A 57,051-nucleotide genomic window follows, 5' to 3' on the forward strand; every position below is an offset into this window, starting at 1 on the left:
CAGGCCGTTGCAGAACCGGGTTTGTGCCCTGCACGAGGCTGTAACGAACCTGCCCGAGGCGGTCGGCAATCCGATCCGAGTGAAGCGAGCCGCGCTCGCGGTGCATGAGTTGAAGCAACCAGATACCTACGGCTTCCGCAACCGCCCGGGGTGTATTGACCATGGCAGAGGCAAATGGTCCCTCCGAAGGATCGAGTGTGTTGGTGGACATCATCAGCAGGGGCATGACGATCATTGCGTCGCCAATGCCCTGTAACGCCTGCCAGAGATAGAACTGGTCACGGTTCCAGTTCGAGGTGAGGAAAAAATCGCCGATGCAGGCCGTCAGAATGCAGGACATGCCGATAAAGCTGACAATGCGGGAGTCTACCCAAGTTCTGTTCAGAACGACCGCCATCAAAGGGAGCATGACGAGCTGTATGGCCGCGATTTCCAGTGTGACAGGATAGATCTGTTCCGGACGGTAACCAGCGGCGGATTGCAAAAAGGACGCTGGTAGCGTGGATGAGGATAGAGAAATGACAACAAATGTCAGCAGGGTGGTGGCGCCATAGGCGAAGTTGCGGCGACCAAGAAGCTGGAATCTGAACAGTGGAAGTGGGTGAAACCACTCGTTCAGAACGAAAAGCGGAATACAGACGAGGCTTGTCAGCCCCAGGACACAGATAAAGGGACTGTTGAACCAGTCCATCCAGTCGCCCATCTGCAGCATGATCGAGAAAGAGCCCATTCCAAAGACGATCAGAAGGAAACCTTTCCAGTCGAATTTCCAGAACCGCTCATGTTTTGGAGGATCGACCGGCATGCCGTACCACAGCAGCAGGAAGGACAGGGTGCAGAGCGGGATGGACTGCCAGAAGACGAAACGCCAGTCCACGAGGTCGCTCCATAATCCAGCGAATGCCATGCTGAGATTGGGAAAGAAGGTCGCAGTCAGGGCATATGCGGCCAAACCGTAAAGCCTTATGGGGGGCGCCAGTACCCGCAAGGCGATCGTCATGAGAAGAGGAACGGTAAAGCCACCTGCCAGCCCCTGAAAAACGCGCAGGATGTAGAGCAGGGACAGGGTCGAGGTAAACGGAATGAGGCTGGACGACAGGACAGCGAGAAGCGCTACGAAAAACGAGAACCGTCGCAGAGTCAGTGTTACAGCGAGCCAGGGCGAGACCGACATCCCGATGATTTCGGCGGTAATATAGAGGCTGGAGAACCAGCGCTGGGAGTCCAGACTTAGCCCCAGAGCGCCCGCAATATCGGGAAGGGCCTGGGCGGAGACCTGCTCGTTCAGTTCTGTAGCGAAAGAGAGGGCGATGATGCCGGCAAGCCCGAACAACGACCTTTGCTGGGGTGTCATGCAGATGATCGGGCAGGAAAAAAGAGCATCATTCCTCAGGTCATGCCGGAACAGTCGAACTATTTTAGACCGGATTCAGCAATTTTCGGCATAAGGAAAAATTTAAGAATCGCCACGCAGCATAAAAGGAGCCCGAACGAGAAGTTCCCACGGTCCTCCAAGATATCGCCACAGGCGCAGGGCCGCTCCATGGGTTTTCACAGGTTCATAGCCCTGTGACAGATGTTTCAGAAGCTCACGGGCTTTCTGGGGAGAAACCTTGTTCTGGATGGTCAGGTGTGGGTGCCATGGAGCGCGATCCTGTGCCGTACAGCGCTCTGGCGGAACAAGGCCGGAAATTTCTTCCCGAACGGCTTTGATCTCAGGGGAGATGACACGATAAGCCACACCCCGTCCCAGCAGAAATGGCGCCTCGATTGTGACGCAGGGCGCCTGCCGAGCTCTGATGAGATGCGTAAGGAGGATGTCTGCATATTCTGCAGGCAAGGCGTGGAAAATCGTGACATGCGCAGGGACGATATTGCGGTCTTGGGGAAAATGGTGGTCCCGCATGGACTGCGCCCAGTCCTGCACGGACTGTTCCAGCTCAAGGGTCAGGATCAGGGGCGCATCCTGTTTCTCCGCCAGAAAACGGCTCACGCTTTACGAGCCCAGCCCGGTGCAGCCGGAGTAAGAGTTTCGAGAAAAGCAGACGCACTCGAGCGATACTCCTGCTGTCTTTCCCTGCTGAAACGGTGCCACGTTGCGTACATGTTTTTCATGCGCGCGTTGTGAGAAAAGCGTGTTTCGTGCCGTGCCAGAAAGTCCCAGTAGAGAGCGTTGAAGGGGCAGGCCTCGGAGCCTGTCTTCTGCCCGACGTCAAACCGGCATTTCCCGCAGTAATCCGACATGCGGTTGATATAGGCGCCTGAACTCACATACGGTTTGGACGCGATCTTCCCGCCATCAGCAAACTGGCTCATGCCAATGACATTGGGGAGTTCAACCCATTCGAAGGCATCGAAATACACAACTAAAAACCAGTCAGAGACTTCTTGCGGATTTAGATCAGCCAGAAGGGCAAAGTTACCCAGAACCATCAGGCGCTGGATGTGATGGGCGTACGCTTCCCGTTTTGTCTGGCCGATACTCTGGGCCAGACAGTTCATGTCTGTCTGGCCCGTCCAGAAAAATTCAGGCAGAGGTCTGCGAGCGGCCAACTCGTTCCGGGATGCAAACCGGGGCATGTCGCGCCAGTACATCCCACGCATGTATTCGCGCCAGCCAATGATCTGGCGAATGAAACCTTCGACGGAATTGATGGGGGCGTCGCCCTGCTCGCAGGCCTCGGCTGCTGCTGTGCAGACCTCGAGCGGATTCAGTAATCCCGTGTTGAGACAAAGGGAGAGGCTGCTGTGATAAAGATAGTCCTGCCCCGTCATCATGGCATCCTGGTAGCGCCCGAAGTCGGGGAGGGATGTTCCAACAAATGCTTCAAGTGCCTTCAGGGCCTGAAGCCGTGTAACAGGAAGTGCGAAAGGCTCCAGCTCTCCGAAATGCTCACCGAAGCGATGCTGCACGAGTTTCAGGACATCTGTGGTCGTATCATCGGGATTGAAACGCTCTGGAGAAGGATAATTCAGGCGGCAGGCAGGTTTTTCGCGGTTGTCATGATCGAAATTCCATTGACCGCCCGCCGCTGTGCCGTCAGCATTCATCAACAGACCGGTTTTCAAGCGCATCTCGCGATAGAAATACTCCATGCGCAGCGTTCTGCGGCCTTTGGCCCAATGCTCGAATTCGTCCCGCGAGCAGATGAACCGGTCATCCTCAAGAATGTCGCAGGGAATGCCGGCTTTTTTGTCCCATCCATGCTGGAGCTGGCAGACACGATATTCGGAGCCTGTGACCGTCCGGATACGTGTGGCGCGGTGCCTTTTCGCTGCACGCACAACCTCGCCTGTAAAACTGTGCGTATTTTCCGGCTCGTCGAGCGCAACATAATCCACCGTCCAGCCCTGCGCCCGCAGATCACCGGCAAAGTGGCGCATGGCGGAAAATATGAACGCTATTTTCTTCTTGTGGTGCCGGACATAGGTTGCTTCGTCCCAGACCTCCATAAGAAGCACCACGGACGTCTTTCGGTCCACATTCTGCAGACTGGCAAGGGAGGGCGAAAGCTGGTCTCCCAGAACAGGGATCAGCAAGGTCACACCTGGGCCTCGACGTTGTTGCGTGCTGCCGCGCCAAGAAGAGCGATCAGTGCTGTCGCGACCAGAAGCTGGAGTGGCCGCAGGCGTAGAAAAAACCGGGGAAGCCGGTCCTGACGGGCCAGAAAAATGTCTCCACCAAGCGTCAGAAGCATTCCGGCTGGCGCAATCCGCCATGCTGTGCGCGAGGGCAGAAGCGCAAGCCCCAGGCCTCCGAAATGCATGCTCAGGAAAATCAGCGGATCAGACAGACGCGGTCCTTCCGGGTTGTAAAAACTCGCCCCACGATGGACGCCAGCAAAAAAACAGAAAAGACCTGCAACCCAGATCCGGGCCAAACGGAAAACGAAAGACCGGATCTTCCCGGATGTGAGGCGGCTACAGAGCAGGAGGACGGCCAGCATCAGGATGGCCAGCCATCCCAGAAGGCCGCCTTCAAGGGGTACATGGTCCGCCTGAGCTTCCTCGTCGTGGTATATTCGGGGTGTCATGTTTCGTCGCCTTCGGTCTTCTTGCAAGGCGATGATTTTCCGAGAGTGCCACAGAGCATGCCGACGACCATCGACAGGTAGATGACCGCCATATCCGAACGGGAGAAGACGAGTTCCCAGCCGGGAGTGAAACGTTTTGGAGTGGCTTTGTAGTCCACCACACAGGATACGGGACCAAGAGCCGCCGTTAAGAGCAGTGTGCGCATCACCGTCGGATTGCGACCGAGGGCCCTGTCATAGAACCAGGCCCAGAAAAATACGGCAGATGTATTGGTTGCGATGCCGGCGAGGGAATGGGAGACATTCAGTCTCCCGATTTTGGCGGCGTCATCGCCGTGCAGCCAGTGTGCGGTACAGTTCACGCCCGGTCCATAAGAGCCTGTCCTGATCCGACTGAGGATCAAGGCAGCTGAGGAGGAAGCAAGCGCGCCCCCGAGCGTAATCTTCCAGAGACGTGAAATCATGATCTTCCTGTTTCCCTCGGCCCAGCCAACTTATCAGTCAGCTTGAATGCAAAGTCTGTTTGGCAGGTCACCAACGCTTGACTTCGTCTCCGGATTGTTTCGGGCAGGAAGAATTCACGTTGAAAAATCTGGTCCCACCCTTATAGGAAAGCCCTGATAAAGGTTTCCAGATCGTCGGCTTCTTGTGCGGGTTTGTCGCGTCGAATACGGGCTACACGGGGAAACCGGAGCGCGACGCCGCTCTTGTGCCGCTTGGAATACTGAGCCGCGTCAAAGGCAATTTCCAGCACAAGCCCCTGTGCGACTTCCCGGACTGGTCCGAAACGTTTCGTGGTGTGATCGCGGACCCATTTGTCCAGAAACTTCAGTTCCTCATCCGTAAAGCCTGAATAGGCTTTGCCGAGGGGAACAAGCTCGCGTTTTCCTTCGACTGTGCGCCACAGGCCAAACGTATAGTCGGAATAAAAGCTGCTCCTTTTGCCGTGACCACGTTGGGCATACATAACGACGGCATCGACAGTCAGGGGCTCACGTTTCCACTTCCACCAGGGTCCCCGTGGACGGCCGGGCACATACGGGCTGTCGGCCTTTTTCAGCATCAGTCCTTCAATACCTTCGCTCCGGGCATTCTCGCGGAGCGTGGCCAGATCTTCAAAGTTGCGGAACGAGATGAGCTCTGACAGAACCATACGGGGCGGCTTCAAACGTGCGTACCAGCTTTCCAGCCGCTGCCTCCGGATATCGAAGGGCAGGGACCGGAGGTCTTCGCCATCTTCAAACAGGATATCGTACAGCCGGATACCGGCTGGCATGTCCCTGAGCATGGAAGCGGTCGGCGATTTCCTGTTCAGGCGCTTCTGGAGATCTGCGAACGGTGCGACAACACCTTCCTGCACAACCAGAAGCTCCCCATCCAGAACGACGCGGCTTCCCAGATCCTGAAGAATGGCCAGTATGTCCGGAAACGCCTTGCCGATATCTTCCGCCGTGCGGGTGTAAACCCGCTCTCCCTGAGGGGTGGAAACGAGCTGGACCCGGATGCCATCCCATTTCCATTCCGCGCGCCATTCGGCAGGATCGAAGGCGGTCAGATCAACATTTTCCAGAGGTTGAGCCAGCATGGGAGGCCGGAAGACGGGAGCATCTTTCGCATCCGGTTTCGGCCCTTTTCCTTCGACCCAGGCGAAAAGCTCCTTATAGGGTGCCTCAAGGCCATGCCAGACTTCTTCCACGTCATCCGGTGCGACAGAGGCCATCTCGGCAAGAGCCGTTTTTGCCAGACGGGCCGACGCGCCTACGCGGAGCGAGCCGGTGATCAGTTTGAGGAGGGCATAGCGCGAGGATGTATCGCACGCATCCAGCCACTTTCTGACAACGTTCGGAACATCTGCTTTGGGAAGGCGCTCCAGTGTATGGACGACGTCTGCCAGGCCGGGAGCAACAGGGGTATCGTGCTCCTTACGCTCCGGCTTCCAGATCAGCGCGACCGTTTCCGCGAGATCTCCGACATAATCGTAGGACCAGGCAAAGAGTTCGGGATCGGTACGCTCCATGGCCAGCGCCCTGAGCATGGCTGGTTTGGCCGCGGAAAAAGACAGACTTCCCGCCATTGCGGCCAGTGCGTATCCCCGATCCGGATCCGGGGCCATGGAAAAATACTCCCTGAGGAGGGTAAGTTTCATGTTTCGCGAAGGTGTAAAGGCCAGACGTTCCAGAAGCGTGGCGAACTCGATCATACGCTGGCATCCTGCCCTGCAGCTTCCTGTTCAGCGGCTTCCTCATCGTCTTCATAGCCAATCAGCCGAAGGGCCCGGCCGCGAATCTGCATCCGGCTTAATGCGTGGATCAGAGCATCTTCGCGCCCGTGCGTGACCCAGATTTCCTTCGCTCCCGTGGCCTGGCACGTCTCCAGCAGGGCGTCCCAGTCGGCATGATCGCTGATGACAACAGGCAACTCGACCCCACGCGCCTTTGCCCGCTGTCGGACATGCATCCAGCCGGAGGCCAGACACACGACCGGCTCTGGCAGGCGACGCGCCCATCGGTCGGCAATTGCGGAAGGTGGCGCCAGAACAATGCCTCCGCGCATTTCGCCTTTTTTGGCTGCTGTTGCAGAGCGCAGTTCCCCCAGCGGAATGCCGAAACTTTCGTAAAGACTGCACATCGGCAGAAGAGCACCATGGAGCCAGAGCGGCGCGTGATAGCCGCTCTCTCGAAGCAAAGCGATCAGGCGTTGACATTTACCAAGGGCATAACAGCCCACGACATGCGTGCGCTCGGGGAACAGGCGCACGTCATGCAGCAGTTTGGCGATTTCATGAGCGGGATCGGGTAACCGGAAGACGGGAAGGCCAAAGGTCGCTTCTGTCACGAACAGATCGCAGGGAACGACCTCAAACGGAACGCATGTCGGATCGGGCGCGCGCTTGTAATCGCCACTGACGACGGCGCGTTCCCCACGGTATTCCATGACAATCTGCGCGCTTCCCAGAACATGTCCGGCAGGCGCGAGCCAGATCTTGACGTTCCCTACGGATATCACCTCTCCATACGGGAGAGCCTGCTGTGTCTGGCCGGCCTGGTCTTCACCCATCCGCAGACGCATGATGGCCAGTGTTTCGGGTGTCGCAGTGACATGTTGATGGCCGGGACGGGCATGATCGGAGTGACCGTGAGTAATAACGGCATGTCCCACAGGTTGAAGAGGGTCGATGTAGAAAGCGCCGGGCGCGCAGAAGAGCCCTTCCGGTTTCAGCTCAAGCCAGTCCACCCGGTCTTCTCCATGACTTATCCAGGTAACAGAACCCGCGAAACGCGTGTGCGTTCCTTAAAGCCAATGAGCAAACATCTTCCCGAACCTTTTCAGGGCTGGTTTTCGCAACAGGGCTGGTCTCCCCGACCTCATCAGCTCGCCATGTTACAGGCGGCAGAGGACGGCGTGTCCGCGCTCCTCATTGCTCCCACGGGTGGGGGAAAGACGCTTGCCGGGTTTCTCCCTACTCTTATCGAACTGGCCGACGGTTCCTGCGAAGGACTACATACGTTGTATGTCAGTCCCTTGAAGGCGCTTTCGGCCAATATTGCAGAAAGTCTGTCCCGTCCGATCATGCAGATGGGTCTGCCTGTCCGGGTTGAGGTCCGAAGCGGAGACACATCCGGAGCACGTCGGAAAAAGCAGCAGAAAAATCCGCCGCATATTTTGCTGACAACGCCGGAAAGTCTGGCGCTGCTGCTCTCGTATCCTGATGCGGCCGCATATTTCTCTACGCTCAAAGTTCTGATCGTCGATGAGGTACATGCGCTGGCAGGCACAAAGCGGGGAGACCAGCTCGCTTTATGCGGCAGCCGTTTGCGAGTTTTTTCTCCCGCGCTCCGCATCAATGGCCTGTCCGCAACCGTGGCGCATCCTTCCGCCATGGCTGCCTGGGTATCTCCAACGGGCCAGAGTGCTGACATCCGCCTTGTCACAGCGGAAGACGGCGCACGCCCCGATGTTCATGTGCTTCTTCCTGACCAGCGGGGCTATCTCCCTTGGGCTGGTCGCACGGGTCTGGGTAGTGCCTCGGCCATCCTGACGGAAATTGCACGTGCCAGGTTGACCATTGTGTTCGTCAACAGCCGGGCGCAGGCGGAGCTGCTGTTTCAGGCGCTCTGGAAAGATAATGCAGAAAACCTGCCCATCGGGCTTCATCACGGCAGTCTGGATGCAGCGCGTCGGTCGCGGGTGGAGGAGGCTATGGCGCGGGGCGATCTGCGGGCGGTCGTGGCGACGTCCTCGCTTGATCTGGGGCTGGACTGGGGTGCCGTGGACCAGATCATTCAGGTCGGGGCGCCAAAGCAGATTTCCCGCCTGACCCAGAGGATCGGCCGGGCCAATCACCGGATGGACGAGCCATCGCGCGCACTTCTTGCCCCGGCCAACCGCTTTGAAGTTCTGGAATGCGAAGCCGCCAGAGAGGCTGTTTTGCGCTACGAACTAGACGGTGATCCTCCGCGCGCAGGGGGCCTCGATGTTCTGGCTCAACATGTGTTGGTCACGGCCTGTGCCGGGCCCTTCTTTCCAGATATTCTGTACGCAGAAGTCCGTCAGACCGCTCCTTACAGCCAGCTTTCCCGCGCTGATTTCGATGAAATTGTCCGGTTTGTGGAAGATGGGGGTTATGCCTTGCAGGCCTACGAGCGCCATCAGCGTCTTTTCCGGGATTCACTCGGGCAGCTCTGGGTCCGTAATGAGCAGATTATCCGGCAGTGTCGAATGAATATCGGTACCATCGTTGATACCCCGATGCTGGGCGTCAAATCCCGGCGCGGAAAGCCCTATGGAGAAATTGACGAGTATTTCGCCGCAACACTTGTGCCGGGCGATACGTTCCTGCTGGGTGGAGAGCTTCTGGAGTTTCTGGGACTGCACGATACGACTGTTCAGGCTGCCCGCGGTCGGGGGAAAGACCCACGCGTGCCGGTTTACGGAGGTAACCAGCTTTCCATCTCACCCGGTCTGGCAAGGCATGTGCGTGAAATACTGCACACACCATCTGCCTGGGATGTATTGCCAAAACCCGTGCAGGACTGGCTCACTTTGCAGACAGCCCGCTCCCGTTTGCCCGGGCCGGAAAACTTTCTGGTCGAGACCTTTCCCCATCGGGGATTGCATTACATTGTGGCGTATCCTTTTGAGGGACGGAATGCACACCAGACGATGGGACTGTTACTGACGAAAAGACTGGAAGAAACCGGAAAGGGCCCTCTGGGCTTTGTCGCGAACGACTATATGGTCGCCTGCTGGTGCGTTCATCCCACGGGTGCCATGACGGATCTGTTCAGCAGGGATCTGCTAGGGGGGAATCTGGCAGAATGGCTGGCTGAAAGCGCCATGCTTCGACGGACTTTCCGGGACGTTGCCATCATCGCCGGGCTGGTAGAACGCAATTATCCGGGGCGTGAGAAGAACCGTCGCCAGATGACTATCAGCAGCGACCTTCTTTATGATGTTCTCAGAAAATACGATCCTGATCACATCCTCCTGCGGGCAACGCGTCTACAGGCAGAAGAAGGTCTGACGGATCTTGGGCGCCTGTCATCCATGCTGGACCGAATTCAGAGCCATGTCGACCATGTCGCCCTGTCCCATGTCTCACCGCTTGCCGTTTCCGTTCTTCTGGAACAGGGACGTGAAAAAATCATGGGAGGAGAGGGGGAGGACTATCTGATGGCCGAGGCTGACAAGCTGTATGCTTTAGCAGAAAAAGCATGAAATTCCGGGAGATTGCCCTAGCAGGTGAGCGAATACATCTTCTCCCCGGTGGTGCTGTTCTTCTGCCTGAAACTGAGACACTCGTTGTCGCTGACCTTCACCTCGGGAAAGGGACATCTGCCCGGGCGCGTGGGCTTCTGCTTCCACCTGGAGACACGATTTCCACACTTGAGAAAGTATTACTGCTTATTGAAGCGCATGCGCCGCGGCTTCTGATAGCACTCGGAGACAGCTTTCATGACCATTCCGCTGGGAAGCGTCTCCTTGATGCCGAACGAGCCCTTCTCAATTGTATCAGCCAGAAAGTAGATCCGTTATGGATTACAGGAAATCATGATGGGATTCCGGTTTCAGAGGTGGCAGGCGACTGGCTTGAAGAATACCGGTGCGGGGATCTTCTCCTTCGGCATATTCCATCTGCAGTTATTCCTGCCGGTCATGCGGAACTGGCAGGCCATCTGCATCCGAAGATCAGGATACGGAGCAGGGGTCACGTTATGAGCCGCCCCTGCTTCATCACAGGAGAAGAACGTCTGATCCTGCCAGCCATAGGGGCCTATACCGGAGGTCTTGACATCTCCGCTCCTGCTATCAACAGCCTGTTTGTACATGGATCTGCGGCATATGTCTGGGGAGCGCAAGACGTTCATCGGGTTGCCTAGAAGAGAACCAAGGGTGATTTTTACCCGGAAGCAAGATTTGTGTTGCCGTTCCGTTCTTTCGCGTGGGATGGAAGGCTATGCAAACGCGCCCCACGTCATCGGCAGAGTTCATGAATCAAGATTTATCCAAACATCCCTCGACTGGGGAGCTGGCAACATTGAGCGATCGTGAGCCGCACCATTGGGCGCAGACAAAAATCAGTGACCCGACGCTTGAAAACAGAAGCAATGTTTTCTTTGCAGCAGTCGAAATGACCAGAATGCCAATGATTTTGGCTGATCCGCGTCTGCCCGACTGCCCGATTGCCTTTGCAAATAATGCCTTTCTTGACCTCACCGGATATGAGGTCAGTGAAGTGGTCGGAAGAAACTGTCGTTTTCTACAAGGCGCTGGTACCGACCCAAATGATGTCCGGCAACTGAGAGACGCTATTGCGAATTGCAAACCGATTGCCCTCGAGATCCTGAACTATCGACGCAACGGAACACCGTTCTGGAATGCGATTTTCATGGGGCCGGTGTTCGACGAACAGGGAGAACTGATTTATTTTTTCGCCAGTCAGCTTGACGTTTCCAAGCGCCGTGAAAGCGAGATGGCCCTGCGGCAGGGCCAGAAGATGGAAGCAATCGGACAACTGACCGCAGGTCTTGCGCATGATTTCAATAATTTATTGCAGATCCTGAATAACAGTCTGGACCGGATGAAGGACAAGCGCCTGGATCATCAGGCGTTTGATCGCCAGCATATGATCGCCCAGCAGGCTGCGGACCGGGGCGCAAGACTGACGCGGCAGCTGCTGTCTTTTGCGCGCCGGACCCGGCTTGAACCAACACAAGTCAATCTGAGTTCACTCATCAGTTCTTTCAAAGAATTGATAGAGATGTCGGTTGGAACCCAGATTGATCTCTATCTGAACCTGAGATTACGTTTGCCAGATGTAAAGCTGGACGCAAACTACTTTGAAATGGCGCTTCTCAATGTCGTCGCCAACGCCCGCGATGCATCTTCATCGGGTGGCTCGATCACGATAAAAACGAAGCTTCTTCATCTGAATGGAGATGCCGAAGCCCGCCGTCTCAAACCAGGAGACTACGTGGTCGTGACAGTGGCGGATGAAGGGCAGGGAATGCTGCCTCATATTGTCTTGCGAGCGACAGAGCCGTTTTTTACAACCAAACCGTCCGGACAGGGAACAGGTCTGGGGCTGGCAATGGTTCAGGGCTTCGTTCAACAGTCTGGTGGGCGTCTGGAAGTGGAGAGCGAACACCAGCGAGGCACAAGCATTCATATGATTTTTCCAGTTTCCGCGTCGAAAGAAGAGACTGAAAGCATCAAGGAAAATACGGGCTATAAAGCACAGCCGGTCGATGAAAATTCGAATGTGCCGCATATTCTGATTGTTGAAGACAATGCCGATATTGCCCAATACGCAGCGGATGCTCTTATGGAAACCGGGTATCAGGTAACGATTTCCCAGGATGCCACGGAAGCATTGAATGTTTTCGCAAAAGCACTTGCTGAACACAGGCCATTCAGTGCGGTCTTCTCGGACGTTATCATGCCAGGGGGACCCAATGGCCTGGTTCTGGCAGAAAAAATCAGCCAGTTACGTTCTCAGACGCCTGTTGTTCTCACTACAGGTTATAATGATGAGATGTCACTGAACGCACCTGACAATAATAATTTTGAAGTACTTGGCAAGCCGTATCAGAGATCCGAGCTTATAGATCGTATTCAGGCGGCGCTCAGTCATGGGTCACGCAGTGGAAATGGTCGTCAGACATCGGACTTCGGTCACGCTGAGGAATAAAAAAACTGCTCTTGAGCGATGTGGTGCATTTAAAGAGACATTTTTCTGCTGTTGATGCTCTTAAGGAGGTAATATTATCCAAGGATTTATTATGACTTGATTCAATCTGCTGTAACTGCGCTTCGGATATCCGTATCTTTTGAAAAATTTGACGGTACCTGTCCCATGACGCGCTTAAACGCTGCACTAAATGCACTCTCGGAACTATAACCAGACAGTTCAGCCGCTCGTGCTACACTTATTCCTCTTTTGGCAAGATGATGTGATGCAACCGTCATTCGCCATCGTGTCAGGTAGTTCATACAGGTCTCGCCAATTATTGCTTTAAAGTGAGCCGCAAAACTAGTCCGTGACATTCCAGAAATTCCCGCAAGCGTTTGAAGCGTCCATTGGGCTTCTGGATTTTTGTGGATCGCACACAGGGCGGCATGAAGACGTGGATCGCGCAAGGCGTATAGCCAGCCCGTACCCTGAGTGCTGTTGGTGATATGTAGCCGCAGCCCCTGGATCAGGAGCATTTGAGCAAGATGGGCTGCAAGGAGCGCGCTTCCTATTTCAGGCTGGCGTAATTCGGACATCAGCTGTTCAACAGCCCATTTCATTGTGCTTCCTGAAGCATTTGGCCTGATATGGATCAGTGGCGGAAGCTCGCTCAGCATTCGTTCTGCATAAGGCGCTTTGAATTTAAAAAATCCGCCCATGCCTGTGACGTGTCCTCCTCCGTTCAAGACGGCAGTATGGCCGACGGGTACGGACAGCAGAACATCGTAGGCACTGAGAGGCGAAACGGTTCTGTTCGTGTAGGTGCGAAAAGCATGTTGGCCTGACAAGAGGACCAGATCGCCCGCCTCAAGTTGAGCAGGAGCGTCAAGACCGTCCACCTCAATCCAGCACGCTCCTGTCTGTATGGCCTGACATTTCAGACCAGGTCCTTCAGGAAACTCCAGACACCAGTCTCCCTGTGCGCTCAGCCCACGAAAACCGTAACTGTCAGGCTCAAGAAACCTAAGAACGTCAGAAAGTGGATCCATAACCCCTCTGTACGATTGCGACGAAAAAGCGGTTTTTAAGGCATGGATCGTACAGGAAGGGATTGTTAGAAAATAGACCATTCTGAAAAGTGATGCGAGTATTCCATGCCCAATCATGAAGCCCTTATTCTCGGCGAGAAGCGTGGTCTTTTTGCAGTGCGCGCTGTTCCAGACATAGCACCCGGGATGGATGAAATTCTCGTTTCTGTCCGTGCGATCGCTGTAAACCCGTTTGAACGGCTCATCCAGTCCGTTGGTGATGTCATTACTCCCTGGATGACTTACCCGGCCATTCTTGGCTCAGACGTGGCAGGGGATGTCGTCGCGGTCGGTTCAAATATTACCCGCTTCAAGGTGGGAGATCGGGTCGTGGGCTTTGCTGCCGGAGAAGAAAAGGGTCGGCGGTCTGCCGAAGGGGCATTTCAGGAGCAGGCTATTCTTATGGAGAAAATGACTTCGCCGCTGCCAGACAATCTGTCTTTCGAGGCGGCAAGCGTTTTACCTCTTGGCCTCACAACAGCCGCAGCAGGCCTTTTCCAGCCTGATTTTCTTGCCATGTGTCCTCCCTCCAGTAAGCCTGCGCCAGCGGGTCAGACACTGGTTGTTTGGGGAGGCTCCACAAGCGTTGGATGCAACGCGATCCAGCTTGCGGTCGCGGCTGGCTATGATGTCATCGCAACGTCATCTCTGCGAAATGCTTCCTATCTGAAGAGGCTGGGCGCCTGTGCCGTTTATGATCGACACAGCCCGTCAACACCGTCGGTAATCATTGAGGCGTTGCGAGGACGGGAGGTCTGCGGCGCCATTGCGATCGGTACGGGATCGGCCAAAGCCTGTATCGACATTCTTGGAGCTACCAAAGGGCAACGCTTTATCGCACTGGCGACGCCTCCTGTATCTCTCGATGAGATTCCAGCGGGACGTGGGCGCTGGCAAAAACTGCTGCCTGCTTTGATAGGGCTGGTGATCAGAAATATTTCCCTCGCTCTGAGAGCCCGACGCAAAGGCGTGAAGACAAAGTTCATCTGGGGTGGCGCCCCTCTTCATAATGAGGTCGGGCCTATGATTTACAGGGAATTCCTGCCGTCGGCGCTTGAAAGCGGGCAGTTCAGGCCCGCGCCTGAGCCAGAAATTGTCGGGCACGGCCTGGAAGTAATTCCAGAAGCACTCGAACGCCAGCGTAAGGGCGTTTCGGCCAGAAAACTGGTTGTAACCCTAGGGCCACGATAACGGCCGATTCAAAACAGAACCGACATGCAACGAACGGACGTCTGACGAGTTCTTGCAGAGGCAAAATACAGCGTTTCATCGCGTCTCTGTTTTTAGAAAAAATTCTGTCTCGAGTGGAAAAGACCAAAACTTGGAAAACGATGCGATCGTCAAAACGCTTATAAAGTCTGGTTCTCTCCACAATCGGCGGATTGCGATTGTTGGTGGCGGGCCAGGCGGCCTGGCTTCGGCAATGCTGCTGGCCCATGCAGGTGCGGACGTGACGCTCTATGAGCGGCACAGTAAGCTCGGGGGAAGATCTTCCGCCATTGAGGGCGAAACCGGAGCCGGGGCGTTTCGGTTTGATACCGGGCCGACCTTTTTTCTTTATCCTCAGATCCTTCGGGACATCTTCACGCGCTGCGGGCTGCGGATGGAAGACACGATTACCCTGAAGAAACTCGATGAAAATTATGATCTGGTTTTTGAAAACGGTCCGTCCCTGAAGGTTACGTCTGATATTGATGTGCTGGAGCGTGAGATTGCGCGGATTGACGTGCAGGATGCCGGACAAATTCGGGAATTTATTGCCGATAACCGCGCCAAGTTCCGCAACTTCATTCCTGTTTTGCAGCGGCCTTTCAACAGTGTGCTGGATCTGTTGCAGCCGGACATGCTGCGGGCTTTTCCCAAGCTGCGGCCGCTGTGTTCTGTTGACCGGGACCTGAGCCGGTATTTCCGCGATCCGAGGACGCGGCTCGCCTTTTCATTCCAGAGCAAATATCTCGGCATGTCGCCCTACAGGTGCCCGAGCCTGTTCACGATCCTGAGTTTCATGGAACATGAATACGGTATCTATCATCCCGTCGGGGGCACGATGGCCGTCATGGAGGCCATGGGGCAGGCAGCAGAGCGGCTTGGGGTTACGATCCGTCTGAATACGCCCGTACGTGAGATCCTGACTCGCAAGGGGCGCGCAACGGGGGTGCTGACGGATCAGGGGCCTGAACGGGCGGATGCCATCGTCATCAATGCCGATTTCGGGCGGGCGATGACGAAGCTGGTTCCGGATAGGAAACGGCGCCGATGGAAGAACAAGTTCATCGAGCGGAAGAAATATTCCTGCTCGACGTTCATGATGTATCTCGGAATTGAGGGAACTGTTCCGGACAAGGGACACCACACGATTTTCCTGTCAGAATCCTATGACCGGAACTTCGCTGAAATCGAAGCAGGGAAAATGCTGTCCGAGGAGGCGTCTCTCTACATCCAGAATGTCTGCGTGACCGATCCGGAGCAGGCACCGGCGGGACATTCTACACTCTATGTCCTGATGCCGGTCGGGCATCTGCGTGACGGGGGTGTGGACTGGACGGATGAAACACGGGCGCAGGCGCGCAAGCTCGTGATGGCGCGTCTGGAGAAGGCCGGTTTTGCGAATATCGAGGAGCGGATCCGCTTTGAGAAGATCCTGACGCCGATGGACTGGGAAGAGCGTTACGACGTTCACAAGGGGGCGGTTTTCAATCTGGCGCATAATCTGGGTCAGATGCTGCACCGGCGGCCGCACAACCGTTTCGAGGATATTCAGGGCGTCTATCTGGCGGGCGGCGGAACCCATCCGGGAAGCGGGCTTCCGGTGATTTTCGAGGGCGCGCGGATCAGCAGCGACCTGGTGATCCGCGATCTTGCGCCCCGCAGGGGCTCTGCGTTTTTCAACCGGCGTTCCCGGAAAGGGGCCACCCATGTCGCGTCCTGAACAGAAGTCGTCCGTCATTATCATCGGAGCCGGGCTGGGCGGACTTGCAGCGGCCTGCACGCTGGCGGCGCGTGGCCATAAAGTGACCGTGCTTGAGGCCAATGACTGGCTGGGGGGCAAGGCTGCGGAATGGCGGGAGGGGGGCTACCGCTTCGATATGGGGCCGACCATCCTGACCGTTCCGCGTGTGCTGGAGCGTGTTTTCGCCGAAGCGGGCGTTGATATGCACGAGCGGCTGGATCTGCGGCGGCTTGATCCGCAGTGGCGCTGCTTTTTCGAGGACGGGCAGACGCTTGATCTGGAAGAAAATGCGGAGCGGATGGCGCAGGTTCTGGAAAGCCTGTGTGCAGGGGATGGCGACGGGTATCGCGACCTGATGGAAACCAGCCGTCAGTTGCATGAGACATCCGAACGGTTTTTCTTCTGGAAAAGCGTCGGTGGCATTGCGGATACGATGGATCTGCGCACGTCGTTCACGCTTGCGACGTTGCAGGATGTACTGCGGCTGCGGATGGATTCCACGTTCGCGCGGGAAATCCGCAAGCGCATCCATAATCCGCAGGTGGCGCAGATGCTGGATCATCTGACGCAGTATGTGGGCTCTGATCCATTTCAGGCACCAGCGGTACTGCTTGGTATTGCCGATATGCAGAGTCATGACGGGGTCTGGTATCCGATGGGGGGCACCCGTGCCGTTCCGGAAGCGCTGGTCCGGCTTGGCGAGGAACTCGGTGTCGAATTCAGGACGGGAATTCGGGTGCAGCGGATCCTGACGCGGGCCGGGCGCGCCTGTGGCGTTCTGACGGCGCAGGGTGATGTTCTGGAGGCAGATGCGATCGTTTCCAACATGGACAGTGTGCGCACGATGCGAGAGTTGTTGGCGCATGTTCCAACCGCAGGGTTTGAGCGGCAGTGGAAGCGGCGCAGACCAGCGTGTTCGGGTGTGGTGCTCTATCTGGGGCTGGATCGTGCCTATGATCATCTGGCGCATCATGACTTCGTCTTTTCCGACGATCCGGAAGAGGAATTCGACGCCATCTATCGCCGGGGCGTGCCTGCGCCGGACCCGACCTGCTATCTTGCGGCACCGTCACGGACCGACCCCGGGGTCGCACCGGAAGGGGGCGAGGCGCTGTATGTTCTGGTGCACACCCCTTACATCCACCGTGGTCAGAACTGGCAGGACATGTTTCCGGGATACCGGCAGGTCATTCTCGACAAGCTGAAGCGCTGTGCAGGAATGCCTGATCTGGAGGAGCGGATCCGGGTGGAACATCATCTGACGCCGCTCGATATTCAGGAACGTTATTCCACGCTGCGCGGGGCAATTTATGGTCTCGCGAGTCACGGGCGTCTGAACGGGGCATTTAAGCCTGCGAACCGCTCAGCAGATGTTCCGGGGCTGTATCTTGCAGGCGGCTCTGCGCATCCCGGGGCGGGAATGCCGATGGCGCTGATGTCGGGATGGATCGCGGCGGACTGCGCCGATCAGGACATGACGGAAGCCGACGTCTCGTGACAGCTTCAGGAGGGCGTCACCCGCTGGTGGCCGCACTTGTGTCGCGGGGCATGCGCCGGGGGATTCAGCGCGGTTTCAATGCTGTCCGGCTGTCGGGAGATGCAGAGGCACTGCGTTATCGCGGACCTCTCGTGGTGTGTGCAAACCATCCGGGGTGGTGGGATCCCGCGGTTTTTGCATGGTTGCAGCATCATTTTTTTGGGCACTGTCATGGCTATGGCCCGATGGAAGCGGCGGCCTTGCGCCGGTATCCACTGCTGGAAAAGGCCGGGCTTATCCCCGTTAATCCCAATGATCCGCAGTCGCTTCGGCAGTTTGTCCGTGTTACGCGGGATGTATTGCAGCAGGGGCATGTCCTGTGGATCACCCCTCAGGGAGACTTTGCCGATTGCCGTGTGCGGCCCGTCCGGCTTCAGCCGGGGTTTGCGCATCTGGTGCGGCATGTGCCTTCGGTCCGGCTTGTGCCTCTGGCGATCGAATATCCATTCTGGAACGAGAACCGGCCGGAGCTTCTGCTCAGATTTGGCTCCCCGGTGCCTGTGGGTGACGGGGAGCGGGTGCGCTGTGTGACGACCCGCATGGAGGCGGCTCTGAGGGAGACAATGGATGCGCTGGCGCGCGATGCGTATACGCGCGATGCATCGCGCTTTGTGACGTTTGTGCAGGGGCGGGCAGGGATCGGCGGCCTTTATGATATGGGGCGCAGAGCCCTACAGTGGGGGCGGCGGAAGAATTTTCAGCCACGACATGATCCATGACCCGGAAGCTTGAGAAACTGGCATTCGGCGCCGCTTTTCTGCCATTCGTTATGACATTGCTGAATCTGGGCAGGTTGCGCAGGCTTCCAGACGCATCCGGACATGGGGCGATTTCCGTGCTGATTCCGGCGCGGGATGAGGAAGAGACCATCCAAGGGGCGATCGACACGGTTCTGGCCAGTCAGGGCGTGGAACTGGAACTGATCGTGCTCGATGACCATTCGAGCGACAGGACACTGGAGATTCTGCGGGCCTGCGATGATCCGCGGCTGCGCGTGCTACAGGCGCCCGATCTTCCGGAAGGGTGGTGCGGTAAGACGCATGCCTGTGCGGTGCTCGGGGAGGCTGCGCGGTACGGGTTGATGCTGTTTATTGATGCGGATGTGCGGCTGCAGCCCGATGCGCTGGCGCGGCTTTCCGGCCTGATGGCGGAGCAGCCTGATGTTTCGTTTCTCAGTGGTGTGCCACGGCAGGTGACGCGGACATTTCTGGAGTGGCTGCTCCTGCCGTTTATCCATGTCCTGCTGCTAGGGTATCTGCCGATGGTATTCGATACAGGCCGGAAGCCTGCTTTCGCCGCGGCCTGCGGGCAACTCGTTCTGGTGAGACGCAGGGCCTATCAGGCCAGCGGGGGGCATGCTGCCGTCCGAAACCGGCTGCATGACGGGCTGGCCCTTGCGCGGCAGTTCCGGGGGCACGGGTTTCAGACAATGTTGTTTGATGCGACGGATCTCGCCTCGTGCCGGATGTACCGCCGTGGGGCAGATGTCTGGAACGGGCTTCTGAAAAACGCGACGGAAGGCATGGCGACGCCCCGGGGGCTCCCGGTCTGGAGCGTGTTGCTGGGAGCAGCGCAGATTCTTCCCTTCGTACTGCCTGCAACCCCGGTCTCCCGGCTGGCGGCCGGGATGACGCTTCTGACACGGGGGCTGATTTCGTACCGGTTCCGGCAGGGCTGGGGCACCGTTGTGCTGGCGCCCCTTGGAACAGCACTGCTGCTGCTGCTTCAGTGGCAGGCGTTGATTGGCAGATGTCTTGGCCATGCGCCGCGCTGGCGGGGGCGGTCCTATCCACCGGGGTCTGTATGATGAAATTACCTCTGATGCTGTTTTTGTTTCTGTTACCCGACGTCGTGCAGGCTGCTGCGCTGAATGTGGCAGTGACGAATATTCCTGATGCGACCGGGAATATTCGCGTGGCTGTGTGTACGAAGGCGGAGTTTCTGGCGCCGGATTGTGGGTATCATGCGATCGTACCGTCCCGGCCGGGGCAGGTTAACGTGACGTTTGCAGATGTCCCGTCTGGAGTTTATGCGGTTCAGGTCTTTCAGGACCGCAATGGCAACCAGAAGCTGGATCAGAATTTTCTGGGAATGCCCAAGGAGCCACTGGGCTTTTCGCGCAGTCCGCCGATGCATTTCGGACCACCCCGGTTTGCCGATGCGGCGTTTACTCTTGGAAATCAGGATGCGGCGCTCTCCGTAGCCTTGAGAACGAAATAGGGGGATCGGACAGATGACGGTGTCCGACGATGCTGTCGCCCAGCTGAAACAGGCGGCAGAGCATTGGGATGCGGTTCCGATGGTGGCACGACTGCGTCTGGTCCGACGTTTTCGTTGCTTGCTACGGCGCAGATGGCGGATACTTCCGGATCTGTATCCGCAGCGTCCGGCGGTTGAGACGTGGACGACCGAGTTGTTGCCTTTACTGGCAGCGTGCAGGTTCCTTGAGCGGAATGCCGGGAAAGTATTGAGCGCGCGCAAGGCGGACGTATGGGGCCGGCCGCTGTGGCTGCCGGGAGTGACGTCGCGTGTTGAGCGACGACCTTTCGGGGCAGTTCTGATATTGGCGCCGGGGAATTATCCGCTGATGTTACCCGGCATCCAGCTTTTGCAGGCTTTGGTGGCGGGTAATGTGGTGGCTCTGAAGCCGGCCCCGGGTGGAGAAGCGGCGGCCCGTCTTCTGGTGGGTCTTCTGGCTCAGGCTGGTTTCCCCCAATCGGTATGTACGATTTTGCCGACCGATTCAGGCCGTGAAGCGGTAGCCGCGGGTTTTGACCTGATTATCCTAACTGGATCGGCGCAGACGGGGCGGCAAGTGCTTCAGGATGCCGCCAGGACGCTGACGCCGACGATCATGGAGCTGTCAGGCGTGGACCCGGTTTTTGTGCTGCCGGGCGCTGATCTGGCTCATGTCGCTCGTCGGCTTGCTTATGGGGTCCGTTTGAATAACGGCGCGACATGTATTGCGCCGCATCGGGTTTTTATCCGCAACGAGGACAAGGCGGCCCTTTTGGCATTGCTGAGGTCCACGCTGGCTCAAAAACCGCCTCTGTCCTGCGATAGTGCTGGTCAAGCGCGGCTTGCGGCACTGAAGGAGCGGATCGAAGCTGCGGGTGGCCGTGTGGAGATGGTGGGGGATGTGAGCATATTCACGCAGGTGGAGGGGCTGCATGGCCTCTTGAATACGGACATTTTCATGCCCTGGCTGGCGCTGACGGGCGTTTCGGATATCGAGGTCGCCACGACGCTGGAGAAGGGGATGTCCTACGCACTGGGGGCGAGTATTTTTGGTCCGGCACCTGCGGCGGCAATGCTGGCACGACGGCTTCGCTCGGGCTCGGTGTGCATCAACGACCTGATCGTACCCACTGCAGATCCAAGACTGCCTTTCGGAGGCGCAGGGGGAAGTGGGTATGGCGTGACCCGCGGGCCAGAGGGACTATTGGCGTTGACGCGGCCAGTGGTAATATCCTCACGTTAGGCTAGGCTTCCTGACGGATGAACAGATGGAGCATCTGCGCCCCGGTAGTACGGTCCACATAAGACGCTGTACAACCGCTGGAGCGTCATGGGGATCTTCGCCCGCATGATGGATGGCCTGGCTACTGGCGAGGCAGAGCCCCAGACTATTATGTTGGATGTGACGTATCTCAAGCCGCATTCCACGGCTTCGAGCCTGCCGTTGAAAAATGGGATCCAGGGCGAGTGATCGGACGGACAAAGGCGGCATGAACACGAAGCTGCATGCGATCACCGATCAGAACGGACGACCGCTGAGCCTCTTCATGACAGCAGGGCAGATCAGTGATTATACCGGTGCCGCTGCCTTGCTGGGAGAACGGGGTAATGACGCCACCTGGTTCAGGGACGCTCTGGAAGAGGAAGGGATAAAGCCCTGCATTCCAAGACGGGAAATCCCGCGAAAACCCGTCAAACACGATAGGCGGAAATACAAACGCCGCAACCGCATCGAGATCATGTTCAGAAGGCTCAAGGAATGGCGGCGGGTCGCAACCCGCTACGACGTCCGACCGGCTTCTTGTGCGCCATCTGCCTCGCTGTAACCGTCATGTTCTGGCTTTGAAGATTAGGTCTTGGATTTATCACGGTAAAAAAGGAGTTTTGCCGTTGCCTGTCGGCAGAAAAGCGATAGCTACCACGCCAGAAACCTAATTTTGCGTCCAGTCTCGCAAAGTCAGGAGGGCCGGATGCTCATGACGGAGGTCAGGAATGTTGGCGTGAAATCCGTCGCGTGCAATCCATTCGAACATGAGGCGGAAGTCTTCTGGTAGCCGTGCGCAAAGCTGAGTTGGGATTTTGAAGGACACTGCAGGGCGCAGACCCGAGCGCCTGAGAATGGAGGACGCAGATTGCAAGGTGACGTTATCGCCCGCCAGTTCGATACGACGACCTGCAAAAATGTCGGTTTTCTCAAAAGCTTCAGCTGCGAACCACCCGACATCTCTGACCGAAACAAGCTGCATGGACTGTTCGGGAGCCAGATAGGTTTTCATCATTGAGAGCATTGTGGTGCGGAACATAAAGATGGAAAAATTCTCCATGAAAGCCGCGGGTCGAAGAATGGTAGCCGTCAGGCCCAGTGCCGCAATATGTTTCTCAATGGCCCACTTGCTTTCGAAATGAGGTACTCCACTTCTGCGCTCTGCTCCGCCGGCGGAACACTGTACGAAATGGCGGACACCATTTTGCGCTGCCAGCGTTGCCAGTAATTTGCCCTGGCGCTCCTCCCCGGCAGGCCCGATTTTCATGGGAGACTGGACGGACAGCACCCCATGAACCCCGCGTAGCGCTGTTCGAAGAGAGTGCTCGTGATCAAGATTGCCTTGCATCAGTTCCACACCAAGTTTTGCCAGGACCATCGCTTTTGGCGCCTGAAGGTCCCGAACCAGTGCCCGGATATGCCACCGTTCTGCGCGACGCATCATCTCGCGGATTGTAGCACCTCCCTGTTGTCCAGTGGCGCCTGTGATCAGAATAATTGGCTTTGGCATATCCGTTTCCTCATTGAAATCAAAGGATAGGCCGTTCCTTCTGTGAAACGCAGCCATCTTATCGTAGACATCACGTCCCACTTATGGAACGGATTTCAATGAATTCTGATGATCTCGGTTGCTTTGTCCATATCGCGGACGCCACGAGCCTCAGTGGGGCAGCGCGTGCAACGGGTACCTCAAAATCATCCCTCAGCCGGGCGCTCCTTCGTCTTGAAAACGTCATTGGAGCAAAGCTGTTTGAACGTAGCCCGCAGGCTCTCCGGTTGACGGAAGCGGGGCGGATGCTTCTGCCCTATGCGCGTCGTGTTATGGACGATTTGAATGAGGCGAAAGCGGCGCTTGATAATGTAACGGGACAGCCTCGCGGGGTCTTGCGGATCAATGCCGCAATGACCTTTGCGCTTGGACTGGTAGCACCTATGCTTCCTGATTTCCTCAAACGCTTCCCCGAAATGCATGTGCATTTCGATACTGAAAACCGCCTTGTGGATATTGCTCGGGAAGATGTGGACGTCGCAATTCGTATCGGTACGATGCCGAACTCGGACCTGATCGCCTGCAAGCTTGGTCAGATTGCGTTATGGCCATGTGCCAGCCCCGCCTATCTTGCTCAACGGGGAGCACCCGATACGCCCGCAGATCTAGCCAGTCACGTACTTTTCGGGTGGACAGCCCAACCTGCGATATGGCGTTTCCAAGATATGCAGAAACGCGAACATAGAGTCTCTGTCCCTGACGGGTCCGTCGTGCCGGAGCCTGCCGTTTTACAGGTGTTGCTTGAACATGGCGCCGGGATCGGGCGGTTGCCAGATTTTCTCGCGCGACCTGCCATTGAGCGTGGCACCCTGATACGGCTTCTTCCAACATTCACGACAGAAACCGTAGAAGCCCATGCTGTCTATGCAGCGCACCGAAGCCTCTCCTCAAGGATCCGCGTTTTCATCGACGCGCTACGAGCGCATCTGTCCCAGAATTCAGAATAAAAATAGCAAATCATAAGAGAGAGGTACGCATCTCAGGACGATTGAAAAAATTAACGAGCACCATTCGTAATTTTGGGTAGAGATAATCCTTGAACAGACGATGTTATATCCCGCTACAAACTGCCTCGACTGTTGGGGTGATCCCCAGATAGTTGCCGATCTGGGGAAAGATGCACTGATGAGGTGATGTTAGGCGCGGCTGGAATTTGTGGCAGCCTATATTTATCTGGCGAGCTAAGACAGGCCTCTCGTAGCCGGGCAAACACTTTACGTGATTTGTGCTATAATAAATCGATGGCCGATTCCTGGCTGTTGGTACCAGCTTCTTTGGCCTGTTCAGGCCCAAGAAGCTTCGAGGCTCAGTTTCCCGACATAATCGGCAGATTGCGATGGCGTTGACCCGTTGCATGGAAGATTGCATTGGCAATGGCTGCCGCCGTACCGCACATGCCAATTTCCCCTACGCCCTTGACCCCGAGCGGGCTGACTTCCTGATCCTGTTCCTCGACAAAAATGACATCCATGTCCGGAATGTCGGCATGGGAGGGGATGTGATACTCGGCAAAACTGTGGTTCATGAAGCGCCCCACGCGTTCGTCCATCAGGGACTCTTCATGAAGCGCCATGCCGGTCGCCATAACCATCGCACCTCTGACCTGACTGGCAGCCGTCTTGGGGTTCATGATGCGGCCGGCTGCAACAGCGTTGACCAGCCGCTTCACACGCACGATACCGAGTTCCTCATCCACGCGGACTTCGCAGAAAACGGCGCTGTGGGTGAAACGGGCCTTTCTCATCTGGCTGATGGTCCCACGAAGCCCCGGCTTCGCGGTTTCTTCGACTTCAAGCTTTTCCTGTCCCGTTAGAGACATCGCTTCGGACAGGGGCAACCTTAGGGTCTCGTTCCCGTCCGCACCTTGGAGGAACCCGTCCTGCAGAACTGTAGTGTTGTTCGACAACCCTTCTGTCAGCCAGACGGAGATGTTTCCGCTTTTCCCCAGCACTTTGAAAAGCTTTTCGCGCAGGCTCTGACAGGCAAGCCAGACCGCAGCTCCAGCTGAGGCGGCTGTCCATGAACCACCCTCAGTCGGACATTCCGGAAGAGTTGAATCGCCAAGTTCGATATCAATCATCTCGATGGGGATACCGAATGCTTCAGACGCCGTCTGGGCCAGGATTGTGTAGGTCCCGGTTCCGATGTCGGAGGCGGCGGTTGCGATATGCAGACGTCCATCGCCAGTCAGTGTGGCGCGGGCCGATGTGGGGGAGAACATTGCGTCCCAGATACCTGTTGCCATGCCCCAGCCGATCAGTTCCCTGCCTTCCCGCATGCTTTTCGGTGCCATTGGTCGGTTTTGCCAGCCAAAGCACTCTGCGCCCTCATGCATGGCCTTTTTCAATGCCTTGCTGGTCAACGGCATGTCATGCATGGCGTCGATATCGGAATAGTTGTGCAGACGAAATGCCAGCGGATCCATGTTGCAGGCATAGGCCATTTCGTCGATGGCCATTTCAAAGAGATTGACGCCTGTGGCGGCTCCGGGGGCACGCATGTCGCTGGAAGTATAGGTGTCACGCGGGGCCACCTTGTAATCGGCCATAGCGTTGGGGCATTTGTAGTTGATCAGGCCCCAGATCACGAGATTTTCCATGTTGTGCTCAAAGCGTGATGTGTCCGTCACGCCATTGACGATCATGGACTGCAATGTGCCGTCCGGCTGGGCACCAAGGGCGATATCCATAACGGCTTCCGGGCGGAAGACATGGGTGAACATCTGTTGGCGCGTCAGGGTGACACGGACCGAACGATCCAGCATTTTCGCAGCGAGAACTGCGAGAAAAACATTGTGCTGAGCGCGCAGGCCCGAGCCGAATGCCCCCCCGACATAGGGATTGAGCACACGGATCTGATCTTTTGAAAGGGACAGGGCGCTTGTCAGGTAGGTTTGTACAGATTGCGGGCCCTGTGTCTTGTCCCAGACCGTGAAGGTGCCGTCCTCCTCGACGATAACGGTCGTGGCGTGCATCTCCATGGGGTTGTGATGCTCGGGGGCGAGGTGGTAGCGCCCTTCGACCTTGATGGGGCTGAGAGCATAGGCTTCGGCAGCATTTCCGCGTGACTTGGGCGGCACGTAATTGCTGCGGGTTTTGTCTGGCATGTATTTCTGATGCAGGGAGGCCTCGAAATCCGCGTTATGTGGCCAGCGCTCGTAATCTACTTCGAGAAGCATGGCCGCTTCACGGGCAGCTTCGAATGTTTCCGCGAGGACGACGGCAACGGGCTGGCCGCTGAAGTTTATTTCCGCCTCATGAAGCGGCCTGTAAGGAGAGCCGGGGACGCCCAGACCGTCGACATACGATTTTTCAAAAAGCGCAGTGCGTGGGCGGTTAAGATGCGTCATGATCTCCACCACACCGGGTACCGATCGGGCTGCCTCTTCCTGGATTGCTTCGATCCGACCGCGCGCGATGGCGCTGTTGACGATGAAGCCATACAGCATGCCGGCAGGATGCGGCTCGGCGGCATAGCGGGCCTGTCCCGTTACCTTGGCGAGGCCATCAATCCGGGAAATGGGTTGTCCAATTTTTACTGAATGGAGAGTCATACCCAGGTTCTTTCAGAAGATGTTCTTTTGCGTCTGGGACTGGGGCGTGCCAGCGGCGGCCTGCGACAGGGCCCTGATAATTACGCGGGGAGCCAGCTTCAGCTTGGCGGCGTTATCGCGGTCGGTGACTGCACCTTGCAAAAGGCGCTCGGCGACGCCGTAAAACAGGGAAAGAGAAGGCGTTTTCCCCTCAAGGAGCGCTTCGGCTTCCGGGACGCACCAGGGTTTTGTGCCGACGCCACCCATGGCGATGAAAGCCTTGCGGATCGTATTGTCTTCCATTTGCAGGCCGGCTGCGACGGACACGATCGCAAAGGCGAAAGACTGTCGGTCGCGGATCTTGAGGTAGGTGTGATGGGAAGCGAAGCTGAGTGGCGGCAGATCAATGGACGTGACGATTTCACCGGTGCGCAGGATGTTGTCCTGCCAGGGTGTGTCTTGTGGGAGGCGGTGATAGTCACGCAGGAGAACAGTGCGCTCGCCTTCAGGGCCAGTGAGATTGACCGTTGCGTTCAGGGCTGCAAGGGCCACGCACATGTCTGACGGGAACGTGGCGATACAGGATTCGCTGGTGCCGAGGATGGCCATGATCCGGTTGCGTCCGCCTTTGGCGGAACATCCCGTACCGGGGGAGCGCTTGTTGCACGCCATATCCGGGTCATAGAAATAGTGACACCGCGTGCGCTGGTTCAGGTTGCCACCATTGGTGGCCCTGTTACGGATCTGAGGGCTTGCACCGGCCAGAATGGCGGAGGCAAGAAGGGGATAGCGCTCGCTGACAAGCGGATGGGCTGCGGTGTCGGCATTGGTGGCGAGGGCACCGAGGCGCAGACCGCCATCAGGGCGTTCCTCGATCTGGCTCATGGACAGGGCATTGAGATCAACGACATGCTTGGGGCGTTCGACGTCCGATTTCATGAGGTCGATGAGGTTGGTGCCTCCTGCGAGGTAACGCGTGTGCTCTGGGATACGTTGCGCTGCGTCAAGTGTGTCGGGGCGGGAATAGGAGAACTGTCTCATGCGGCTTCTCCAGCCCTGTCTTGCTGCTGCTGGGCAACAACCTGCTCGATGGCATCTATAATGCCATTATAGGCGCCGCAACGGCAGAGATTGCCGCTCATGAATTCGCGGATTTCCTCGCGAGTGTGGACATGCCCTTCTTCCAGAAGTGCCACCGCTGACATAATCTGTCCTGGTGTGCAGTATCCGCACTGAAAGGCATCTCGGTCGATAAATGCCTGTTGCATTGGATGTATTTTGCCGTCCCGGCCCAAGCCCTCAATCGTCGTCACCTCGGCGCCAGGGATTGAGACAGCCAGAATGAGGCAACTTTTCACCCGTTTGCCATCTACGAGTACGGTGCAGGCCCCACACTGGCCGTGATCGCAGCCTTTCTTCGTTCCTGTAAGGTCCAAACGCTCCCGAAGGAGGTCCAGTAACGTCACACAGGCCGGGATTTCATCAACATAGGGCTCTCCGTTGATCCGGAGACGGCAGGAGCTGGAGGCGAGCATGTCAGGCATCGAAAATCGCTCCGTTCAGCGCTATTTCTTCAGGTTTGTTGGATTGTAAGAGGCGCAGCGGCGTCAAGTTTCACCGCAACCCCAATAATTCCGGGCACAGATCACCCGTCATGCGAAAGGAACCACGAAAGGCCGCGGGGCACGGCGGAAAAGATGATTTCTTAAGACATTTTCGTAACACGACCGTGATCTGGCCGTTCAGTAGTGAAGCGGCAGAGTTTCGACGTCTGTCCGGCTTCTGAAAAGATCTTGACGGGAATTGCGGTGACGAAAAACAAAGAACAGACACGGCACCAAAGGGATGATTTGGCCCTCGACGGACTGAGCTTTCTTCTGGCGGATGTTCAGGACAATCTGGGAAACTTCCTGACAGCGTTTCTGACGATACAGAGCTGGCCTTCAAACCGGATTGGTGCGGCGATTGCTGCGGGCGGTCTTGGAGCTGTTCTGGCACGGTTCGCAGGTGGGTGGGCTCTGGATATTTTTCCGCGCCGCCGTCTGATGCTCGCGGTGTGCTGTGCCGTGACATTCATGTCCGTCACTGTGATGGCCTGGGCACCGCTGTTTTACCCGATTGTTCTGGCGCATTTCATCGCGGGCGGGGCAGGCGCGCTCTTTACACCCATCCTTGCCGCCATCAGCCATCATACAGTGGGGGCCAAAGGCTATATTGAGCGCATGGGCCGTAATGAGTCCTTCAATCATCTGGGCAATGCGTCGTCCGGTTTTGTGATGAGTCTGCTGGGCAGGATGATGGGCCCGGTGGCTCCTCTTTGGGGTGTGGGAGGACTCGCGGCGGCCAGTCTTTTTATGATTGGAGGGTTTTCGGCCAGGGCCGATGCCCCCTCGGAACAGCCACGGGATGCCGCCTCAATACGCCAGACCCTGGGGGCTGTCTGTAAGCTGCTTTCCGAACCTCGACTGCTCGTCTTTCTGGTGACCTATCTGTTGTTCAATGTCGCCAATGGCGCCGTGGTCCCGCTGATGATCGAGCGTTATGCTTTTTTCCATCTGGGCGATCCGGCAATCGTGACGGCCATTTGTATCGTCGTGGCCCAGATCACCATGGCACCTGTGGCCTTTTTCGTGGGCAAAAAGGCGCCTCAATGGCCGCGCAAACCGCTGTTTGTTTTCGCGCTGGTCCTGCAACCTATTCGGGACGGTCTTGTGGTCCTGAGCGCAGGCTGGCCGACGCTGACTCTGGTCCAGATCCTCGACGGGCTTTCGTCTGGCATCATTCTGGTGCTGTTCTATGCTATCCTTTCGGACATTGCTTCTGGAAGCGGACGAAGCAATCTTCTCATCGGACTGGGACTGGCGCTGGGAACGATCGGGGCGCTACTTTCCAATCTCGCAGGTGGCGCTCTGGCATCAGGCTACGGGTTCAACACGACATTCGTGGTCTTGGGACTGACAGCGGCTGCTGTAGCCTGCCTGTTTGCATGGGGCATGCCGGAGACGCATTCGCCTTCCTCTGAGGGGGCATGAGATGGCGTGCATCTCAGGGTGATGCGTCTGCCTTATTCGCGCAGAATAGTGACCGGCGATATTATTTTCACGAGGATCCCTGATCGACTTCTGGACGTTTCCCATATCGGGCTGCGCGGAAGGGCTACAGGACATGTCAAATTCTGGTCATGGAGGGGCCGACGGGAAAGATTCTGCCTTTAAGGCCAGACTGATGCATCTGTTCGCAGACTGGAAAGTCAGACCCTTCACGTCAGAAGAAAATCTGTTTCCGTCCGACCTCCTGAGATCTCTGAGAGAGATTGGTGCCTTGGATGCACTCCTTCCGTTGGAAGAAGGAGGGTTTGGGCTGGTTTCTTCTTCCGACAGTGGAGATCTTCTTTCGTTGCTTCTGCGGCGGACGGGTTATTTAAGCTTATCGTTGGGACGGTGTCTTGAAGGACATGTGAATGTTGTTCGTCTCGTGGGGCTGTATGGCACGCAAGAGCAGCGTCACACGTTGGCCACAACATCGAAAAAAGGAATTTTGGCCGGGATATGGGTCACAGACGGGGACCCTCCTGTGACCATACGGAAGGAAGGAGGCCTCTATAGGCTCTCCGGGATCAAGGGATTTGCCAGCGGCGTCAATGAGGTTGGTCTTGCGCTGATCACGGCAACGATCGAGCAGGAAGAGTCGGTCATGCTCCTCGTGCCGACTACGGATGCCGCTCGCAGACGGCCAGGTCCGGGCAAGCTGACCGGGATGCAGGCAAGCGGAACGGGTGCTTATGATTTTACCGGGCTGACGGTTTCTGCTCAGGATATTCTGGGGGCGGCGGGAGATTATCTGCGGCAGCCTGAGTTTTCTACGGGAGCATGGCGCGGATCGGCCGTCGCGCTTGGCGCTATGGACCGGTTGGTCGATTTGCTGAGGGAAGAACTTCTGGCCCGGAAGCGGGCCCACAACCCGCATCAGCTCTGCCGGATTGGTGACGCGATGATCCTTCAAAAGACGGCCTCCCTCTGGGTCAGGCAGGCCGCTCATGCTGCGTGTGCTTGTCCGGAGATGCCCCCTGAGGAGGTCACAGCGACTGTCAATCTGGCGCGGTTGGCCGTTGAGCGCGCGGCCCTGGAAATGATTACGCTGGTGCAGCGCGGTCTGGGCCTTTCGGCCTTTGTAAGAGGGCGAGCGGTCGAGCAGGTCATGCGGGATCTGGCGACTTATCTGCGCCAGCCCGCCCCGGACGAGGCGTTGACCGAAAGTGCGGCATGGTTTGTCATGCATGACTGGCCGGAGGATTGCTCATGAAAGTCCGGGATGTGCTTCGACATTTCGCGGAGTTTCCGGTAGCGCCCCTTGAGACGATCGCACCTGAAACGGCGCTCGTCCTCTCCCCGCATCCGGATGATGAGAGTCTGGGTTGCGGGGGCTTTATTGCCTCTTCGGTGAAGAACGGAAACCCGCCAGTGGTGGTGATTGTGTCCGACGGCTCTGCGTCGCATCGTAATTCAGTGACATGGCCGCCCCGGCGGATGGCTCGGCTTCGTCAGGAAGAAAGCCGGGAGGCCGCGACAGTACTAGGGCTTTCTTCCGACCGGCTGCTCTTTATGGGGTTGCAGGACTCAGCCGTTCCAACACAAGGCGACAGTTTTGAAGCTGCCGTTCACGACCTCGTTGAGATTGTTGAGCGTTATGAGTGCCAGACGGTTCTGACGCCATGGCGCTGCGATCCTCACTGCGATCACGAGGCTGTCTGGCTGATGGGGCAAAAGCTGAAGGTTCTGGTGCCGCAGTTGAGGCTGCTGGCTTATCCCGTCTGGGGTCTGACCCTACCACCCGAAATGGAGATCAACGGGGATCTCCTCACAGGATGGAGGCTTGATATAGGGAAGTTTTTAGGCAGGAAACGCGCGGCCATTCAGGCCCATCGCAGCCAGAGGGGGCTTGTCGTCGACGACGACCCAAGCGGTTTTGTTCTTCCTGAACATCTGATGGAAAAGATGCTGCTTCCCTATGAAATCTTCATTGCATCATGAGTAACGAGACATGGAAACCGGAAGTCTTTGAGCGTCTGTTTCAGAATAATCCCGATCCGTGGGGCTTTGAAAAAAGTCCGTATGAACAAAGAAAGCTGGCACGGGTTCTGGAATGTCTTCCTGCCTTTCCTGTTTCTTTTGCCGTGGAGCTCGGATGTGCGATTGGTGTTGGAACGTTAGCACTCTCAAAACACTGCCCACGCATTTTGGCAGTCGATGCCTCCGAAAGTGCACTTGTTATTGCAAGACAGCGCTGTCGCGCGGAGAAATACGTCAGATTTCTGGCGGCTTTCCTGCCAGCGGATTATCCAGTTGCGGAAGCCGCGGGCTGCGACCTCGTTCTTATTTCCGAGCTTCTTTACTTCCTTTCTCCAAAAGACATCCGTCGACTGGCGGACATGGTCATGGAGAGCCTGAAATCTGAAGGGCATATCCTGATCGTAAATTGGACAGGGCAGACCGATACGCCATGCACGGGTGATGAGGCGGCCGAGCACTTCATCAGGGCCTGTCGTGAAAAACACTGGATTCCGGAGCTGTCAGAGCAGGGAAAGGGATATCGTATTGACCGGCTGTCTCGATCGGGAACTTCTTCGGTAAACGCTGTTTTAGCTGGCGAAGGCGCTTGAGTACCCTTAGGGCCCGTTCATGATGTTGCTGCAGATCATTTCTGCGGATGCAGACTACAGGAAGGTCGGGATAGGAAATATCGAGGCAAGAAGATTGGCTCTGCCAGTATGTCCGTTCTCTGCGAAGTCTCAGCAGGCGTCTGGAGACAGGTTCGAAGGCATCGTCAATATATTCGTCTTGGGCGATCAGGCGACGCGCCAGAGTTTCCGCCATTCCGCCACGCGCGCGACCCTGAAGACGTGCGGAGACATAGACCTTCACTTGCGGGGCATGACGAACCGCAATGCCGTTCTGTCGCAGGACCTTGGCGAATGCCCTATCCTCTCCTGAAGGAACGCCCGGAATTCCGCCGACCCTGTTCCAAGCCTCACGGGTTACGGCAATGCTGGCGCCTGAATGTTCCAGATGCCGGGGCCAAGGGTCATGCGGTTCAGGGTTGGCCAGAAGTCCAATCTGGTCCAAAATTGCACCGTATGCCCGCTCCAATTTTTCATCCTCGTGAAGATGAGGAGGAATCTTTCTGTATTCTTCAGGAAGAAGGAGAACGCGTCCAAAAACTGCCTCAACAGGGTACTGAATAAAAGCCTTGAGAATACTATCAATCCAGTCACCTGCAACTTCGCTATCGGCATCCGTAGTCAGAAGAATCGCATCAGAAGACGCAGTTTTGGCGACATATGCCATGGCGTCACGTCGTGCCTGACCGGCACTCGCTATGGAAGGAGGATAGGAAACCGTCACAGTTTCCAGTTTGAATGGCAGGCGGTGGGCGAGAGAATGCGCCCGGTTATCAGTTTCGTCGGTTGTGTTGTTGATCCAGAGAACGACCCTGTGCGGAAGGTGCTTCTGCGCCGCCAGGGCGAGAAGGCAGGGGATAATATGTTCTTGTTCATTACACACGGGGATCGCCACAATTCTTGGCTTTTGCCAAAATAGGAATTGCCTGCTCAACGATACAGGATCAGTATTGATAAGCGGAAGGACACGACTATTCCTGTCGTGTCGCCCCCAGTCTTCGGCGCAAGGAGTAGCCTCGCAGGATCCTCGCGCTCGCTCGTGGGGCATTATCAGATACTCGCCACGAGTTGCGGTTCAAAGAAACTCCAAACCTGATTGGTTGGATTTTCAGGACCATCGGGAAGTGCGGGCGGCTCGCCTTGCGGGGAAGGTGGCGCTTCCTTCTCTGGAGGATATGACTTCCCAGGATGTTCTTCTTCGGGAGGTTCGTCCGTAATAGGACTTTTATCCGGATATGGATCGAAGTGTTCCCGCTCATCTGGAGAGCCGGGAGCTTTCGTGGGATTGATGGGGAGGGCACTATCTGGAAAAGGCATGTTTGCCTCCATTAAGGAGACAGCTCAATGGTTGAGAAAGGTGAGAGTTCAGATCACTTAAAAGAGAATACTGCGCTCTAGGTATATGATCAGTAGCGGTTGTTTGCCTAAATAAGGCTTTGAGAGTAGTCATACACTGTATTTTGAGGATATTTCATAATTATGTGGGCGGAGTTGCATCAGCTATAATGGCAATCCAGTCTCAGGTTGCGCCCGCGGGAAGATCCATGAAGCCCTGAGAAACCTGAATGTCCGCCTGCACGCCGTTCAGATAAGTGATGGCCAGGCGGATCCCCGCGACATTGATCAGGATCGAGACGATATCGAACCGGGATGGTCTCGTGTTTCGTCTTGTTTGTGCTTGGAAGTCGATAAAACGGGAAGGGAGGTGGGAAAGCCTATTCGGAAAATGCGCGGACAATTGGTGGCCAGATCAGGTCCGGAAGTCGGTAGTTTGCTGTAAAGCAGGTCTGCCGGGTCGCATACGCGTATGGACCCCCTATGGGCCAAGAGAAACCGAAGAGTGTATTCGTCCCTGACGTTACTTCTCATGATGCCAGTCACACATGGGCAAGCTGGCAGTACTGCCAGCACAAGGATCTGGAGGGTTCGCAAACCCGTCTGTTTTCTTTGCTGTTGCAGAGTGGCTTGCGCGATTGAGTTGGCTTGGCGATCAGCTCGAAGCGTTTTCCCAGACTGTGGATTTTGAAGTATTCCGTCCGGATCTGAACAGGGCTCAGGCGTATTCAGACGGAAGCAAAGGCGGGCGCCCTCCGTTTGATCCGGCGCTGATGTTCAAGATCCTGGTGATCCAGACGTTGAACAATTTGTCTGATGAGCGGACGGAATATCTGATCAATGACCGCCTGTCTTTTATGCGTTTCCTTGGTCCGGGGCTTTCGGATCGGGAGCCGGATGCCAAAACGGTCTGGCTGTTCCGCGAACGTCTGACACAGGTGGGGGTCATTGAAATTCCGTTCAATCGCTTTGACGCTATTTTGAGGAAGGCCGGTGATCTTGCCGATGTCAGGCCAGATCCTGGATGTTACGCTGGTCGCGGCTCCGAAGCAGCGCAATACGAACGCGGAGAAAGCGGATCTTCGGGAGGGACGGATCCCGCAGGACTGGAAGGACAAGCTGTCAAAGCTGTCTCATAAAGATCGTCATGCGCGCTGGACGCTGAAACTTACCAAAGCAAAGCGGCAGGAGGATGGAACCATCCGTCCAGCGATCTCGCCATCCCGTTCTTTGGCTACAAATTCCACGTCTCCATCGACGGAAATTTCGACTGATTCGCAAATGGAAGACGACGCATGATGGCGCCAGACTGCGCGAAGGCCTGCTGGATAGAGCCAATACAGCCTCAACGGTCTGGTCGGATACGGCCTACCGCTCAACGGCCAATGAGGACTTCATGGAAAAGCATGGCTTTGTCTCGAAGGTCCACAGGAAAAAACCGCATCTCAAGCCGATGCCCCGGCATATCCAGAGATCCAACGCCGGAAAATCCGTTATCCGGTCGCGTGTCAAGCATGTTTTTGCCGATCAGAAATCGCAAACAGGACTGTTCGTCCGAACTGTAGGCATAACGCGGGCCACCATGAGGGTCGGGCTGGCCAACATCCTCTACAATATGCGCCGCTTCCTCTTCCTGGAACGGATCAGCGCTGCAGCGTGGCAATCCAGCAGATGATAGCTCCCAATCCGCTCAAAACTCAGATCAGAAACCATCAATAAGTGCCTCAAAACTCAGAAATCACAGGCCAGGCACATCCATCAACAGTTCTTCCATCCCCCCAGATTCTCCAGCTATGAAAAAACCGCCTCTGGGGCGGCTGTTTTGAAGAATATTGCTCTACTGCTGTCCGAACGAACCCGGATCCGGGTTCGTTCGGACAGCAGTATCTGTTCATGGACAAAGAAAGCGCCGCATAATGGCTGTTTGTCTTACCAGCTTGTCCCGTTGTTGATGCGATGCCACGTCCCGGAAGCAACGCACGAGTAGAGATAGGTTGCGTCCATCTGTATTTGTCCCGGCGTACAGGGATCAGTCGCACCGGGTGTACCGAATGGGACGACAAGAGATCCTGAGATTTTAGCGACTGGGGTTGTTACGGGCGGGAGGGTGACAGAAGACGCCAACAGCTGCGCCATTCCGTTTCCGACAGATCCCGATCCGCCAGAATAAACCCAGCGGGAATCATACGCATTACCGGTCTTGGATGTGTGGACATTCACCGCAAATGTATCCTGCGTGCTATCTCCGGCCTCCACTGCAACATTGCCGCCATTTAGGCGCGTTAGCCAAACTTTGTTTTTCGGGTTCAGGACGACATTCCCATTGAATGCTCCGTACTGCACATCGCCATTGGCCTGCACGGAGGACTGGGTATATCCGTTGTCGATATTGTTCGAGCAAAGCGTGTAACCCCCACACCCTGAATAGTAAGACGTTGGGCGTGATGGGTTGAAGCCCGCAATATTACTTGTGACGGTGACAAGAGAATTTTTCGTGCCCGCAAACAGAGTGCCGCCAGCGTTCTGCATGTTATTGCCGGTTATGGTGGCGAACCATGTATTTGACAGATTTATGGCACTTGCGTTTTGAGAGTTGCTGTTCCCCGAGAACGTGTTCCCGCTGATGACGTATTCATTGCTGCCAGACGCCTGAACGCCCGTGTAAGAGCGCGTGGTGTCATCAGTCCAGCCAAACACCATGAAAAGTCCTGACTGGATATTCACGGAGGCAACCGTGTTCAGCTTGAAGCCGTAATTGGCGGTGTTCATATGGAAATTGTTGAACAGCAGGTTCCCGGCCAGATTTGTGGGTTCCGTCGTGCTGCTGCCATCCCAGTCAACGCCGGTTCCGTTGCCCAGAATTTCGCCATTAGAGAACCACAAGCCTTCAACGTGTCCCTTGACCTGAAAGCCGATAGCGCCGCCCTGAAGGATGGAGTTCGTCCACTTTGTGTCGATAACCGGCCTTTGTCTCGTGTTTTTCGCATCGGTGCCCGGATAACCGTAGAGGTCCACGTCCACCGTATCGGTTGGGGCGCCGACGTAATAATCTGGCAGCCGGATTTTCACATTATTACCTATAGGGGCGAGGCCTTCCGCATAGATGCCTTTATGCCATCCTGCAGCACCCGAAGCGGAAAAGATGTTCAGGTTTGACAGAACAACAACGTTGCTGACGCTGGTTTCGTGGGTTCGGGTCAAGGAGAGGGCAACGTCTGTCTGGGTGTTGATAACGCCTGTGAATATCAGGCCCATATCCCGCACGGTAATAGCGCCTTCACCTGTCGTACTGATCGACAGGCCGCCTGCACCAAACGTCAGATTTGATACTCTGGTGCCTACTCCAGATACCGAGACGCTTCTTCCGTCTGTGATGACTATGGACTGTTTGACACTGGAATAGCACCGTCCTCTTGGGACAATTATTCTCACCCCGTTGACATAACTGCTGTCAGAAGCGACTTTGGAAAACGCCGCTGCCATCGTCTGCGCGTTGTCGGTCACTCCGTCACAGACCACGCCGAAATCAGCAAGGTTGAGCGTATCTGCGAAATGTGCCGCAAGAGCCCTGCTTATGGTTCCATTCACAGCTGTAGCAATGGCGGCACTGGTGTCCGTTCCGGAAGCTGATCCGCCTCGCATAGACGGGTTCTGCAACTGACCGTCAGCGTTGAGACCCGGAATACCGCCTGGTACATCCTTCTGAAGCGCACTCCAAATAGTTCCCAAGGTCTGTTTGTTCCATTGGGTCCGCGGGGCACTTACCACTGATGCCGAGGACACGCCTCCGCCTGGAGCAATCCACGGGATGGTGATAGGCTCGGCCACTGCCAGTGACGGCAGAAGCGCTAATATTATGAGGAATTCTCTCATTTGCCATCATCCACCTGAGTTGCGGCAGCGGCGTTGTTTTGGAAGCCGTTGAAATTGGTGCCTGCTCCCATGGCCGGGCTGGCTGATAGAAGCGCGACAAGGAAGGCGGCAAGAGCCTGAGGCGACAAGGGCATGCCGGACATTATGCCAGTCATAGCTGAATATGAGAATGTTCCGATATCCATCCAGAGGCTACCGCCCTCCGGCGCCGTCGTTGGAGGCGTTTGACCAAGCTGGAAGCAGCCGAGAGCCACGATCGAGACGGCAAAATTATTCGCAGTGACTCGTATCGCGCAGGCGCCAAGGGCTGGGCTGTTCTGCATGTGGATATACCGACCGTAGCCTTGAAGCATGTTTCGGCCCCCACGTACACGCAGGAGATCCGGCATGAGCGGGCGGACGGATGGGGTAATCAGACAGCGGATGTGCGCAGTCCTCGAAGAAGCATCCGCGTGCGTGAACACATATCGTGACTGGGCCAATGTCGTGAAGGGTCGGACGGACCAAGCTGAAAGAGCACCTCAGCTGCGTCCATGAATTTCATGGAGAGCCAACGCATTGTCGCTGGGGTCGCAGCATTATCTTTTATCCGGCGGATTTCAAACGCCTACTGCTAAACTTGGAATGCCCCTCAAAATCGTTAAACGTGTCCGATCAGAAACGTATTATGTCCGCGGAACCATCAAAGGACAGCATATTTATGAAAGCACAGGAACTTCTGACTCCCGCCAGGCAGAAGAATACAGGGCGAAACGCGAAGCCTAACTCTGGCAGGATAGCATCTATGGCAAGCGAGCCGTTGTAACCTTCGCCAGTGCAGTCGCTGGCTATGTCGAGGTCTGAAGCGTCGAAGGCCCATTTGCGTCGCCTATTGGATTACTTCGGCACCAGGCGTTTGGCTGACATAGATCAGGTAGCACTTGATCAGGCCTATCGTCACATTCTGCGCGATGGAACGGCGGCCAGTCCTGCCACACAGGTAAGATCCGTCCTTACTCCTCTGCGTGCCGTCTTGGAATTTGTGGCTGTCTGGAGATGGTGCGAGCGTCCAGCGTTTGACAAGCCATGCATTCCAGTGAGTCGAACGATTTACCTCGGGCCTGCGTAGACCTGAGGGGGAGACGTGCTGTCGTCTGGCAGAAGCAGGGGAGTGAGCGGCATAGCGATCTGTCGCCCTGCGTCTGTGCGTCTCTGGCTTCTCTGCCGAACCGGGATGGCCGCGTATTTCGTACCGTTCGTGCGAGGAAATCAAGGAACGGTCGGACGAGCGGTGGTCAGATCAAATCCGGATGGTCGGTGGCTTGTCGCAAGGCGGGTCTGCTGGGGCACATGCGTGTATGGACCCCCGTGGGGCAAGAAAAACCGAAGAGTGTATTCGTTCCGGACGTCACTCCGCATGATGCCCGTCACACCTGGGCAAGTTGGCAATACTGCCTGCACAAGGATCTGATGCGCCTCAAGGCTGACGGCGGATGGGGTAACATCACGACAGTCACACGCTATGCCAAGGTGATGCCAGAGGCTTACCGGGCCGAGATACTGGAATGGCTGGGTATCAGGGTTTGAACTCACCGCCCCCGATTCGCAGGAGTACGCAGATGCAGAGAAGGGTGTACGGATTTGCTCGGTCACATCCGGCTTTATGCGGTACCAAGCGGCTCTAAGCGACCCACACTAATCAGCCCAATGGACTGAAAGGATCACTAGAAACTCTATATTTTCAAGGAGTTATCACCGGACCGAGTGGTGGGCGCAACAGGGATTGAACCTGTGACCCCTACCATGTCAAGGTAGTCTGACTTGTGATGAAAATGGCTGTTTTCTGCGGGTTGCAGCTAGAAAAAAAGGTAAGCTGCACGAAATTTGCACATTGCGCCCATTTCTCGCCCAGCTTCAAATGCCACGCTGGCAACCTGTAAGGATCTCTTACAGGTTCACCCATTGAGCAATCCTCAATAGTTCACGCGGAACTCTCCAAAATCACGCGCTCAGTTCGCCAGCGCATTATTCTGACTATCGGTCCATTTGGTGCCGTTGGCATGGTAGAATGCAGCAACACCGGTCACGCCGTTCAGCTTGCAATCCGAACACCACATCTGGGTTCCGTCCTGCGCAGGACGATAGACGTTATTGAGGTCGGATGCGGACATTGATCCCGGCGTGGTCCCCGCATTTGCGCTCAGCATTCCAGTAACGGAGAGGCTGGCATTCGTCCCACCACTGTCCTGCAGCTTCAGGGTATTCCCCGAAGGCGCTGAAAAATAGGGCGCACCATTCACACCATCCCCTGTGGCGGGCTCGATCTGCACCGTATGCCCGGGCCCCACGGTGACGTCACCACTTCCGCTGACAGTCAGACCACAATTGGTCCCTGAGCCGCAGAGCGCAACCGAGCTGTCCGACATGCCATACTTGATCGCGCCATTCACATAACCGCTGATCGTGCCATACCAGCTCTGGGCACGATTGGTGACACTCGGATTGGTGCCGGGCGTTACAACAGGGCCAACGTAGAGGTTCGGGTTCGCCCCCGCCACATCCTGCTGAAGCCGCGTGATCTGCCGGTAAGACATCCCGTCTGCGATGGCCACATTCTCACTCAGCGTGAAGGTCTTCCCAACGGCCGTACTGGCATCAAACCTGGAGCAATGACTGGCGACGTAAAGCGACTGGCCATAGATCGCACTGCTGTTGCAACCACCCCAGAGCGAAATCTGGATCGGCAGACTGCCTGAAACCACAACGCCTGCGCTGTCCTCGGTGAACTCGGTGCCGTCATTGATCGTACCGTTGGACTGCGGCGAAATCACATATCCCGAATACTTCACGCTGTGCGGCGTCTTGGCATAGGTCGCAAAATCCGTCTCTTCCGCCTGGTATTCATGCGCCAGAGAGGTTTCCGCACCTGCCGTCGGCTCGACATAGCTGGCATACACATTCCGGGCAAAAACCTTGCCGGGAGAGCCAATCCAGACCGTCGGTGTCGTGCGGCTGGAATAGAGCGACGTGTCCAGCTTCGTCACGTCCGGAACCGCCCCTGTTCCAGGGGCCTGCTCGAACACCGACCAGCCGTTGACCGTAATCGTATTGCCCGACCAGCCCGTGACATAGCCGCCATAAAAACGCGCGGTAGGGATCTGACCGGATGAACTGCCCGTATCCGTCAGGCTCGTATCAATGGAATTCGACCAGATATACATGCCTGCACGCAGCTGATTGATCTGCTCCGCCGTCAGCGCGGATGCCAGCGTCACGGAGGTGGCCGTATAGGCCGTGACCGGAAGGATCAGGCGGGCTGGCGCATTGTCGAGATGCTCGTAGAACCCCACGATGTCGCCCATGCCCGCGTTGGCGGAAACACCTTCATGCCAGTCGGTGCCTGAAATGGCCGCACGACCCGCACTGTCCGTCTGGGTGCCCCCCGTCGCAATCACGCACAGCGCGCAGCCATTGTTGTAATTACCATAAGGCCGTGCCGCGATGTTGACGATCGCGCTGGTGGCGGGGTCTCCGGCCGCTCCAGAAACGGAAGGGAGAGCCCACCCGCCCATCCACACAGCATCGGGGCCGCCAGCCAGCGCATCCAAGGCGCCTCCGTACAGCTTGATTCTCGGAGTTGCCGTCGGGAACCCCGATGAGGCGGTGTAGGAATCCTGCAAGGTGATAGACCCGGAAACCACCGGTGCCGTCACGTTCCCGTTCCCATCCAGCCCCGCCAAGCCTCGCGGCTTGTTATAGAACATGGCCCCGATCCACGCCTGAGAAGCATCCATGAAATAGGGCGGGTCCGCATATGCCGGGGTGCAGAGCGCCAAGGCACACAGGATGAGCGGGAGGGTCTTCTTCACTGTTCTATCCTTTGGAGCACGCCCGCACCTGATCGCGCAGGCCGATGTAATCCCCGATCCACCGGATCGTCTGTGGCTGCGGATGGGCCGTGATCTCTCCTGCAAGCGCTTGCTGGTCAGCTGTCGAGTACGTCACCAGCGTGGGGCAGGGGACATAGCGCACGTTGGTGCAGCCGGTGAGGGCTGCACACAGTAGGAGGGCCTTAAACAGCCGCATGCAGCCGCTCACGGAGAACATACCCCTCAAGCTGCCAGATCTTCTCGCGGGCATTGTCGCGCGCGATTTTGCGTCCAATCTCTGGGTTGAAGTTCTCGGGAGACGCGCAGGCGCTTTCACCCGTCACCGTAAAGCCATTGACGAGATGGAGAACGCATACCGTCAGCGTAGTGCCGGGGAAAACATGGTACTGTTCACCGACAATCTTTCTGTCGATCAGGTTCGGGGTCAGGCGCGGAGCATTGAGGCCCTTGGCCTGGATTTCATTCTCAAGCATCTGTTCGTTGGACATCATGCGTCCCCTTTTTTCAGCCGCGCCAATACGTCATCTTCGGTCGCGGGCTTGTCTGCCTCAGCCTGCGCCATGGCTTCGGCCTTCTGCGTCACTACGTTTGCGCTTGCCGTCCCGGCCTCTGCCGTGGTGACGCTCGCGTTGCTCTTCCCGGCCCGGTAGGCGAACCAGACGAGAAGCCCGAGGGCGATGACGACGAGCGCCACCACCCCCAGAGCCACGTAGTTGGTCAAGCGGCAGCTGCCGTTGCGGTCGTAGCCGTCTTGGTTTCCAGCGCAGTCACCAGCGCTGCAAGATTACCTGCGAGGCCGACCAGAGCGGTACGGGCGCCAGCAGTGTCGCAGTTCGGATCGAGCTTCTGGATAATGAATCCGCCCAGGACGGGCAGGAGTTCTTCACCAAGGGCAGCGGCTTCCTGAATTACAGTATCGGGCATGTGAGCGTTTCCTTTGTTGCTCGGGGTGTCCCGCAGTCAATCCGCGGCCGGTGCCGTGGGCTTGCTGAGGATTTCGGGGATGGCAGCCTTCACCTTCGCTGCGTCTTCGCGCGCGACAGGAACGGCGGTAATGCCCGGACGCAGGCGAGGGAGCGCCCACCCGATGCAGCCGCCGATGGCCGACATCAATTCGTAAAGTCCAGCCCACTTGCTGGTCGCTTCCGGGGGCTGGATCACGGCGCGCAGGATCGCGCAGGCGACAATCATCCAGGCCGGATAGATCAGGTATTGAGCCGGGATCAGATCGGGCAGCAGCACCAGCAGGGAGCCGACGCCGCCAGCTTTGAGGAAGGCGTTGACGTTCGGGTTCATGTGCCGGTTCCGTTCAGGCCAAGGCGGTAGAAGGCGTGATGGCCGATGACCTTCACGGGCTTGCGTCCTGCCGCCCATCGCGGAAGCGGGATGCCAAGCGCGAAATAGCTATCGGCACCGTTCGTGATGTCCGGCAGATCACCTGCGACCATCCGGTCTGCAAGCGTCAGGGCAGATCGGAAGAGCGGATCTTCATCGGTCACGGCTTCGGCTTTGGCGCAGTTGGGATCAGTCTTGTTCCAGCACGAAAACTGCCGTGGGCTGGCGCAGACGCTTTCGATGTCACGTCCCCACCAACCCGGCTTGGCCACGCGATGCGCGATGACGTTCAGAATGGCATGCATCCCGACCACGCCTTCGCCGCGGGCTTCGCCCCATGCCGTGCGGGCTGCGAGTTCCTGCGGGGTCATGTGCCATGCCAGTCCCGCCAGAAGGCGAGCAATTTCGGGCCCCATACTGCTACGAACACCAGAGCGGCTGCCACAGTCCCGCAGACCCATGTGAAGGCGGTTTTGAAGAAGGCCATGCCGCCCAGCAGATCCCTGGTCATGCCCTTGAGATCGCGCAGGTCCGTGTCCTGCCGTTCGCCGCGCATCCGGCCTTCGGTCTGGACCTCGACCAGCTTGAGCTGAATAGACGTCATGCCCTGCTCAAGCGCGGTAATGCGACGTTCATGGTCATCAACGCGACTATCGGACGGCGCCGGGAGGAGTGCCTCGCCCATCACTGGCACGCCGTCGCGCTGCGATAGAGGTTTCCGTTGGCATCGAGACAGGCAAACGCATTGCCGGTTCCCTTCGCCTGCGGGACCGTCACGCCGCCTTCAATGGTAAGAGACCCAGGCCAGTCGAACATCGGATTGTCTGCGTCCGTATAGAACGACAGGTTTCCATTCCAATGGGTCTGGAGGTAGTGACCGCCGCCTTTCAAGGCGATCCCAAGAACGCCAAGCTCCACCGCGTCAGACGAATCCTTCAAGGTTCCGGTAAACGTCGGATTGTTCACCGGAAGGTAGCCCGACAGATCCACGTTGACGGATACTGTGCCGTCAGTCGTCACGGCCAGCCCAGTTCCGACCTTCACTCCACCAAGCGCGGAAGACGTTGCGGGCGGGAGGGTGTAGGAGCCACCGCTACCGCCTGAGCACGAAGGGCAATAGATGGGGAGCGGGTTCGACTGCGTCCCGACGCGGCGCCCATAGCTGAACAGTTCAACCGGCGTGGCTGCCTGGGTGGCTCCGGCCTGAGCAGACGGAACGACAGACGACAGGATCGCAATCAGCGGGTTCTGCGGCGTGCCGGTCCGAACGCCATAGCTGAACGGCTCAACGGGGTTCGCGGCCTGCTGTGCGTGAGCGGAGATGGGAATGCAGAGGGGAAGGGCAAGCAATAGACGGCGCATGGGCAGCATTCGGAATTCGAATTGTGCCGCCAGCGCGAAGCATGCCGTGGTGTGAAAATAGCGGAAGTGCGGGCTTCAGTACAAGGGGAAAAGTGTTGACCGGACTCTCTCCGAAGTGAAATGGTATGTTACATTTTGGGGATTCATTATGAAAAAGTGGATGGCAGCAGCGTTCACGTTGCTGATTACTGGCACTACCTCGGCTCAAGTATGCCCTTATGATAGTCGATGCCTAAATAATCCTTATGGTGCGGGAAGTAGATTTGCTCCAAACGGGGTCAACAATCCATACAGCTCGTCAGGAAGCCGTTTTAGCAATGAATCGGCGAATAATCCGTATGCAACAAACGCACCAAAACTATACGACCAAAATGGAAATTACAGGGGGCGCCTGAGCTCAAACCCAAACGATCCGGATTCTACAAGCAATCCGAATGGCAGATATGGTAGCAAGTTTTCTCCCGACAGCATTAATAATCCGTACGGAGCAGGGAGCAGGTTTGCACCGCCATTAACTGTTGTGCCTACTGCTCCAAACTGAGATAATCCGTGCATGATTTTCCTTTGGATTGTTATCGCTGCGGCTTGGTGTTTCTTCTGGGTGAAGGGGAGGCTTTGGGCGGCGCTTCCTGTTCCAGCCTTCTTTGCAGTGATGGTGCTTTCTTCACTCAATGAGCCGGGACCAATCACCAATCAGCCGGGATACGATTACACACTTGCCCTTGTGCTGATCGGCCTATCATTCGCCCCCTACGCTATCCGCCGATACCGCGAAGAGAAAGCGGACCGGCTTCTGAATGGTGTCCGGTTCAACTATCGCGACTGACCCAGCAGGTGATTGATAACGGCCTGATCCGTCTGCTCCATCTTGGTCAGGCGTCGATTGGCGAGGGCGTGACCGATCAGCGCATTGCCAGCATGAAGCGCCGCGCCTGTTGCGCCGCCCGTCATCAAGCCGCCCTCCTGCGCTCCGAGTAGGCCGCCGAGAGTGCTGGCCACTCCACCGAAATGGCCGCCCCGGATTTCCTTCTGGCGCTGCTGCATTGCGTTCTTGAACGTGTTTGACCCGTTGGACCGAGCAGCATCGCGCATCGTCCGTTCTGCCATCATGTCGCGGTAGACAGTCCGAAGGCGCGCTTCCTGCTCCGGCGTGACTGCGTCTGTCCCCTTGGTGGCGACCGAAACCTCATTCTTGTCGATCTGCTTGATCAGGTTCTTCAGCGCCGTGTAATTCACGCTCTCGCCTGTCGGGGCGTTCGTGGACGGCTGAGTCAGGCCGCGCGACTGGAGAAAGCGTAGACTGTCGATATTGCCGGATCGGTGGGAATAGCCCTCCAAGTAATCGTGGAAGCCGGGCGCGCCCTGGTCGATGTGGTTGGCGAGATCATCCATGAATGGCGTCAACCGTGAAGCCGCTGCACGCATATGGCTGCTTTCGCTGGCTGCGGCTTGCTGGAGACCGTAGCCAATCGCTTTCCGGACGTTCCATAGATCGGACGGGTTGGCCCAACGAACCGGATCTTTCGGGTCATTCCAGAGAGCATGGGTGGGAGACAGATTCTCTTTGGAGAACGTGACTTTCCCCAGCGCTTCTTTGGCCTTTACGATAGCCTGCTGAACCGGCGCGTTCCCCTTGTTCGCTGCAATATGACTATCCAGCGTTGCATGAAGCGCGCCTACGGGGATGGCTTGCTCATCTGCAAATGCCTTCTCCCTTTGACTTTCCTCGAACGCCTTCCGCTCGGCTTCGAGGCTATGGATCTGCTCAGGCGTACCGATCGTCTCGCGCAGGTGCTGCGTGTAGGCGTGGTCATTTGCGCTATCGAGTGTCCGAAAAGCATCCGGATAGAGGTCCCGCAGATTGTTCTCAAGGCCAGCCATCTTCGAATCCTGCGTTCGAACGGCTGAAGTCTGGAACACTCCTGGCGTCTGGGCCTGATAAAGGCGCGTGCCATCCTTGCTGGTGAACGCCTTCACGATCGCGTCCGCAGCCTTCTCCGGATCGCTGAATGCGCCGACCTTGGAGATGGCCTTGATCTGGGCTTTCTCTTCTGCCTTCTGAGCAGATGTGCTGATCGGGGCTGGCCCGGCCGCTGCGGCCGCTGCTTGCACATCCGGCGCTGCTTCCGAAGTGTTGCGCGCGGTCGCGCCTTCCGGGTCCAGGTAATCGACGGCGCGCCGCATGCCTGCCGAAAGCCGGTCTGTGACTGGTGACAGGACTTTCCCGCCAAGCTTCCCGGCCGCGCCAAGGCCCAGAGTTAGCGCCGCCGCATCTTTCCAGTCGCCTCCAGCAAGACCGGTCTGCGTTCCTGCTGCCAGTGCATTGTTCGCATACCGCATGGCGGCCGGCCCTTCACCGGTCAGGGCGTTGGCTGCAATGCGACCGGCCCGCGAGCCATCAAGCGCAGCAGCAGCAGGACGAACGATCCGACCACCCAGACCAGTTGCCAGTCCGGCGCCGAGCATCGTTCCCGCCGCGTCAGTGTAGCGCGCGCCATAGTCATCCTTACGCGATGCCTCGTCTTCATCCTCTTTCGAGGCGACCCAATCACCGGCCTTCTGAGCAGCTTTGGAAACCGGATTGTCCATGTGATGTCCGAGAGACGTGGCCCAGCTCACAAGGTGAGGGACGCCAACGCCAAATGTCCGGTCGATTTCCCGGCCTGCCGAGTTCACTGTGTCGTTGACGAGGGTCCATGCCTTTTCGGCGCGGGAGAGTTCGGGTTTTGACGCCGTGCTTTCGCCGTCCTCATGCCCGAACATGGCGTCAAAGGCTTGTCCTGAACTCGGCTTGACCGGTGCGGAAGAAGCGTCTCCAAGGCTGCTACCGAACGTCGAGGCAAAGGCGTCCGTGGCATCTGGCGCGTTCTGTTGCTTCTGGGGTGGCTGATAGTTGGCCGCGACTTTGCCGGGATATGCCATGGTTTCGGAGTTTCCCCATCTGGTGCGGTCAGTCCCGCCGTTGTAGGCCCGGAGCGCGTCCGGGAGATTACCGTATCGCTTCAGGTTCTCGTCCAGCAGACGGGCCGCGCCATAGATTGACTGGACCGGATCTGTCGGGTCGATGCCGAGGCTGCGGGCCGTTTCCGGCATGAACTGCATGTGGCCTATGGCACCAGCCCGCGACCGGGCTTTCGGGTCGTTCTTTGGATCCTCGACCTGATGCACAGCACGAAGGACGTTCGGGTCTACGTTCCAGTATTTCCCGGCATCCTCATAGGTCTGATCAACGCTCGCCACTTGGTACCAGCCCGGCAGCAGCCATCGCGTTGTAATTCTTCTTGAACTCTTCGATCTGGCCTGACTTCTTCATGCCCTGAAAGACCGTCTTGCGCTCGTCTGGCGTCATCCGAAGGAGCTGATAGGCGCGGGGGTCAAAGCTCTGGCTGAACTGCTGGTTCCACTGCTGGAACTGCGCAGGCTGCAATCCGGCCTTCTGCCAGGCTTGCGCCTTCGCGTTGATGGCGTCCTCATTGCCCATGAGTTGGTGGATCATCAGGCGGTTCGTGGAACCCTGAAGCGCACTGTTCGGGCTCGCATGCACGGCGGCCGCAAGTTTGCTGTCAGTGCCGGTCCCGAGGGCCTGAGACTGAGCGTTGGCGAGGTTCTGAGCCCACTTATTGAAGGACTGAGCGTTCTCAATCTCACCGCTTTTCCAATTGCCACCCGTCCAGTTGTCGAACACCGATGCGAAGTGACGAATGCGCTCACTGCCGGGGCCGGATGTGAACCCTTCCAGATCGGAAGACATATTGCCGAGTGCTGCCATCCGGTCGTTCCGGTTTGCAGACGCCTGCATGAGAGCGTTCGCCCCCTGCGCTCCAGCTTGTGCCGTTTCGGTCAGGGCCGCCGTCTGTCCTGCCGCAGGAGCCGACTGATACCCCGGATTTGCAGGCTGTTGCGTCGGATAGCGGCCCGATCCCATGACCTCAGGCGGAACGGTCGGTCGCCCTTGCGCTCCACCGACCACCTGATCACGGCGGACGTAGCTGTGGGAGCCGTCAGGGTTGATGACGTCCATGGGAGAAGAATTTGTCTCGGGCGAGATTTGCCGCTGCACCCCCGCGGCAGGCGTAAACGCGCCGCCATCCATGCTAGACGCCTGCGTTCCGGTCTGGATCGTCTGGCCGTCATCTACGCTTGTGGGCGTGCCGAACACACGACCTGAAGCCTCTTGCCCCATATGGGCTGTGAATGCTGCCTTGAGAGCTTCTTGGCGCTGTTCGGTTGTTGGGAGTGCAAGAACCTGATTGGTGATGGTATTGATCTGGTCCGATGCAGCAGGCGTCAGGCGCTTCATGAAAGCTGCATAGCCACGCACGTTGGCATTGGAAGGGTCATTGACCAGGCGACCCATCCCATTGGCCGCTGCTTCTGAAGCATGATTTTGAAAAGCCAGTTGCTCATCTTGATTGAGCACGTCTTCTTGCCGAGACGCATTCTGCTCGCGCATGGCCTGCGCAGCGCCATAGGCAGCTTTCGGGTCACGAGCCATGGTAGCGCGGGCTTTGGCATAATCAGTGTGTCCAGCGCCATCGGTAGCTCCGAGCAGAGCGTTACCACCAGCCATCCGCGCATCATACTCCGCTTGCTGGATCTTGTTTCCGAGCAGCGCGTTTCGAATGCCGATGGCGCGTGAAAGCTGTTCAGATGGGTCAGCAGGCTGAACCGTACCTTGCCCGATGCCAAGAAGTGCGTTGGCGCCTGTATCGAACCCCGCCATCAGCTTGCGCCTCCGTTGAGGAGATTTTTATAGGTCAGATAATTACTGCCATAACTGGATGCTTGGTTGCCTAGGCTGGTCAATCCGTTGGTCAGGCTATTCGCCATAGATGCCGTGCCTGCCATATTTGCGCCGACGCCCGCGAGCGCGGCCTGAGCGGAAAGGCTAGCGGTATTCGTGGCATTGCCGGCGCTGGCCGAAGAGGCATTTGCGCCGTAGCCGAGGAGCGCGTTCTGGCGATTGAACGTGTTTGTCAGGTTGCCCTGAGCCGCATTGTTGGCGGAAAGCTGGTCATTGAACTGATTCTGATAGGTGCTGTCAGCAAGACCAGACGCATAGGTGGCAGCGCCTTTCAGGGCCGCGCCACTGTTCGCCAGACCACGCGCAGCCGCGCTGTTTGTCGCGGCCTGCTCGCCTTGAGACAGGTTCCATTGATAGCCGGGTGTCTGCTCAAGCGTCGTCTGGTTCAGTGCGTTGGTCGCATTGTTGATATAGCTGTCATCGGTCGAATTGTACGCGCCATTGTCGTACATGCTTCCGATCAGCTTATTGCCGACTGAGACATAGGGGTTCAGATAATTCTGAGCCGCCGTCCCAGAAGCAGAGATGGCTTGCGCCTGCCCGGACCCAGTTTTGGCCGCCTTGTCCATGGCGGTTTTTTCAAGCGCCATCTGCGCCGCTGTCGTGGCGGCAGTCGTCGCGGCCTGCGTGGCCTGTCCAACGCCAAACGTATCGCTCACTTCGGGCGCTCCATTTTGTATGTGACATGATGACGCACAATCCCATCAGGGCAGGGCGCGTCGATTTCGCCCCAGCGGATGAAGCCGAGGGCGTGCATTGTGAAACGGGCTGCCTTCCTGCTGTCAGGGATCGCGGCAATCATCAGATCAGACGGCTGCGTCTCCCACCACCAGTCCCGGATCTTTCGCATCGCTGCGATGGCTTCTTTCCCCCGTGTTTCAGGGATCACAGCCTGATGGCACTCGTGCACCCGGCACCGAACCACCCTGAAGCCGACAACGATGCCTGGAAGCGATACCACCAGCCGGTCCTGCACATCCACGATACGCGCCTCTTCGCCGTAGACGCCCGGATGGGTGATTACGGCATTGATGGCGTCAATGTCGTTGATGCGAGCACCGGGAATGTCGGGGGCGGTGAAAATCACAGCTGGTTCCCGTCCACCACGAAGATGAGGCCTGCGCCAGAGGCAAGGAGTTGATCGCCAGCGTTCAGAACGCGGCCGTTCAATTCCGGCAGGAGGTCAGTTCCGCTCGCCTGAATGGTTCGGGACGGGACGAGATCAGCCGGCGATCCGCCCGAGCGCTGGATCTGGATCGTGATGGACACGGCATTGCTGGTCGGATTGGCGACAACGCCATTTCCGATCACAGTGGTTCCAGCCTGCGCGGTCAGCACAGAGGCAGCGGCATCGGTGAGAGTGACGCCTGATACAAGATTTTTTGCGACGACGGCCATTAGCGGTTCGTGATCGTTCGGATCACGCTCTGGTCAAAGAGTTGTGCCGCCTGTCCTCTAGGGGACGCCGTAAGCGCGAGGATAGCTGAATTCTGCGCCTCTTCCAATGCTTTTCTGGCTTCTGGACCAGTGCCAGCCGTGGAGATCAGGGCGAGCGCCTTCTGGGCTGCGGCCATGGCTTCCCGCGCCTGGGCAGCAAGAGCGCGGGCCTCAGTCATCGTCTGCTGTGCCAGAGCGAGGGCTTCCTGCGCCTCACGCAGCGCACGGACGGCCCTGGCATCCGCCCCTTGAGACGCGACAGTCGCCACTTCGGACTGCTGTGCGGTAGAGGCCGCGTCCACACCAATGGCACTCCCCGTCCGGATAAACTGCCGGTCAACGAAGACCTTGGCCAGCGGCGTCAGCGTTCCATCGCTGTTGCACCATTTGCCGGTGAAGGGTGGCGATTGAATGGCATTCGGTAGGTTGCTCATGATGCGACGGTGTCCGCATCAATGAAGCCACCCATCAGCGGAAACGTCCCCCCATTCCAGGTGAGGCGATAAACCCGATCCCGCGCCATGCCGAGCCGCCAGAGCGTCGGCCAGACATTCCCGGACGTGCCGAGGGTAAGCTGTTGCGACGCTCCGAACGTCGCCCCCCGATCATCGGACCAGTCCACATTCACGACAGTGCCGCTGCCGTTCTCCATGTCGAGCGTCAGTTTGCGGTGGATCATGCGCCTGCTGTCGCCGATCATGTGAGGGAAGGCACGCTGTCGCTTGATGGGTGTCCCATTTTCGGTTCCGACACTCAGCGAGACCTCATAGATTGTCCCGCTTTCGTAGTCCCCGCAGAAGACACGCCCATAAGCACAGGCCCAGGCGTTGGCCCTGATCCGGGTTTCGTTCCCGCTGGCGTCAAGGCCCATGCGCTCGTGCCACAGTCCAGAGGAGAGGTCATAGACCCAGGTCGCACCGGTCTTTGGGAATGTCAGGACGTAAAAGACATGCCCGTCCTGCTGGTAGAGATTGCCGATTGCGTCGGCGCAATCAGGGTATCCCTGCAAGGCGTTTTCAATGGCGAAGGTGCTGACAGGAGAGGCCTCAGTCCCTTGTCCGAGGAACACGCGCGGGAGGCCCGTCTTGTCCTTGCCCAGCCACAGAACCACACTGGCGTTCGCACTCAGGGAATACGGCGCAATGCACCCCGCCTGAATGGACAGGGACGGGATACGCGCAAAGGGGAAATCGGCCGCTCCGGACGTGTACCAAAGCTCCGTCTCCTGCGAGCCAAAGAGCCATATCGTCTGCCCCACCACGCTGACCCCGGTGATCGTGTCGGGGTATGATGTCTTGCTCGCAACATACAGGCTGTCGAACGGGGTTGTGCTTTCGTCGCTGAACTGCGCTGCGCTCACATACCAGTTCGTCGTGTCGGGGTTCGTGTAGAGGAAGAACGTATCGAGAATAGCGATCGTGCGTGACCCGTAAAAAGCACTGTCGGAAATCTGGGTCACCGCTCCGTAAGGGCCGCCTTGCGGCTTGGCGGGAAGGGAGCAGTACCAGCCACTGTTGAGGAAGCCGTCCACGATGAACAGCGCAGTGCCGTTGTCCTGCATGCGGACCTGCTGCGTCCCGCCCCGGATCTGTCCGATCCGTGTGGTGCTGCCATCGGCTGCGATGACATAGACGCCATCATTCACAACCGCGATCAGGTCGCCTTGCGAGGACTGGTAAAGGCAGCGCACCGCCCCGGCCTGAGGCGTGGCGAGCGCTGTGCAGCCGGGGGCAGGGAAATGAGCATACTGAACCGGCTCCTGTTCCTGCTGCGGCAGCGGCTCAGGATACAGGTTCAGGCATCGCTGTGCCGCGACGGCAGCGGACCGCAACTGATACGATCCGCCAGTGAGGTTGAAACGGGGCATGACCTCTTACCCGTTGTTCGAGATCATGTTGGTGGTGTTCCCAGAGTTGTCCGTGATGCCCACAGCCCCAGCCGTCGTCGGGCCCGCGCAGGCATTCGTCACATTGTCATGAACGTGGAAGTTGGTGACACCAGCGCCCAGCCAGACGCCCCCCTGGTAGAGGCCGACCGGCTGCTGACCAGACGCCACGCACAGGATGTTGTCGTGGATCAGCCCCTGCGTTGGGGTCGTTGTGCTTCCCGTTGCGCTGATTTCGATATTGGGCGCGCCGACAGACTTGTTGGTATCGGACAGGTTTGAACTGAAGAACTGCGCCCCCTCAATCACGACCTGCGAGATGCCGACATACATGACTGAGCCGCCAGAATTGCCGAAGCGTCCGCCGTGGAAACGCACGGCCTGCGCATATGATCCTGTCGCCGTACTGCTCCAGTTCCCACCGTAGTTGTTGGACCAGATGTTAACGACATGCGTGCTCGACGTGCCCCGTCCGAGGTAGTAGCCGCCGAAAAACTCCCAGTCCTGAATGTCGGAAGCGTTGATGCAGGTCGTGCAGTCTTCAGCTTCGAAATCCCAGAAGCGGGCGAAAGCTGGGCAGGCTTCCCCGTTGTTGCGTGCTGTCGTGTCGCAGTAGGCGTTGATGCCGAACGCCGCGCTCTCGCAGACGGCATTGTTCACGTCGAGAGACTGGGCAAGTCCATGGTAGGCGAAGCAGGTCGAGGTATAGCCGGGAAGGCTGTTCATCACCACACGGCTGACACGCAGGAGATCGGCGCGCGTGTTGCAAGAGGCGAGATTCCCCGAGCATGGGCCGCCAGCGAATTCAATGCCAGTCCCGGAAAATCCGAACAGGTCAAGGTCGGTGATGGAGTTGCCGCCGCCGCCATACTGCCGATAGAAATTCGTGATGTTGCGACCGACGATATCTTCCACGGTCGAGTGCTGGAGCCAGGAGTAATCAATCACTGTGGCGCTCGTAGACATGGCCGCACCGTCGATGCCCATATGCCTGATATGGATGCCTCCGCCATAGTCTGCCGTCACCATGCCGACCGCGAATGCTGACGTGTTATCCGGCGTCGTCAGATGAATGACCGTTCCACGGTAATCCAGTGAGCCAGAATTGACGTTGCCGTTATTCGCGCCCTCCAGCGTCACGCCATTGCAGGGGAATTTGACGGCGGAAATATTGTACACGCCCGGGGGAAGATAGACCTTGCCGCCCGATCCCCAAGGGGCAGAACCACCGGGAGGCGCACAGACGGCATAGATGGCATTCTTCAGCGCACTCGTGGCATCATGCGACCCGTCTCCGGCGATGGGGTCAAAGTCCAGAACCGACACCTGATCCATCAGGCGCGCCTCAAGAGAGCGCTCGGTCGCCTGCGCCCAGGACGGGGAATACTTGATGGCCGTCGAGACAATGCACTGAGGCGTCGTCAGACAGGCAATCGCGCTGTTGATCGTGGCCCAGGTGGTGCCGCCCCATGTCGAGGCATTGTCGATCACAGCACCGTTCAGCGTGCCATGATTCACGTCTGCTTTCGTTTGGAACGCAGCGTTCAGCCCGGTAGGGCCCGCAAGCGTGACGCGCCGATCCATCTGCGGGACAGACTGCGCGTGGGCGAGAAAAGGCACTCCCAGCAGGAGCGCCAGAAGGAGCTTTTTCATAGTTTCTGGATCTCCAGACCGGGCCAGTAGAAAGGATTGCTGATGGGGCTCAGGATCGCGGGCATCCCAAGGGTCGGGGCGCGAAAATTGGCTGTACGGATTGTATTCAAAGCCGCACGCGCGAACGTTGCCACAGTAGGAGAGGCTTCCTGCCCATATGACGGCGCCAGCCGCGCAGCGAGACACCACATCACGGCATCCCAATACTCGGGTGGTAGGTTCAGAGGCGTGTCAGCCTTGAGATTGCTCTGAAGGGGCTGAGCTACGAGAAGATGTAACTGCCACGTGTTCCCGCCTGCCGGGATCGGCCATGGCCTGAACTCACCCAGAGGGAAGGCCGGATTGTAGAAGTAGCAGCTTGGCCATGTTTTCAGTCCCTTGAAACCGAGGGCGGCGTAGTCCTGGTAAGACGGGATTTCGGTGAGAGGATAATCAATGGGATTGGCGGATGAGAGCCCATCATCGTCATCTGCGAAATCGGCCGGATCAAAATCGTTCGAAGAGAAATCCCCCTCGACCGCAGCCCCTCCGTTGAGCAGGAGGCGGGCATAGGCTCCCATCACCTGAGCAGGGCGAACGGGCATGTCGATATCCCCACCGGGCCCGACATAGTAAACGGACTGCCCGGTCGCCATGCAGAACATGTCAGTGAGGTTCGGGACCAGCCATTCCCGGCGCTGCCATTGGGCAAGCATCATGTTCAGGTGCATGACGCCCGATGCAAGCCCTTGAGGATCGGCGTTCTGCCCCCCAACACCCACACCGAGCTGCTCAAGAGCCATTCCGATCAAATCAGAGGCGAGATATCCAGTATTGGCAGCTGGCGTCCCGCCATTATTGGTTTCGGACATTAGGTGTGCGCCCCTTGCGCCTCATGACAGGCTTGGGCGGCGCGCCCCGGCCCGAAGGCTCAGGACGGCCAGACATGCGGGCTCTCACCCGCTCTTCCTCTGCCTCATCCCGAACAGTCACGGTCTCGTAGCCGTTCGGGTGGTAGAGGCATCGTGGATACCGCTTCGCCTGCATCAGCCGGCGTCGATGATATCCGGCACGATGCACATCCATTCGGGGCGCAACACGCCGATGCCGAACAGCACGTCGAGGCGGGTGCCAAGCGTGTCATCCGTGCCGTTGTAGTAGGTCAGGGTACGCATGGAGATGCCGTCGAGGTTCGCCATACCGCAATCCACGACGCCCTTGTTGACCTCCATCAGATCAACGGTGACGAGCGTCATGGCCTTCTTGTTGAACAGAAGGTTGCGGCGGATCGTCTCGCCCTGTTTGCCAACGAGGGCAATCTTGGCGTCAGCAACAGGCATGGCGTCCACGGTCTGATACTGGTTTTGCGTCCCGTCCGCAGCCGGTCCGACAACGGCAGGAGAGACCACGATGGACGTGGCGCCCGAGGCAACGGGCTGGGTGACCACGAACTGCATCGGCGTGCCGTAGGACTGCTTGGTCACGCGGTTGACCTGATTGACGCCTGCAATGGTGATGACGTCACCGACATTGAGGGTGCCATTCAGGGCAGAGGTCGCAATGACCGAGTTCTGCGGATATGCCGTGGAACTGATCTGGCCCGGGATCGCGTTGCCCGAATTGCTGATCGTCGTGACCGTTCCGGTAGCCGTGGCGGCGCTGTCATAAGAGCCGGTCGTGGTCACCAGACAGGTCTGATCATTGATCCATTCGCGGACGCCGAGCAGGGGCGCTTCCATCGCGCCCGTCTTGGTCTGCTGACCAATCTGCGCGGACGGATTGAACAGCCCCATCAGGCCGGCCACGGTATTGGCATCCGTATCCGGATCGAGAACCGCGAACCGGTCAGCAGTCGGGGCATGCTGCTTCGTCAGCTTGGCCTTGGCACGCAGCCAGGTCGCGGAATCCGGCGCGATCGTGTTGCCGTTCGCGTCCGTGTTGCGCACCATGTTCGCGGCGCCAAGAGCCAGCGTCATGGCGATATTGGCAACGGAGCCGGTCAGGTTGTTGACGGACGGCTCGATATAGCGACCGCTGAAGTCGTCCACATTCAGGGTACGTTCCTGCGTGTCGAAGCCCAGAGAGACGTGCTTGCGATAAGCCACCGTCAGAGGCACGGAGCGTTCTGCAATGGACTGCGGGCTGACGACAGGGCCGTCACCGACAACCGGGTCATTCGGAAGGCGCACGTTGACGGAAGCGCCGATCTTCGCACCGGACTTGCCGAAGTAGCTGTCATAGGAACGGTCAACGTTCTTGATGAAGCCGTTAGTGTCACGAAACAGCGGCAGCGCGCGCTTCGTGATGATCATGTCGTTAATCAGTTGGTTGGCCACGGGTTCGGCTCACAATACCTGGCGCTCATGCGCCTATCGTGCCGCTCTCGCCAAAGGCAGAACGTGTGCCGGTTAGGGAACCGGAAACAGCCGGGTTAGAGCCCCCGTGGCTTTTGCGGAGAGACTGCTCCGCGACAGGTCAGGACCGAACGCCAGCCTTCCAGAGGCGGTCAAATTCGGCGGGGGAAACGTTCGGATCGTAGATCGACTTCTTCCCCGTTGCAGCCGCACCAGATGGAGCCGAGACGGGAGGCGGGGTCTTCGAGACTGCCGGAGCGGCTGGCGTCTGTGCCTGCGCGGCCGGAACTTTCTGACCTACCTTCGCCGCGAACTGCGTCAGAAGCGCATATTGCCGACGCGGTGAAGCGTCGAGAATGGTTCCTGCCGTATCCGGGTCGTGAGCGAGAGCATAATACACGTCACCGCTGTTCGGCAACTCCGATATGTCAGCAATGAGTTCGCGGTGTGACTTGTTACCGAAATCAAGGCCAGCACGCTCGGACAGGAGCTGCGTTGCCTGACCAACTGCATCCGCGCCGTGCACACCCGAGAGGGCCTTGGCGATCACTTCGGTCTGTGATGCGAACTTCTGAGCAGACTGCTCTTCTGCTGCCCGCTGCTCGTAGCGCTGGCGCTCCTGCTGCCGGATCTGGTCCGGCGTGAGGTTCTCTTCCTGCTGGTTTTCCCCACGAGAGGCGGCCAACGCGCGGGCATATTGGTCGGCCTCCTCGCGCGCCGCTTGAGCTTGACGTTCTGCCTCGCGGCGCTCGAACGTCATCTTGTCGATCTTGCGCTGCATCCACGCCGGGATGGGCTTTTTGTCATCCTGCTGCTGGGAGGAGGGCTGTTCCTGCTCGCCAGCGGGGGCTTCACTGCTCGGCGTTTCGAGGGTGCCAGCGTTCTCGTTGATCTCAGCCGGGACTTCGTTCGGAATGCCGCCGGCGGCTTCGATGGTTTCGCTCATGCCTCAACGGCTCCTGTCACTGGATTGGCAGCATGGATCTCGCCGCCCGGGGGATTGGAAGAAGGAAGACGCGGGAGCGGGCCGGGTGGGCCGTCCTGCACGGCAGGCGTTGCCCCACTTGAGGGAGGGGCTCCATTCTGCATCGCCTCGGCGACAAGCTGGTGGACCAGCACGCGC

54 protein-coding genes, 1 tRNA gene and 3 pseudogenes (2 of these 58 cut by a window edge) are annotated in these 57,051 nt (G+C 57.7%); 19 read left to right on the forward strand and 39 right to left on the reverse strand.

The genetic code is table 11. The features are described 5' to 3' along the window. The 7 genes from A0U94_RS05010 to A0U94_RS05040 form a co-directional block, all read right to left on the reverse strand. A protein-coding gene (locus tag A0U94_RS05010) for an MFS transporter (RefSeq protein WP_077802636.1) crosses the window boundary here: on the reverse strand, positions 1-1,354 show its 5' portion. Its footprint begins 200 nt before the window's first position; 1,354 of the gene's 1,554 nt are visible here — the first part of the coding sequence; the start codon lies at positions 1,352-1,354; the stop codon falls past the left edge of the window. A gap of 102 nt (positions 1,355-1,456) precedes the next feature. Further along, positions 1,457-1,993 carry a 2'-5' RNA ligase family protein gene (locus A0U94_RS05015; RefSeq protein ID WP_077802637.1) on the reverse strand — a complete coding sequence of 179 codons (537 nt, stop codon included), beginning with the start codon at positions 1,991-1,993 and terminating at the stop codon, positions 1,457-1,459. Then, a complete protein-coding gene (locus A0U94_RS05020; RefSeq protein ID WP_077802638.1) occupies positions 1,990-3,546 on the reverse strand; it encodes a cryptochrome/photolyase family protein in 1,557 nt (518 codons plus the stop codon). Before A0U94_RS05020 ends, A0U94_RS05015 begins: the two co-directional genes overlap by 4 nt. Further along, positions 3,543-4,034: a hypothetical protein gene (locus tag A0U94_RS05025; RefSeq protein WP_077802639.1), complete on the reverse strand. Its 492-nt coding sequence runs from the start codon at positions 4,032-4,034 to the stop codon at positions 3,543-3,545. The genes A0U94_RS05020 and A0U94_RS05025 overlap by 4 nt, the downstream gene beginning before the upstream one ends. Then, positions 4,031-4,498 (reverse strand): hypothetical protein, encoded by a 468-nt coding sequence (locus A0U94_RS05030; protein WP_244178077.1) that lies wholly within the window; start codon positions 4,496-4,498, stop codon positions 4,031-4,033. Before A0U94_RS05030 ends, A0U94_RS05025 begins: the two co-directional genes overlap by 4 nt. Positions 4,499-4,638: 140 nt before the next feature. Beyond that, entirely contained in the window at positions 4,639-6,234 is a 1,596-nt protein-coding gene (locus tag A0U94_RS05035; protein ID WP_077802640.1) for a cisplatin damage response ATP-dependent DNA ligase, read from the reverse strand. After that, entirely contained in the window at positions 6,231-7,268 is a 1,038-nt protein-coding gene (locus A0U94_RS05040) for a ligase-associated DNA damage response exonuclease (RefSeq protein ID WP_077802641.1), read from the reverse strand. Before A0U94_RS05040 ends, A0U94_RS05035 begins: the two co-directional genes overlap by 4 nt. Positions 7,269-7,334: 66 nt before the next feature. Here A0U94_RS05040 and A0U94_RS05045 point away from each other — a divergent pair, with 66 nt between their 5' ends. The 3 genes from A0U94_RS05045 to A0U94_RS05055 all read left to right on the forward strand — a co-directional run bounded on the left by A0U94_RS05045 (position 7,335) and on the right by A0U94_RS05055 (position 12,225). Next, positions 7,335-9,752: a ligase-associated DNA damage response DEXH box helicase gene (locus A0U94_RS05045; protein ID WP_077802642.1), complete on the forward strand. Its 2,418-nt coding sequence runs from the start codon at positions 7,335-7,337 to the stop codon at positions 9,750-9,752. After that, complete coding sequence (gene pdeM / locus A0U94_RS05050; RefSeq protein WP_077802643.1) at positions 9,749-10,414, forward strand: ligase-associated DNA damage response endonuclease PdeM; 666 nt, start codon at positions 9,749-9,751, stop codon at positions 10,412-10,414. Before A0U94_RS05045 ends, pdeM begins: the two co-directional genes overlap by 4 nt. A gap of 110 nt (positions 10,415-10,524) precedes the next feature. After that, entirely contained in the window at positions 10,525-12,225 is a 1,701-nt protein-coding gene (locus A0U94_RS05055) for a PAS domain-containing protein (protein WP_077803857.1), read from the forward strand. A 101-nt stretch (positions 12,226-12,326) separates the two neighbouring features. Here the strand turns inward: A0U94_RS05055 and A0U94_RS05060 are convergent, their stop codons facing one another. After that, positions 12,327-13,373 (reverse strand): AraC family transcriptional regulator, encoded by a 1,047-nt coding sequence (locus A0U94_RS05060; RefSeq protein WP_077802644.1) that lies wholly within the window; start codon positions 13,371-13,373, stop codon positions 12,327-12,329. Here A0U94_RS05060 and A0U94_RS05065 point away from each other — a divergent pair. The 8 genes and pseudogenes from A0U94_RS05065 to A0U94_RS16050 all read left to right on the forward strand — a co-directional run. Beyond that, positions 13,362-14,486, forward strand: coding sequence for a zinc-binding alcohol dehydrogenase family protein (locus A0U94_RS05065; protein ID WP_077802645.1), 1,125 nt, complete (start codon positions 13,362-13,364; stop codon positions 14,484-14,486). The two genes, A0U94_RS05060 and A0U94_RS05065, sit on opposite strands and share 12 nt — an antisense overlap. Positions 14,487-14,616: 130 nt before the next feature. Beyond that, positions 14,617-16,224 carry a phytoene desaturase family protein gene (locus A0U94_RS05070; protein WP_077802646.1) on the forward strand — a complete coding sequence of 536 codons (1,608 nt, stop codon included), beginning with the start codon at positions 14,617-14,619 and terminating at the stop codon, positions 16,222-16,224. Next, a complete protein-coding gene (locus A0U94_RS05075; protein WP_077802647.1) occupies positions 16,211-17,743 on the forward strand; it encodes a phytoene desaturase family protein in 1,533 nt (510 codons plus the stop codon). Before A0U94_RS05070 ends, A0U94_RS05075 begins: the two co-directional genes overlap by 14 nt. Further along, entirely contained in the window at positions 17,740-18,501 is a 762-nt protein-coding gene (locus tag A0U94_RS05080) for a lysophospholipid acyltransferase family protein (protein WP_244178079.1), read from the forward strand. The genes A0U94_RS05075 and A0U94_RS05080 overlap by 4 nt, the downstream gene beginning before the upstream one ends. Continuing rightward, positions 18,498-19,589, forward strand: a complete 1,092-nt coding sequence (locus A0U94_RS05085) for a glycosyltransferase family 2 protein (protein WP_077802648.1) — start codon at positions 18,498-18,500, stop codon at positions 19,587-19,589. Before A0U94_RS05080 ends, A0U94_RS05085 begins: the two co-directional genes overlap by 4 nt. Before the next feature lie 14 nt (positions 19,590-19,603). Beyond that, positions 19,604-20,002: a DUF2141 domain-containing protein gene (locus A0U94_RS05090; protein ID WP_244178080.1), complete on the forward strand. Its 399-nt coding sequence runs from the start codon at positions 19,604-19,606 to the stop codon at positions 20,000-20,002. 13 nt (positions 20,003-20,015) lie between these two features. Then, positions 20,016-21,263 carry an aldehyde dehydrogenase family protein gene (locus A0U94_RS05095; RefSeq protein ID WP_077802649.1) on the forward strand — a complete coding sequence of 416 codons (1,248 nt, stop codon included), beginning with the start codon at positions 20,016-20,018 and terminating at the stop codon, positions 21,261-21,263. A 48-nt stretch (positions 21,264-21,311) separates the two neighbouring features. Continuing rightward, a pseudogene (locus A0U94_RS16050) lies at positions 21,312-21,866 on the forward strand (IS5 family transposase); the annotation flags it as partial. A gap of 85 nt (positions 21,867-21,951) precedes the next feature. Here A0U94_RS16050 and A0U94_RS05105 read toward each other — a convergent pair. Beyond that, positions 21,952-22,875: an NmrA/HSCARG family protein gene (locus A0U94_RS05105; RefSeq protein WP_244178081.1), complete on the reverse strand. Its 924-nt coding sequence runs from the start codon at positions 22,873-22,875 to the stop codon at positions 21,952-21,954. A 17-nt stretch (positions 22,876-22,892) separates the two neighbouring features. Between A0U94_RS05105 and A0U94_RS05110 the strand changes: the two genes are divergently transcribed. Further along, positions 22,893-23,780 (forward strand): LysR family transcriptional regulator, encoded by an 888-nt coding sequence (locus A0U94_RS05110; RefSeq protein WP_077802650.1) that lies wholly within the window; start codon positions 22,893-22,895, stop codon positions 23,778-23,780. Positions 23,781-24,139: 359 nt separating this feature from the next. Here A0U94_RS05110 and A0U94_RS05115 read toward each other — a convergent pair whose 3' ends face one another. From A0U94_RS05115 to A0U94_RS05125, 3 genes are read right to left on the reverse strand one after another with little or no spacing between them, the layout of a single operon-like run. Next, positions 24,140-26,386 (reverse strand): xanthine dehydrogenase family protein molybdopterin-binding subunit, encoded by a 2,247-nt coding sequence (locus A0U94_RS05115; protein ID WP_077802651.1) that lies wholly within the window; start codon positions 26,384-26,386, stop codon positions 24,140-24,142. Between the two features lie 12 nt (positions 26,387-26,398). Continuing rightward, complete coding sequence (locus tag A0U94_RS05120) at positions 26,399-27,406, reverse strand: FAD binding domain-containing protein (RefSeq protein ID WP_077802652.1); 1,008 nt, start codon at positions 27,404-27,406, stop codon at positions 26,399-26,401. Next, positions 27,403-27,909 carry a (2Fe-2S)-binding protein gene (locus A0U94_RS05125; RefSeq protein ID WP_077802653.1) on the reverse strand — a complete coding sequence of 169 codons (507 nt, stop codon included), beginning with the start codon at positions 27,907-27,909 and terminating at the stop codon, positions 27,403-27,405. The genes A0U94_RS05120 and A0U94_RS05125 overlap by 4 nt, the downstream gene beginning before the upstream one ends. 264 nt (positions 27,910-28,173) lie before the next feature. On the opposite strand from A0U94_RS05125, the gene A0U94_RS05130 reads away from it, so the two are divergent. From A0U94_RS05130 to A0U94_RS16060, 4 genes and pseudogenes are all read left to right on the forward strand, one after another. Beyond that, positions 28,174-29,397 carry an MFS transporter gene (locus tag A0U94_RS05130; protein WP_077803861.1) on the forward strand — a complete coding sequence of 408 codons (1,224 nt, stop codon included), beginning with the start codon at positions 28,174-28,176 and terminating at the stop codon, positions 29,395-29,397. A 133-nt stretch (positions 29,398-29,530) separates the two neighbouring features. Then, on the forward strand, positions 29,531-30,667 hold the full coding sequence (locus A0U94_RS05135; RefSeq protein ID WP_077802654.1) for an acyl-CoA dehydrogenase family protein: 1,137 nt from the start codon (positions 29,531-29,533) through the stop codon (positions 30,665-30,667). After that, positions 30,664-31,395 (forward strand): PIG-L deacetylase family protein, encoded by a 732-nt coding sequence (locus A0U94_RS05140; protein ID WP_077802655.1) that lies wholly within the window; start codon positions 30,664-30,666, stop codon positions 31,393-31,395. Before A0U94_RS05135 ends, A0U94_RS05140 begins: the two co-directional genes overlap by 4 nt. Then, a pseudogene (locus tag A0U94_RS16060) lies at positions 31,392-31,823 on the forward strand (class I SAM-dependent DNA methyltransferase); the annotation flags it as partial. The gene A0U94_RS05140 and the pseudogene A0U94_RS16060, both read left to right, overlap by 4 nt. A 73-nt stretch (positions 31,824-31,896) precedes the next feature. Here the strand turns inward: A0U94_RS16060 and A0U94_RS05150 are convergent. The 3 genes from A0U94_RS05150 to A0U94_RS05160 all read right to left on the reverse strand — a co-directional run bounded on the left by A0U94_RS05150 (position 31,897) and on the right by A0U94_RS05160 (position 33,780). Then, positions 31,897-32,940, reverse strand: coding sequence for a glycosyltransferase family 2 protein (locus A0U94_RS05150; RefSeq protein WP_338030061.1), 1,044 nt, complete (start codon positions 32,938-32,940; stop codon positions 31,897-31,899). A 152-nt stretch (positions 32,941-33,092) separates the two neighbouring features. Next, entirely contained in the window at positions 33,093-33,359 is a 267-nt protein-coding gene (locus tag A0U94_RS05155) for a hypothetical protein (RefSeq protein ID WP_244178083.1), read from the reverse strand. A gap of 202 nt (positions 33,360-33,561) precedes the next feature. Further along, positions 33,562-33,780 carry a hypothetical protein gene (locus A0U94_RS05160; RefSeq protein ID WP_077802658.1) on the reverse strand — a complete coding sequence of 73 codons (219 nt, stop codon included), beginning with the start codon at positions 33,778-33,780 and terminating at the stop codon, positions 33,562-33,564. 145 nt (positions 33,781-33,925) lie between these two features. On the opposite strand from A0U94_RS05160, the pseudogene A0U94_RS05165 reads away from it, so the two are divergent. Continuing rightward, positions 33,926-35,052: pseudogene (locus tag A0U94_RS05165) on the forward strand (IS5 family transposase). A gap of 254 nt (positions 35,053-35,306) precedes the next feature. On the opposite strand, the gene A0U94_RS05170 reads toward A0U94_RS05165, so the two are convergent. Both A0U94_RS05170 and A0U94_RS05175 read right to left on the reverse strand, forming a co-directional pair. Next, positions 35,307-37,205 (reverse strand): hypothetical protein, encoded by a 1,899-nt coding sequence (locus A0U94_RS05170; protein WP_149026665.1) that lies wholly within the window; start codon positions 37,203-37,205, stop codon positions 35,307-35,309. Between the two features lie 41 nt (positions 37,206-37,246). Continuing rightward, positions 37,247-37,573 (reverse strand): hypothetical protein, encoded by a 327-nt coding sequence (locus A0U94_RS05175; RefSeq protein WP_149026668.1) that lies wholly within the window; start codon positions 37,571-37,573, stop codon positions 37,247-37,249. Positions 37,574-38,579: 1,006 nt separating this feature from the next. Between A0U94_RS05175 and A0U94_RS16320 the strand changes: the two genes are divergently transcribed. Next, entirely contained in the window at positions 38,580-38,816 is a 237-nt protein-coding gene (locus A0U94_RS16320; protein WP_408735615.1) for an integrase, read from the forward strand. A 178-nt stretch (positions 38,817-38,994) separates the two neighbouring features. On the opposite strand, the gene A0U94_RS15650 is transcribed toward A0U94_RS16320, so the two are convergent. From A0U94_RS15650 to A0U94_RS05225, 10 genes are all read right to left on the reverse strand, one after another. Then, positions 38,995-39,128, reverse strand: a tRNA-Val gene (locus A0U94_RS15650). Between the two features lie 110 nt (positions 39,129-39,238). After that, entirely contained in the window at positions 39,239-41,098 is a 1,860-nt protein-coding gene (locus A0U94_RS05185) for a hypothetical protein (protein ID WP_077802662.1), read from the reverse strand. A 4-nt stretch (positions 41,099-41,102) separates the two neighbouring features. Continuing rightward, on the reverse strand, positions 41,103-41,315 hold the full coding sequence (locus A0U94_RS05190; protein WP_077802663.1) for a hypothetical protein: 213 nt from the start codon (positions 41,313-41,315) through the stop codon (positions 41,103-41,105). Then, positions 41,302-41,610: a Gp49 family protein gene (locus tag A0U94_RS05195; RefSeq protein WP_077802664.1), complete on the reverse strand. Its 309-nt coding sequence runs from the start codon at positions 41,608-41,610 to the stop codon at positions 41,302-41,304. Before A0U94_RS05195 ends, A0U94_RS05190 begins: the two co-directional genes overlap by 14 nt. Then, the gene (locus A0U94_RS05200; protein WP_077802665.1) at positions 41,607-41,840 is read right to left on the reverse strand and encodes a hypothetical protein; all 234 of its coding nucleotides are present in this window, start codon (positions 41,838-41,840) and stop codon (positions 41,607-41,609) included. The genes A0U94_RS05195 and A0U94_RS05200 overlap by 4 nt, the downstream gene beginning before the upstream one ends. After that, positions 41,837-42,043, reverse strand: a complete 207-nt coding sequence (locus tag A0U94_RS05205) for a hypothetical protein (RefSeq protein ID WP_077802666.1) — start codon at positions 42,041-42,043, stop codon at positions 41,837-41,839. Before A0U94_RS05205 ends, A0U94_RS05200 begins: the two co-directional genes overlap by 4 nt. A gap of 36 nt (positions 42,044-42,079) precedes the next feature. Further along, positions 42,080-42,415 carry a hypothetical protein gene (locus A0U94_RS05210; RefSeq protein WP_077802667.1) on the reverse strand — a complete coding sequence of 112 codons (336 nt, stop codon included), beginning with the start codon at positions 42,413-42,415 and terminating at the stop codon, positions 42,080-42,082. Next, the gene (locus A0U94_RS05215; protein ID WP_077802668.1) at positions 42,412-42,825 is read right to left on the reverse strand and encodes a cell wall hydrolase; all 414 of its coding nucleotides are present in this window, start codon (positions 42,823-42,825) and stop codon (positions 42,412-42,414) included. The genes A0U94_RS05210 and A0U94_RS05215 overlap by 4 nt, the downstream gene beginning before the upstream one ends. Continuing rightward, positions 42,822-43,139, reverse strand: a complete 318-nt coding sequence (locus A0U94_RS05220) for a hypothetical protein (RefSeq protein ID WP_077802669.1) — start codon at positions 43,137-43,139, stop codon at positions 42,822-42,824. The genes A0U94_RS05215 and A0U94_RS05220 overlap by 4 nt, the downstream gene beginning before the upstream one ends. Beyond that, the gene (locus A0U94_RS05225; protein WP_077802670.1) at positions 43,139-43,816 is read right to left on the reverse strand and encodes a hypothetical protein; all 678 of its coding nucleotides are present in this window, start codon (positions 43,814-43,816) and stop codon (positions 43,139-43,141) included. The genes A0U94_RS05220 and A0U94_RS05225 overlap by 1 nt, the downstream gene beginning before the upstream one ends. A gap of 553 nt (positions 43,817-44,369) precedes the next feature. Here A0U94_RS05225 and A0U94_RS05235 point away from each other — a divergent pair. After that, positions 44,370-44,642, forward strand: a complete 273-nt coding sequence (locus A0U94_RS05235; protein ID WP_077802671.1) for a hypothetical protein — start codon at positions 44,370-44,372, stop codon at positions 44,640-44,642. On the opposite strand, the gene A0U94_RS05240 is transcribed toward A0U94_RS05235, so the two are convergent. From A0U94_RS05240 to A0U94_RS05295, 12 genes are all read right to left on the reverse strand, one after another. Continuing rightward, on the reverse strand, positions 44,630-47,056 hold the full coding sequence (locus A0U94_RS05240; protein WP_208611676.1) for a lytic transglycosylase domain-containing protein: 2,427 nt from the start codon (positions 47,054-47,056) through the stop codon (positions 44,630-44,632). The two genes, A0U94_RS05235 and A0U94_RS05240, sit on opposite strands and share 13 nt — an antisense overlap. Continuing rightward, on the reverse strand, positions 47,043-48,539 hold the full coding sequence (locus A0U94_RS05245; protein WP_077802673.1) for a hypothetical protein: 1,497 nt from the start codon (positions 48,537-48,539) through the stop codon (positions 47,043-47,045). The genes A0U94_RS05240 and A0U94_RS05245 overlap by 14 nt, the downstream gene beginning before the upstream one ends. Further along, on the reverse strand, positions 48,539-49,279 hold the full coding sequence (locus A0U94_RS05250; protein ID WP_077802674.1) for a hypothetical protein: 741 nt from the start codon (positions 49,277-49,279) through the stop codon (positions 48,539-48,541). Before A0U94_RS05250 ends, A0U94_RS05245 begins: the two co-directional genes overlap by 1 nt. Beyond that, positions 49,276-49,707 (reverse strand): hypothetical protein, encoded by a 432-nt coding sequence (locus A0U94_RS05255; RefSeq protein WP_077802675.1) that lies wholly within the window; start codon positions 49,705-49,707, stop codon positions 49,276-49,278. Before A0U94_RS05255 ends, A0U94_RS05250 begins: the two co-directional genes overlap by 4 nt. Next, positions 49,704-50,018, reverse strand: coding sequence for a hypothetical protein (locus A0U94_RS05260; RefSeq protein WP_077802676.1), 315 nt, complete (start codon positions 50,016-50,018; stop codon positions 49,704-49,706). Before A0U94_RS05260 ends, A0U94_RS05255 begins: the two co-directional genes overlap by 4 nt. After that, entirely contained in the window at positions 50,018-50,491 is a 474-nt protein-coding gene (locus tag A0U94_RS05265; protein ID WP_077802677.1) for a hypothetical protein, read from the reverse strand. Before A0U94_RS05265 ends, A0U94_RS05260 begins: the two co-directional genes overlap by 1 nt. Then, positions 50,488-51,924, reverse strand: coding sequence for a packaged DNA stabilization protein (locus A0U94_RS05270; RefSeq protein WP_077802678.1), 1,437 nt, complete (start codon positions 51,922-51,924; stop codon positions 50,488-50,490). Before A0U94_RS05270 ends, A0U94_RS05265 begins: the two co-directional genes overlap by 4 nt. A gap of 6 nt (positions 51,925-51,930) precedes the next feature. Then, a complete protein-coding gene (locus A0U94_RS05275) occupies positions 51,931-53,595 on the reverse strand; it encodes a glycosyl hydrolase family 28-related protein (protein ID WP_077802679.1) in 1,665 nt (554 codons plus the stop codon). After that, positions 53,592-54,446, reverse strand: a complete 855-nt coding sequence (locus tag A0U94_RS05280; protein WP_077802680.1) for a hypothetical protein — start codon at positions 54,444-54,446, stop codon at positions 53,592-53,594. The genes A0U94_RS05275 and A0U94_RS05280 overlap by 4 nt, the downstream gene beginning before the upstream one ends. 174 nt (positions 54,447-54,620) lie before the next feature. Continuing rightward, positions 54,621-55,910 (reverse strand): P22 phage major capsid protein family protein, encoded by a 1,290-nt coding sequence (locus A0U94_RS05285; RefSeq protein WP_149026670.1) that lies wholly within the window; start codon positions 55,908-55,910, stop codon positions 54,621-54,623. 139 nt (positions 55,911-56,049) lie between these two features. Then, on the reverse strand, positions 56,050-56,874 hold the full coding sequence (locus A0U94_RS05290; RefSeq protein WP_077802682.1) for a hypothetical protein: 825 nt from the start codon (positions 56,872-56,874) through the stop codon (positions 56,050-56,052). Continuing rightward, a protein-coding gene (locus tag A0U94_RS05295) for a portal protein (RefSeq protein WP_167369348.1) crosses the window boundary here: on the reverse strand, positions 56,871-57,051 show its 3' portion. Its footprint extends 2,039 nt past the window's final position; only the last 181 of its 2,220 coding nucleotides appear in the window; its start codon lies beyond the right edge, outside the window; its stop codon occupies positions 56,871-56,873. The genes A0U94_RS05290 and A0U94_RS05295 overlap by 4 nt, the downstream gene beginning before the upstream one ends.

Source organism: Gluconobacter albidus, from assembly GCF_002005485.1.
In the GTDB taxonomy this organism is placed as follows: Bacteria; Pseudomonadota; Alphaproteobacteria; order Acetobacterales; family Acetobacteraceae; genus Gluconobacter; species Gluconobacter albidus.

What these genes read in the sequence shown, in the direction of transcription:
- A0U94_RS05025 (WP_077802639.1), bottom strand. Translation starts at nt 4,034, where the DNA reads ATGACACCCCGAATATACCACGACGAGGAAGCTCAGGCGGACCATGTA.
- A0U94_RS05030 (WP_244178077.1), bottom strand. Translation starts at nt 4,498, where the DNA reads ATGATTTCACGTCTCTGGAAGATTACGCTCGGGGGCGCGCTTGCTTCC.
- A0U94_RS05035 (WP_077802640.1), bottom strand. Translation starts at nt 6,234, where the DNA reads ATGATCGAGTTCGCCACGCTTCTGGAACGTCTGGCCTTTACACCTTCG.
- A0U94_RS05045 (WP_077802642.1), top strand. Translation starts at nt 7,335, where the DNA reads ATGAGCAAACATCTTCCCGAACCTTTTCAGGGCTGGTTTTCGCAACAG.
- pdeM (WP_077802643.1), top strand. Translation starts at nt 9,749, where the DNA reads ATGAAATTCCGGGAGATTGCCCTAGCAGGTGAGCGAATACATCTTCTC.
- A0U94_RS05055 (WP_077803857.1), top strand. Translation starts at nt 10,525, where the DNA reads ATGAATCAAGATTTATCCAAACATCCCTCGACTGGGGAGCTGGCAACA.
- A0U94_RS05065 (WP_077802645.1), top strand. Translation starts at nt 13,362, where the DNA reads ATGCCCAATCATGAAGCCCTTATTCTCGGCGAGAAGCGTGGTCTTTTT.
- A0U94_RS05060 (WP_077802644.1), bottom strand. Translation starts at nt 13,373, where the DNA reads ATGATTGGGCATGGAATACTCGCATCACTTTTCAGAATGGTCTATTTT.
- A0U94_RS05075 (WP_077802647.1), top strand. Translation starts at nt 16,211, where the DNA reads ATGTCGCGTCCTGAACAGAAGTCGTCCGTCATTATCATCGGAGCCGGG.
- A0U94_RS05085 (WP_077802648.1), top strand. Translation starts at nt 18,498, where the DNA reads ATGACCCGGAAGCTTGAGAAACTGGCATTCGGCGCCGCTTTTCTGCCA.
- A0U94_RS05090 (WP_244178080.1), top strand. Translation starts at nt 19,604, where the DNA reads ATGCTGTTTTTGTTTCTGTTACCCGACGTCGTGCAGGCTGCTGCGCTG.
- A0U94_RS05095 (WP_077802649.1), top strand. Translation starts at nt 20,016, where the DNA reads ATGACGGTGTCCGACGATGCTGTCGCCCAGCTGAAACAGGCGGCAGAG.
- A0U94_RS05110 (WP_077802650.1), top strand. Translation starts at nt 22,893, where the DNA reads ATGAATTCTGATGATCTCGGTTGCTTTGTCCATATCGCGGACGCCACG.
- A0U94_RS05115 (WP_077802651.1), bottom strand. Translation starts at nt 26,386, where the DNA reads ATGACTCTCCATTCAGTAAAAATTGGACAACCCATTTCCCGGATTGAT.
- A0U94_RS05120 (WP_077802652.1), bottom strand. Translation starts at nt 27,406, where the DNA reads ATGAGACAGTTCTCCTATTCCCGCCCCGACACACTTGACGCAGCGCAA.
- A0U94_RS05125 (WP_077802653.1), bottom strand. Translation starts at nt 27,909, where the DNA reads ATGCCTGACATGCTCGCCTCCAGCTCCTGCCGTCTCCGGATCAACGGA.
- A0U94_RS05135 (WP_077802654.1), top strand. Translation starts at nt 29,531, where the DNA reads ATGTCAAATTCTGGTCATGGAGGGGCCGACGGGAAAGATTCTGCCTTT.
- A0U94_RS05140 (WP_077802655.1), top strand. Translation starts at nt 30,664, where the DNA reads ATGAAAGTCCGGGATGTGCTTCGACATTTCGCGGAGTTTCCGGTAGCG.
- A0U94_RS05155 (WP_244178083.1), bottom strand. Translation starts at nt 33,359, where the DNA reads ATGCCTTTTCCAGATAGTGCCCTCCCCATCAATCCCACGAAAGCTCCC.
- A0U94_RS05175 (WP_149026668.1), bottom strand. Translation starts at nt 37,573, where the DNA reads ATGCAGAACAGCCCAGCCCTTGGCGCCTGCGCGATACGAGTCACTGCG.
- A0U94_RS16320 (WP_408735615.1), top strand. Translation starts at nt 38,580, where the DNA reads ATGCGTGTATGGACCCCCGTGGGGCAAGAAAAACCGAAGAGTGTATTC.
- A0U94_RS05190 (WP_077802663.1), bottom strand. Translation starts at nt 41,315, where the DNA reads ATGCGGCTGTTTAAGGCCCTCCTACTGTGTGCAGCCCTCACCGGCTGC.
- A0U94_RS05195 (WP_077802664.1), bottom strand. Translation starts at nt 41,610, where the DNA reads ATGATGTCCAACGAACAGATGCTTGAGAATGAAATCCAGGCCAAGGGC.
- A0U94_RS05205 (WP_077802666.1), bottom strand. Translation starts at nt 42,043, where the DNA reads ATGCCCGATACTGTAATTCAGGAAGCCGCTGCCCTTGGTGAAGAACTC.
- A0U94_RS05210 (WP_077802667.1), bottom strand. Translation starts at nt 42,415, where the DNA reads ATGAACCCGAACGTCAACGCCTTCCTCAAAGCTGGCGGCGTCGGCTCC.
- A0U94_RS05215 (WP_077802668.1), bottom strand. Translation starts at nt 42,825, where the DNA reads ATGACCCCGCAGGAACTCGCAGCCCGCACGGCATGGGGCGAAGCCCGC.
- A0U94_RS05220 (WP_077802669.1), bottom strand. Translation starts at nt 43,139, where the DNA reads ATGGGCGAGGCACTCCTCCCGGCGCCGTCCGATAGTCGCGTTGATGAC.
- A0U94_RS05225 (WP_077802670.1), bottom strand. Translation starts at nt 43,816, where the DNA reads ATGCGCCGTCTATTGCTTGCCCTTCCCCTCTGCATTCCCATCTCCGCT.
- A0U94_RS05235 (WP_077802671.1), top strand. Translation starts at nt 44,370, where the DNA reads ATGATTTTCCTTTGGATTGTTATCGCTGCGGCTTGGTGTTTCTTCTGG.
- A0U94_RS05245 (WP_077802673.1), bottom strand. Translation starts at nt 48,539, where the DNA reads ATGGCGGGGTTCGATACAGGCGCCAACGCACTTCTTGGCATCGGGCAA.
- A0U94_RS05260 (WP_077802676.1), bottom strand. Translation starts at nt 50,018, where the DNA reads ATGGCCGTCGTCGCAAAAAATCTTGTATCAGGCGTCACTCTCACCGAT.
- A0U94_RS05265 (WP_077802677.1), bottom strand. Translation starts at nt 50,491, where the DNA reads ATGAGCAACCTACCGAATGCCATTCAATCGCCACCCTTCACCGGCAAA.
- A0U94_RS05270 (WP_077802678.1), bottom strand. Translation starts at nt 51,924, where the DNA reads ATGCCCCGTTTCAACCTCACTGGCGGATCGTATCAGTTGCGGTCCGCT.
- A0U94_RS05275 (WP_077802679.1), bottom strand. Translation starts at nt 53,595, where the DNA reads ATGAAAAAGCTCCTTCTGGCGCTCCTGCTGGGAGTGCCTTTTCTCGCC.
- A0U94_RS05280 (WP_077802680.1), bottom strand. Translation starts at nt 54,446, where the DNA reads ATGTCCGAAACCAATAATGGCGGGACGCCAGCTGCCAATACTGGATAT.
- A0U94_RS05290 (WP_077802682.1), bottom strand. Translation starts at nt 56,874, where the DNA reads ATGAGCGAAACCATCGAAGCCGCCGGCGGCATTCCGAACGAAGTCCCG.